The following is a 55,835-nucleotide window of genomic DNA, read 5'->3' as shown; positions in this document are numbered from 1 at the left end:
GGGATGTGGTTTTCAGCCGATGCCAGCGCCGCCCTGGCGCCAACGGCAATGGGCAGGATCGCCTGGCTTGTCTGGCGGGCGGCGGCCAGGGCGGAGGTGATATCCTTCCGTTGGTCGCCGACATACCATATGACATCGGAAGATCTTAAGGGGCGGCCAATCGTATCGAGGGCTCGCAGGATTGGCTCGGCAGACGGTTTTCCCTGCCTCACATCCTCCCGGAAGACACAGGTCGCAAAGTATTTTCGCAGATCGAACGCATCCAGGACATCCTGCCCATAGCCCTTGCCCAGTCCATTGCTGACCATGCCCATGGGGATATCATTGGCCCGAAGCAGGTCCAGCACGGAGCGCATGGTGGCACAGGGCTGAAGCATCTGGACCACCGACTTGCGGCGAAGCCGGTGCATGGTCCGGTGGACGACAAGCGACGAGGTCTTCGGTCGCGCCACCAGATGGGATCGCCGGAGCAGCCGAAAACGTGCCGCCAGACGCCCACTGCCATGCGAAACATCATCCAGGAATTCCAGCATCTGGAGGACGCGCGGATTGATATGGTGGACCAGGGTTCCGTCCAGATCGAACAGAACAATGGTTGGTCGCGCCGGATTCTGCCCCAGAATCTGCCCTCCAAGCAATTTCGCCATGAAACGTCGGCCAATTTCTCGCCACTGGCAACCAAAAATTCGGTGAGCGGAATCCGGCGCTACCGGAACAGCATGACCGGTATCTTGACCGAGCGGATCATCTCGCTGGTCGTGCTGCCGATGATCAGGTTGCGCACCCTTGAATGGCCATAGGCGCCCATGACCAGCAGATCGATATGATCGGCTTCGGCGTGGCGGGCAATGACCTCATCGGGCTCACCCTCCTCAAGATGGGTCTGGATTTCGAGCGACGCATTGGCCAGCAGGTTTGCCGCTGCCTCCAGCTTGCCGCGAGCCTCGGGTGTCTCCCGGCCGACCATGACCAGATCTCCAGCCAGCCCCGCAAAGAGCTTGCCGGTGGCAATGTGGGACACCGCCTTCATCACGCTGGCTCCGCCATCGAAGGCCACCATGAACCGTTTGACCGGCTTGAACGCCCGCGATGCCACCATGACCGGCTTCTTGCTGACCCGGACAACCCGCTCGAGATTCGAGCCCAGATGCAGCTTGGCAAAATCGGCAGCCTCGCCACGCTTGCCCACCACGACGAGGTCTGCATCCCCCTCCAGTTCCTGGACGGCTTCGACAATATCGCCATTGCGCAGCTTGCCGCTCGCCTTGATGCCTGCATCCGAAAGGCGCTTGACGCCCCCGTCAACGATCAATCGGCCCCGTTGCTGCGCCAGCTTTGCCCGTTGAATGTCGTGTTCGGCCAGGTCGGCAAGCAGCGTCTGCTGCGCACCCATCTCAAGGCTCCCGCTCCAGTCCGCCGGTGCGCTCCCCACATTCCGCCGGCCAATGACGTGGACGACGTCCACCTGAGCATCGATGGCTTTTGCCACCCAGGCGGCGTGATCGAGCACGCTTTCCGAATAGATCGAGCCATCGACCAATGCGATGATCCTGGACATAGCCATTCCTCCCTAGTGACCCATCAGGCGTTCGAGCGCCCCTGGTTTGTCGTGAATGGCCAGCTTGTCGACGATTGTCTCGCTGGCTTCGTTCATACCGATCAGCTTGACCTCGGCACCTTCGCGGCGGAACTTGAGGATAACCATATCCAGGGCGCTCACACTGGAAATATCCCAGATATGCGCATTGGACACGTCGATGCTCACAACTTCCAGCGCTTCCTTGAAGTCGAAGGCATTGCTGAAATCCTCCGATGAGGCGAAGAAAATCTGCCCCTCAACCGTGTAGGTGCGCTGCCGTCCATCCTCCGACAGGGCCGAGGTGACGCGGAAAATCTGGGAAATCTTCCAGGCGAAGAAGATGCCCGACAGCAAAACGCCGATCAGCACGCCAATGGCCAGGTTATGCGTATAGACCACCGTCACGACGGTCGCGACCATGACAATGGAGGAACTGCGCGGATGGGTGACCAGGTTCTTGAGCGAGACCCAGGAAAACGTGCCGATCGACACCATGATCATGATGGCCACCAGGGCCGGCATCGGAATGGCGCTGACCAGATCACCCAGCACCAGGATCAGGAACAGCAGCAGCGACCCGGCAACGAACGTGGATAGCCGGCCGCGTCCGCCCGATTTCACATTGATGATCGACTGCCCGATCATGGCGCAACCCGCCATGCCGCCGATGAAACCGGTCGCGGTATTGGCGATGCCCTGGCCGATACATTCCTGGTTCTTGTCGCTCTTGGTGTCGGTCAGCTCGTCCACAATCGTTGCCGTCATCAGCGATTCCAGCAGGCCGACGACGGCCACCGCCACCGAATAGGGCAGGATGATCATCAGCGTTTCCAGGGTCAGCGGAATCTGGGGAATGAGGAACACGGGCAGTGTCGAGGGCAGTTCCCCCATATCGCCAACCGTGCGCACGTCCAGGCCCAACCCGATCGAGAGCGCCGTCAGCACGACGATGCAGACCAGCGGCGAGGGGATGACTTTGGTAATGCGGGGGAAAAGGTAGATAATCGCCAGCCCGCCTGCGACCATGACATAGGTCAGCCACGTCACGTTGGTCAGCTCGGGCAATTGTGCCATGAAGATAAGAATGGCCAGCGCGTTGACGAAGCCGGTCAGCACCGACTTCGATACAAAGCGCATGACATAGCCGAGTTTGAGAAAGCCCGCGCCGATCTGCAGCAGCCCCGCCAGCACGGTGGCCGCCAGCAGGTATTGCAATCCGTGGTCGCGAACCAATGTCACCATCAGCACGGCCGTTGCCGCCGTCGCTGCCGAAATCATGCCCGGACGGCCACCGACAAAGGCGATCAGCACGGCAATCGAGAATGAAGCATAAAGCCCGATCTTGGGATCGACACCGGCAATGATGGAGAAGGCGATGGCCTCGGGGATCAGGGCCAGGGCCACGACCAGGCCGGCAAGAATGTCGGCGCGGACATTGCCGAACCATTCGGATCGCATTCGGGACAGGTATTCAGGCATCGGTTGCGCTTTCGGGACTTTCAGGATTTGGGACTGCGACCGGCCATTGCGAAATTGTCGCCAGATCGGGCGGCAAGTGGCCAGATGAATGTGTTGGACATTCGAGGACAGTAGGAGTTTGTGCCAAGAAGGCTCTAAACTGACAGTGTCTGGTTTGCCGAGGGATAGGCGCCCGGAGAAGCCACCCGCGCCAGCGGGTCCGTTCGAATGAGGACATTACTGCCTTACTGTTTCGGACCGTGCAAGGGTGGAACGGCATATGCGCCGCCGAAAGTCCGCCAAGGGCGGGGGACGGTTCGGAATTTCCCAATTGCTTTGGGCCAGGACAGACCCGGCTCGACGGTCGCCGCGGGGCGGCCGGAGCGGTTGAGGATTGATTGCGCCGCGCCCGGCCCTGGGCCGGACACGGCAGGTTTGCGTCACCAGCAGCGCTTAGTGCGCGATCATCTCATCGACGATCTCGCCGGCGCCCAGGGACGATGGATAATAGGTCGGCCAGTGGGTGACCTCCTCGAGCAGGGCCGCCCGGTCATCGCCCCAATAGAGGTGGTAGTGCCCCGCATCCTGGGGTGCGATGGCGTGATCGCTGAATTGGATGAATTGCGGCGCAGCGTCCTCGCCCGCGCTCTTCTTGAAGATGAAGCGGACGCCGCGATTGCCCTTGGCATAGGTCAGCACTTCGTAGCCGTCGCTGGCATACCGGGCTGCCAGCGGCTTGCCGTCCTCGTAGAAGGTGACGGTATCGCCTTCGATGGTGATGCGCTCGACATTGGTCCTGTAGCCGATCTCATAATAGGCGCGGTATTCCTCGGCAGTCTGCTCGCCGCTTTCCGCCTTGTGCTCCATGACCGGATCAAGCGTGCCGTCCTGGAGATAGGGGTAAACCGACTGCCAGTCGCCTTCCCAATCCGACAGCGCGCGCGCCGCGATCTGGGCGTCCTCGAAATAGCCCTTATAGATCTGGCTGTCGTGGTCGTGACCATGATCGTGAGCTTCATCGCCATGCTCATGACCTTCATGCGCGGTGCCGGTGCCCCCGACTGCCACGATATTGAAGGGCGTGCCCTCGACGGCGATTTCACCATCCTTCTTAAAGCTCGCGGCATCGACCAGCAGCAGCTTGCCGGCAAGGGGATCGGTGACCACGATATGATCACCGGCAACGGCCACACGCGGACGCGGATCGCTCCAGTGGCCGTCCATGGAATAGGGGTCCGTCAGCGCCAGCGACTTGCTCACTTCCCCCGCGATAACGTCGAGCTGGTGGAGCTGGCCGTCCTCGGTAAAGATGTAGGCGAAACGCGCACGGATGGGATCGACGGCAAAGGTGACGCGACGGGTCGGCAGTTCGACCAGGCGGAAGGCCTCCTCTTCGCTCGGATCGATCAGCACCACGGCGCTAGGGCCATAATTGCCCAGGAAGTATTGCAGGCCGCGACCGCCGGTCAGCGTCGTGCTCTTGCCCTCGGGCAAGGCGGGTGAATAGGCAATGTGCTCGATGCTCGGAGCGCCGCCCGGGCCGGGAGTAACCACCAGCAGGCCGGTGGCACAGGCGAAAGCGAGCTGGTTGCCCGAGGTGGCTTCGCCATGCAGGTCCGGACATTCGGCGAGGTCACCGACACTATTGCCGTCACGATCGAATGTCTTGATGCCGATCGGCAGATTGGACGGGTCCTGCGGGTGTGGCTCGGATACGAGGTCGAAATTGCCGTAGGGGACCACCACGCCGTGATGCGGGGCGCCCGAATTGACCTCGCGGAAGCTGGCGTGGCCTTCGAGAGCCTCATGCTCCTCGAACACGCGAGCAAGGCCCTCCTTGTCGAAGAACGCCGCCCAATGGCCATCGTGCCCGACGAAGTGGACGGGGTAGTCGCCCGCGATCTCGGCACCGGCCAGCGCTGCGTCTTCGATATCGATGTCCGCGTGATCGCCATGATCCTGGAAGGCAATGCCGGTCCTGATTGTGGTGACCACATCGGCGTCACCCTGAACGGCATAAACCGCTTCGCCGCTATCGCTGCGATAGAGCGAAGCCGGGCCCTTGATGTCGAACCTGGCCAGCGTATCGCCATCGACGGCGTCGATGACATGAACGACGGGCTTGGCGTGATCCGATACGAACAGGCGCCACGCAGTCACGTCTTCAGCCATTGCGGTGCTGCCGAGGCCCACCAGCAGGGCAAGCGCAGAAATACCCGAACTCAGTCTTCTCATTGGTTTCTCCTTGGTTTTGATGAAGGGGCGGATCGCTCCGCACCTGTTCACCCGGCGGCGATGGCCGCGGTGATGGTGCTGGCATTTGTCCGGATCAGATCGATGCAGGCCGGCGCGGGACCGCCGGGTCCCGGGAGGGCGGCCGCGGCCGAAGCCTCCGGCTCCCTCGAAACACCCTGCGGCGACACTTGGCGCGTCAGCTCGTCTGTGACGGGTAATGCAGCGACGGCTGCCAGCTTTTCCTGGGCAAGGCTGGCCGCGGTGGCACACAATGATATAACAGAACAATCGATAGGACGGAGCGTCAGGTCGAAGAATGTCAGACAGGGACCGGCCATGCAAAAACCCTTGAAGCAAATGCTCGAGTGTCAAATCATGTGACGTTATTACATTACAAAATTCTCTCCGCAAGACTGTTTCGGGATGCATGTCGGCGCCCAAATTCCGCTCAGCGCCTATACGATGCTTGAACGGCTTCAGAGCCCGGGCCGACGGGGATGCGCTCACTTTCCTGCAAGCAGTTGGGCGCGCTCAGCGCGGCCCGATGCACACCCCTTGACTTGCCGCGCCCATGATGGCTTGTTGGCGCCGTTGAAGGTTCCTTCGCGGCCTGCCGGCCAACGGGGATTAAAAGGGAACACGGTGCGACGTACCCATCAGGGCGCAAAACCGTGGCTGCCCCCGCAACTGTAAGCGGTGAGTTCTGCTGGAAATTGCCACTGATCCTTGTCGGATCGGGAAGGCCCAGACAGCGCATAGACCCGTGAGCCAGGAGACCTGCCATCGACATGTCTTCAACCCGGCCGGGGTGTGCCGCGGAGAACGATGATGGCGCATGACGATTCTATTGCCGGTCTATGCCTGATGGGTTCGCCTGGTTTGCCCCCGTATCTTGCGGAGGTTTCCAGTGGGACAGCCAGGCTCATGCGGCAGCGATAATCGCCGCACACAAATCCACCAGCCCTCTTCGCATTGCCACCCAGCAAGAATGCCATATTGCGAAGCTGTTGTACGTAATGTAATAACATCACGCTTGTCCCGATCTCCCCGGCTTGCGCCTCATCATCTGCGGAGCCTGGCATGATTGCGATGCAACATTGGGTGGGCTCGCGGCCCGCCAGCCTTTCCCTCGATCAGTTGCGCTGGGGACCAAGTCCGCAGCACGCCATCATCGAGGGACTGCAGTTTGCCGTGCAACCGGGCGAGATGCTCGCCGTGGTTGGCCCGAACGGCGCCGGAAAATCGAGCCTGCTGCGCTGTCTCTATCGTTACCACCGGCCGACCGCCGGACGGGTATTGCTTGATGGCCAAGACCTCTGGACGCTCAAGCCTCGCGCGGTGGCGCGCCGCATATCCACGGTATTGCAAGAGCCAGTGACGGATTTCGGCCTGACGGTCGCTGAAATCGTGGCGCTCGGCTTGACGCCGCACCTTGGAGGCCTTGCCGTGCCGCATGAAGAGCCGGTTCTGGCGGCGCTTGGCTTGCTCAATCTCACCGCGCTTGCACCCCGAAATTTCTCCAGTCTTTCAGGGGGCGAAAAGCAGCGTGTGCTGATCGCCCGCGCCCTGGTGCAAAAACCCGACCTGCTTATCCTGGATGAACCGACCAACCACCTTGATATTCGCCACCAGCTTGAAGTGCTGGCGCTTCTGGCAGAACTGCCCACGACCGTGGTGGTGTCGCTGCATGATCTGGCCCTGGCATCGGCCCATGCCGACCAGGTTCTGGTGCTGGAAAACGGGCGGCAGGTCGATATCGGCCGCCCGCTCGACGTGCTGACCCCGGCAGCGGTCCGACAGACCTTTTCCGTCGCCACCACCATCGACACCCACCCGGCAACGGGACGTCCCCGCTTCTCATTTCACCTGCCGCTCTAAGTTTAGGAGTTTCAAACATGCGTCCCGCCCTCGCTCTGTTCGCCACCGGCGTGCTTGCTGTCATAACGACTGCCGCCAATGCCTATCCCGTGACTGTCAAAAGCTGCAATCGCGAGGTGACCTTCGAGGCTGCGCCCGCGCGAGCCGTCTCCAATGACGTCAACCTCACCGAGATGATGCTGGCCCTGGGCCTTTCCGGCCACATGGCCGGCTATACCGGCGTTTCCGAGTGGAAGACGCTGGACGAGACCCTGCGCGCCAATGTTGCGCAATTGCCCGAACTCTCGCCCGATTACCCGACCAAGGAAGTGCTGCTCGGCGCCGATGCCGACTTCTACTTTGCCGGCTGGAACTACGGCATGAAGGTGGGCGGCGAGGTCACCCCCGAAACCCTGGGCGCTTTCGACATCGCGGTTTACGAGCTCACCGAGAGCTGCATCCACATCATGGACAGGCCCAAATCCTCGATGGACGACATGTATGCCGACCTGCTCAACCTGGGCACCATCTTCGGCGTCGAGGACAAGGCCAAGGCGCTGGTCGCCGGCTACAAACAGGAATTGGCCGATTTCAGCGCGACGCTGCCGGCCAGCGAAACCCCGCCCAAGGTATTCGTCTATGACTCGGGCGAGGACAAGCCGTTCACCGCCGGCCGCTACGCCATACCCACCGCGCTGATCGAGGCGGCCGGTGGCACCAACATCATGGATGACGTGGCCTCGAGCTGGGTCGAGATCGGCTGGGAGCCGGTGATCGAGCGCAATCCGGACGTGGTGGTCATCGTCAATTATGGCGATATCACCGCCGAACAGAAGATCGCCTTCATGAAGGACAATGCCGCCTTCAAGGATATGCCGGCTGTGCTGAACGACCGCTTCGTCGTGCTCGAATATGTCGAGGCGACGCCGGGTCCGCGCAATATCGCCGCCATCAAGCGGCTCGCCGCTGCCTTCCATCCTCAATGAGTTATCGGCCGCTCGGTCCGTCCGGCCCACATCCACCATGAACCACAAACACCTCGTCGCCGGTCCACGGCATGCCATTATGCATAACTTGCCGCTGCTCACGGCCGGCCTCGTCGCCCTGCTGTTCATCGTGATGATGGCCGGCGTCAGCGTCGGCGCCATCGCCATTCCCCTCGACATCGTCTGGAGCGTCGTGGTCAATCATCTTGCCCCGGGCGGCATCGATGTCACCTGGTCGCCCGGCCGCGACAACATCGTTTGGGAAGTTCGCCTGCCGCGCGTCATTCTGGGCGCGATCATCGGCGCCAGTCTCGCCCTGGTCGGCGCCGCCTTGCAATCGGTGACCCGCAACCAGCTCGCCGACCCGCACCTGCTCGGCATCTCCTCCGGAGCGGCGCTCGGCGCCATCGTCGTGCTGCTGCATACCGGCATGTTTCTTGGCCTCGTCACCGTGCCGATCTTTGCCTTTGGCGGCGCGCTGGTAACCACCGCGGTCGTCGTCGGCGTGGCTAACCTGTCCAACGCCACCAATGCCAGCCGGCTCGTGCTGACCGGCGTGGCCGTGTCCTTCGTCGTCACCTCGCTCGGCAGCCTGGGCATTTTCCTCGGTGACCCGCGCGCTGCCCATACCGTCATATTCTGGATGCTGGGCGGGCTTGGCCTCGCCCAATGGGCGCAGCTTCCCTATCCCCTGCTGGCCCTGGCTGCATGCGGCGCCTACCTCATGGCCAATGCCCGCAACCTCAACGCCATGACGCTGGGCGATGAATCGGCGACCACTCTGGGCATTCCGGCAGCCCGCTTTCGCATGGCCGTCTTTATCGCCTGCGCAATGCTGACCGGGGCCGCCGTTGCCTTTTCCGGCATCGTGTCCTTTGTCGGGCTGATGACCCCCCACCTGGTGCGCATGGTGGTCGGTGGCGATTACCGCCGTGTGCTGCCGCTATCGGCACTGGTCGGCGCCATCTTCCTGGTGCTTGCCGACATTGCCGCGCGCATCATCATCCCGCCCCAGGACATTCCCCTTGGCGTCATAACCGGCCTTGCCGGCGGCGTCTTCTTCATCCTCCTGATGCGGCGGAACGCCCGGCTGGCTTCCTGACCGCGCTGGCCATTATCGCAGGCCTCGGCGCGGTCGTGATCATCGCTCTGTTCTACACAGCTCGATCGATGTATGGCGCTTGGGCGAGCCCTCTGGCCGGTCGAGGCCGTTGGGACCGGGCCCGGGCACCACCGGCGCGGCGCCCTCGGGCGGGAACCAGAGCTTGACGTGGTGGTCATAGGCAACGGATGGAAAGTCGGTGAAGCTGGGGTCGGTGAAGGTGATGCGCGCCATCCGCGGGGTGATGCGCTCGTTGCGAACAACCTCGGCGACGGGACGATCCATGGAAAACTCCTATTCGTAATAGAGGCCGATGCGGCGGCCATCGATGGTCTCGACGCGCACCGGTGTCTGGTAGAGCGCGGTCAGCACGTCGCTGGTGATGATCCGGTCAGGCGGCCCTTCATGGGCGACCCTGCCATCAGCCATGCAGACGATGTGGTCGGAATAGACCGAGGCGAAATTGATGTCGTGCAGCACGACGACAATGGTCTTGCCCAGCTCCCGCGCTGCCCGGCGGAGCTGCTGCATCATGCTCACGGCATGCTTGAGATCGAGGTTGTTGAGCGGCTCGTCGAGCAGCACATAGTCGGTATCCTGGCAGAGCACCATGGCGACGAAAGCCCGCTGGCGCTGGCCGCCGGACAGCTCGTCAAGAAACCGCTCGCTGAGCTCGGCCAGGTTGAGATAGCCGATGGCCGCGTCGATATGGGTCTTGTCCCCGGTCGTCAGCCGGCCCTTGCTGTAGGGATACCGGCCGAAGCTGACCAGATCGCGCACCGTGAGGCGCGCGGTCATGTGGTTGTCCTGGCGCAGGATGGAGAGGCGACGGGCCAGCACGTCGCTGGGGGTCGTGGTGACGTCGAGGCCGTCGACCGTCACGGTGCCCCTGTCCAGGCTCATGAGCCGGCTGACCATCGAGAGGAAGGTCGACTTGCCGGCGCCGTTGGGGCCGATGATCGAGGTGATGCCGCCCTTGGGCAGGGTCACCGTAACGCCATCGACCACGCAGGTGGCGCCATAGCTCTTGGTCACACCATCAGCGACGATCATCGCGCGGCCCTCCGCAATATGAGAGTGATGAAGACGATGCCGCCCAGGAACTCGATGATGATCGAGAGGGCCGTATCGAAGGCGAAGAGGCGCTCGAGGATGGTCTGCCCACCGACGAGGCAGGTTATGGCGAGGAGCGCCGCGGCGGGCAGGACGTAGCGATGCCGGCTGGTGCCGACCAGCGAATGGGCGAGGGTGGCGACGAGCAGGCCGAAGAAGGTGATGGGACCGACCAGCGCGGTCGACACCGCGACCAGCACCGAGACCAGCATCAGGATGGTGACGACAGTGCGCCGGTAGTCGATGCCCAGGTTGATGGCATGGGCGCGCCCCAGTCCCAGCACGTCGAGGGTGTGGGCGAGCCGGAGCATGATCAGGCTGGCCAGCACCACGATGACGGTGGCGACGACGAGCAGGCTGGTATCGACGGTGGCGAAGCTGGCGAAGAACGAATCCTGCAGCACCTGGAAGGCATTGGGATCGAGCATGCGCTGCATGAACTGGCTGAGGCTGCGGAACAGGATGCCGAAGACGATGCCGACCAGCACGAGCAGGGTCAGGCTGCGCTCCTCGCCGACGAACAGCCAGCGGAACAGCAGTCCGGAAAACACCACCATCACCACCACCTCGATGCCGAACTGCACTTGCGGATCGATGCCGGTCAGGGCGCCCGCGCCCAGGAAGAACACGGTTGCGGTGGTCAGCAGGATATAGAGCGCGTCAAAGCCCATGATCGACGGCGTCAGGATGCGATTGTTGGTGACGGTCTGGAACAGCACGGTCGATATCGCCACCGAATAGGCGACGAGGCAGAGCGCCAGCAGCTTGCGGCCGCGAAACGGGATGATGAAGCTCCAGCTGCCCCTGGCGCCCAGCGTCATGAAGCAGGCGATCGAAATCAGGGCCAGCGCGGCAAGAACCAGCAGCACCAGCGCCGGGCGCGACAGTCCGGCGATCCGGCGCAGGCCGGGGGCCGGTACGAGGGCGACGGAAGGCTCACGCATGGCGGCGCGTCCGCAGCAGCAGGTAGAGGAAGATGGCGCTGCCGACCACGCCGACCACCACGCTGATCGGAATCTCGTAGGGGAAGCGCACGATGCGGCCGACAATATCGCAGGCCAGCACGAAGCCGGCCCCGGTAACCGTCACCCAGGGCACGGTGCGCCGCATATTGTCACCGACCAACAGGCTGACGAGATTGGGCACGATCAGGCCGAGGAACGGGATAGACCCTGCCGTCACCAGCACAACGGCACTGACCAGCGATACGATTACCAGCCCGAGCACCATGACACGCTGGTAGTTGAGACCGAGATTGGTGGTGAAATCGCGCCCCATGCCGGCGACGGTGAAGCGGTCCGCGGCGATATAGGCGAGCACCGCGCAGCCGAGCCCGATCCACAGCAGCTCGTAGCGTCCACGCAGGATGCCGGAGAAGTCGCCCATGGTCCAGGCCAGCAGCGAGGGCAGCAGTTCGAAGCGATAGGCGATGAAGCTGGTAACGGCACCGATAATGCCGCCGAGCATGATGCCGACAAGCGGCACCAGCATCACGTCACGCAACGGCACGGCCCGCAGGATGCGCAGGAACAGCGCCGTCCCCGCAAGCGCGAAGGCGGCGGCGATGAGCATCTTGCCCATCAGCGGCCAGCCCGGGAAAAACAGGGTCGCGGCGAGGAAGCCAAGGCTGGCCGACTCGGTCGTTCCCGCCGTCGAGGGCTCGACGAAACGGTTGCGCACGATCATCTGCATCACCAGCCCCGCGACGGCCATGGAACTGCCCGAGAGAATGATCGCCAGGGTGCGCGGCACCCGGCTGATCAGCAGCACCTGCATCGGCCGATCTTCCGCACTGGTCGACAGCAAGGCGGCAAGCGAAACGTCGCTTACGCCGATGAACAGGCTCGCGAGCGCCAGGACAAGCGTGACCAGGATGGCAAGGATGAGCAGGCGCAAAGGCAGACCTTCCGGACATCACCCCCGGCCGTATGGCGGGGGTGATGGTTTCAAACGATCAGCCGTTGAGGCCGGTCAGCACCTGGTCGAGCAGCAGCATTACCCCCGTATAGCCATGCATGGTGATGTAGGCCGCCTGCGGGTCGAGGTAGACGATGTGGCCGCCCTCTGCCGCCTTGGTCTGGTTGACCAGTTCGTTGTCGAGCAGGGCTGCCGCGGCGCCGGCCGATTCACCGGTGCCCGCATCGCGGTCCACCACGAAGAGCCAGTCGGGGTTGGTCTCGAGAATGAACTCGAACGACACGCCGTCACCGCCATGGTCGCCGTCTTCCACATCGGCCATGGCCGATGGAATGCCCAGCTGATTGTGGATCCAGGCGACGCGGCTATCCGGACCGTAGACGCCGACATTGCCGGCATTGGTCACGAGGACCAGCGCATTTCCCTTGCCTTCGGCGGCGGCCCTGACCTCGCTCACCTTGGCGTCGAGCGCAGTATTGAGCTCGCTGGCCTTGGCCTGCAGGCCGAAGATCTCACCCAGCCTGGTGAGGTTATTCTTGATGCCGCCGATAATGTCGGAATTGTCGGCAAGCGACATGTCGATGGTCGGCAGGATGTCCTTGGCCGTCGTGTAGGCCTCGGCGGAACGGGCGCCGACGAAATAGACCTGGGCCTCCGAAGCAGCGATGCCCTCGAAGTCGGGTTCGAACAGCGAACCGATCTGCAGCGCATCGGCAGGCAATGCGCTGGCGAGATAGCTCGGCACGTTGGAGGACGGAACACCGGCCACCGTCACGCCGAGCGCCTGGAGGTTGTCGAAGGTCGCCCAATCCTGGACCAGAACCTTACCCGGCACGCCCGGCAGGGTGGTTTGGCCCTGGGCATGCGTGACCACGATTTCCTGCGCCATTGCGGTGGGCACGACGAGGGCGACAGCCGCAATGGTAGCAAACAAAACTGATTTCATGAGCCGTTCTCCTATGAATAGGAAGGCTTTAGCTAATCTGAGAATCAAGATCAACTTTTGTTGCGACATTTATGCGCTCGTCGATCCTCCCGTCGAATGCGAGATGCAATCTAGCAGGCTGCCGAGCCATGGCCGCACTCATCGGTCATTCGTGGATGCAGGTATCTCGAGCCGCCCGTTGTTTCTGGAAGACGGCGATGATGACATTCGCCGTGACGGACCCTGGCTGGTCACGCTGAATAACCGCAAAACACGCGAACATATCGAGGAGATGGTGCTTCAAAAGCCCTGCACCGTGTTCTTGTCATGTCCTGAAGGCGAGCAGGCACTCTGGGGGCACCTGAAATCGCCGCCCAGGATCGTTGTGCTTGTTGCCGCAGCGGGCGGTGTACTGATCGGCATCATCTTGTCCCGTCGCAGGCGACGCACATACCGATATACGCCCCTTCGCGTACGCCGGTGATCCAGTCGGGGTCGCCCTCGATAACGAGCGTGGACCAATCCGGCTCAAGATATTCGGCAAACGCGGGCGGCATCAGTACGGCCAGGGCGGCAAAAGCCGAAGAAAGACAGGCTATTCTCATCGTCAGTATTCCGACATTCTAGGCGGACGCGGTAACTATGGGATGACGCCCTCGGGGCTCAACCGGCTATTCCGCTCTCCACGCATCTGGCGCAATCCATGGCGCGTCGACGGTTGGCGTTTGGGGGCGGGGAAGATTGGTCAAGACGGCAACGGGAAGGGCCTTGCCCGCTGGCGTTTCCGGGTCCACATCGCGGCTAACGATGAGGTGCCTATCCTCCATCTGCGCCGTGCGACGACCGAGAATGGCGACAGCGAATAGATAGCCGTCGCGCGTGTAGCCGGCGGCAGAGAACGACCAACCCTCGTGCCGAAAGCGATCATCTCGTGTCCAGCCGCTCTCTTGCACGTTTTCATCAAGCAATTCGATTAACGTGGGGGGACCGCCAACGACCTGACGGATCTCGCGCGCATTCAGCGGCCTATCCGGCCGCCACAGATAACCGTTTCCCAGACATCGGCTTAGCTGGCGTCGGCCAGGGCGCTGTAGGGCGCCGTCATATCGAGGAACACGAGGCTTTGGACCGGCGGAACCTCGGTCGCATAATTGCCGACGCCGATGCTGTCAGGCAACACCATAGGGTCTGGTGTGGACGTACGCAGCAAAGGTTGCCACAGATTGGGCATTGTAGCGATAGTGGCGATACCGGCGCCCACGATCAGGCCAATCACAAGACCCATCCAGACCCCTGATGTTCTCGGGCGCGGCCGGGTGGTTGCCTCGTCCTGCATGCCGCTACCGCAGCCCCTCGGGCGTCATGTTCAGCGCCGCGAGGTTCAGCCCGAACTGGCTCATGACCGTTTCGCCCACCGCCTCCTGGACGCGGCGCATCTGTTCGGGATCGTTCTGCGCCGACAGAACGAATTGCGAGATCATGGCGGACTGCACGATCATCGCCTCCGCGAGTTGCTGCTTATCGGCATCACTTGCCTGACGGAATGCCGGCGTGGCGCCTATGGCGGCGGCGAGTTGATCCCGCACACTATGCATTGCTGATTTGTCGGGATCAGCAATGCTGCCATGGATCGCCAGCCAGGCGGTTGAGAGATAGAGGCTAATTGCATCAGCCACATTTGACGCGCTCATACCGTAGGGCTGCAGATAGCCCTCCGCGGCATTGATCACGTCGTTGGTGGCGAGCAATTGCTGCAACGCGTTACCAGCCTCGGCGTCGCGGGCGCGGGTCTGCGCGATGAAATCGGCAAGGTTCCGGGTGCGCAATTCCTCCGACGGCGCGAACGTCAGCAGCGTTTTAGGGATTGAGGCCCCGGATGCCGCTGGCCTCGCTCCCTCCGATCTGGTGACGTGGTCCAGCGCCAAAGTATTGGTGAGGGCGCCCATGTCGAATGCGCCATACTGCGCCTGAACCGGGGCGGCCATCAAAACGATGGCCAGTGCAATCCACCAGATTCGTTCTCTTTGCAAGTACCGTCCCCGCCAATCCCAGGCGCCGCCCGTTGAAATACTGGATTTGCGCGACAAGTCGGTGACGATCGGATTTCAATCAATCAGCCGGAAGGTGATCGCCACGCGGACCACACTTGGCTTGTGGTCCATGACGGGAGTCGCTTGCAAACAAGCCAGGCCAGTCGATTGCTGAACGCGGGACGCCCGCAAGCTGTTGATTGCCATTGAGAAGTGATGGAGTGGATGCCCCCTCCCGACGGCATCGCGATGTGCCAAAATTTCTCATAGAACAGAGGATTGGTGAACGTCCGGTCGCCATTGTCGGCGGTCCACGTCAAGCCTTGGGTGATCGTCAAAGCAGCGGCCTATTTTGCCGGGCGTATCCGGAGCGCCAGGTGGGGTCTCCCCGGCAACCGAACCCCGAAAGCGGCATCGGGCTTGCCGCCTCTTACAATGCCGCCATGGCGAGTTGGATGAGGAACAAGGGGCGGGATTCGTTCGGCTGGAGTGATCGTCATTTCCCAAATGTCGATCAAATCGACCTCATAGTCTCCTTCCTCAGCCGGCAAGCCCGTGGTCCACTGGGCTGGCTGATGCTCACCGAAATAGATGTACCGCACGGCCTCATCTTCGGCCGCCGACATTCGGCTCCAGGGCCAGGAATTTGTGCCGCCTAATGGCGTCAAGCCCAAGGTGACATCTTCTTCCAGCAGCTTCCTGAGGAACGCAATGCGCTGCCATGCCTCTCCATGGAGCTTGCCGCCTTTCGCCCACCAGATGATATCTTCCGGATGCTCGAAGGTTTCCCCATGGCCGGCATAACCTCCGCGCAGCAGGGTGATCCAGAAGCGGTGCACCAGTTCCTGCGCAGAAATATTACCCCATGCGGGGAAGATATTGCCTTCGTATTCCGGCTCGTCGTTGATCAGTGGCTTGCCGTAGCCGTCACGCCAGTCGGGTGTCTTCTTGACGTCCCAGTTCTGGATGCAGACATGGGTCACCCACGGCTTGGTATGGTCGTAATTCATCCGAACGTCGCCGTTGTGGATGGACTTCAGGTGCCCATAAGGGTCGTTTTCTTCAAGGATGTGGAAGTAGCGATCCCATTGCTCCATCGGCTTAACGTCGAGCAGGAAATCGTATTCGTTGGCGAGCGACCACCACACATTCCGATAGGCGGCAAGCCGCGCAGCAAGGTAGGCAACGTAGCGATTGTCCTGCTCGGCAGACATCTCGCAATAGCCCCAGCGGTCGTAGGGGTGGAAGATGATAATGTCGGCCTCGATGCTGAGGTCGCGCAGCTTGCCAACCTGCGTTTCGAACTGGCGGAACGCCATTGGGTTCGGCTTGTCGAAATCGCGCTGGCCGTTGGCCCCGATTTCGAACACGTCGTAAAGCGGTTCGTTTGTGTTGAAAGGATAGTCCTTTGGGAACACGCCCATGCGAATCTTGTTGAAACCGGCCGTGCTCAAGGTCTCCAGCGTTTCGGCCTGCAGGCCGAGCGGCTGGTGGGTCCAGGCATAGCAAGTGGTGCCAAAGGGCAGGTAAGGCGTTCCATCGGCATAAGCGAAGTGAAACTGGTTAGCCACTTTGACCGGACCATGGGCGCCCGGCGCAGCTTCGCCCGCGGTGAAGCTGCCGGTCTTGCCACTAAGAGCGGACACCGAAGACGCCGTTTCGTAAGTCCATTCGCCCAGGCTGTCCGGCATGAAGCGGACAATGTAGACCCCTTCCCCATCATAAAAGCCGGGGACCATGATTTCTCGGTCGCCCTGTGCAAAGCGCGCCGACAGGCTGACTTCGAGATAGGGATTGCCATCGGCGGGGCCATCGAGCCGCAGCTCAAAGATATCCCATTGTGCAATGTCGCTCATTGGGTCTGTTCCTTTAAGCGATTGAGACGTTCAAGGCGCATCGCCTGGTAGGGCTTGGCCTTGAAGTGGAGTACGTCACCGCGCTGAACGCTGGGGGAAACCTCGGTTTCAGTCATTTCCCAGGTGTCGATCAGGGTGGCGCGGTACTGTTCATCGGGCGGCACGGCAATGGCGAATTCGCCCGGCTGGTTTTCGCCGAAATAGCTCAGGTAATAGCGGTGCGGCTGGCCGGCGGTGGGGAAATGGGTGCCCACCCGGACCCAGTCTTCCTCGCCGGGATGGGGGTTGATCAATTCGCGCAGATTGGCGTGGTCGAGGCCCCCCGCCATCATGATCTTGTAGGCGCCGGTTGTCGGGGTCGGATCGAGGCCTTCGTCCGGTGCCGCCTCGAGGATGCGCTTTAAAAAGGCGATGCGCTCGACGCTTTCACCGACCAGCTTGCCGCCCTTGGCCCACCACAGGTTTTCGGCATCGTTGTAGAAGGTTTCTCCATGGGTGACGGAGCCCCCAGCGACGGTGCCGTCCCAGAAGCGGTGCACCAGTTCACGCCCGGAAATGTTGCCCCAGGCTTCGGCAATGTCGCCCTCATAGCAGCATTCATCGTCCGATACCGGCTTGCCGAACTGTTTGCGCCAGAGCGCGATCCGGTCGGTATAGGGGCGCTGGATGCTGACATGGGTGATGCGCTCATCACCATAATCATAGGGAGCAAAGCCGTTGTGGATCGAGAGCAGATGCCCAAATGGGTCTGCCTCGGCCACGACGCCGATCATGCGATCCCAATCGGCCAGTGTCTTGCTGAACATGAAATCGTACTCGTTGGCCATCGACCACCAGATGTTAGGGAAGGCGGCGAGGCGCGCGACGACATAGCGGAGATAGCGGTCGTCCTGCTCCGCGCTCATATGGGCAAAGCCCCAGCGGTCATACGGATGGAGCAGGATCAGGTCCGCTTCGATGCCCAATGCCTGCAAATCGGCGATGCGCTTTTCAAGGTGGCGAAAATAGTCCGGCTCGAAGCGATCGCAGTCGAACGCCCAGCCTTCGCCCTTGAAACCGCCCTTCCACTCGCTGCTGCCTTGCTTGAGCAAGGCAAAAGGATAGCGCGGCGGCTCGTTCTGGTTGTAGCGATAGTGTTTGGGGAAGACGCACATGCGCATCTTGGTGAAGGGCGCACCGGCAAGAGTTGCCAGCGTTTCCTCTTCCATTGCGTCGCCCTGAAGGTTCCAGACATAGGCGGTGGTGCCGATATTGATGTAGCGGGAGCCATCAGCGTAACGGAACTGTTCGCCAAAGGCCCTGACCGGACCATGGTCGCCCGGCTTGGCCGGTCCGACATCGACCTGCCCCGCGACGCCATCAAGAGCCTCGACAGTGCTGGTTGTCCGATAGGACCAGGTGCCCTCCGACTGGGGCATGAAGCGGATGCGATAGACCCCGTCGCCGTCATAGAACCCGGGCACGTCGAGCGTCACGTCGCCTTGCGTGAAGGTGGCGCCAAGCTGGACATCGAGAAAGGGATTGCCGCCTGCCGGGCCATCGAGGGCAATCTCGAACAGGCCCCACAGCGTGGCGGAGGAGGCAGCATCGCTCATGGGATGTTTCCTTTTTTGGACAGGAGGGGACGCTTAGCCGGCGCGGACGAGGCGCGGCCGCCAGCGCGACTTGGTGGTGGGAATGGAATCGAGCAGGAGCTGGGTATAGGCGTGCCTGGGATCGTTCATAACCTCGCGCGCCGGGCCGAATTCGACCACCTGCCCCTTGTTCATCACCGCAATGAAGTCGGAGATGTAATAGGCCGTCGCCAGATCGTGGGTGATGTAGAGAAAGCTGCGACCCGCATCGTCGCGCAGCCGCTTGAACAGGTTGATGATGATCATGCGGCGCGAGGCATCGATCATGCTAACCGGTTCGTCGGCAACGATGAGCTTCGGCTGCGGTATCAGCGCTCGCGCTACCGAAATGCGCTGCAACTCGCCGCCCGAAAACTGCCCGGTATATTTGCCGCGGATCTCGTCGTAGCTCAAACCAACGCTGTTGAGAGCCTCTGCGACGGCTGCTTCTGCGGCGCTGTCGTTCATGCCCGCAACACGCCGGGCGGTTTCGTGCAGATAGGCATCGACCGGGCGATAGCGGCTGAAAGCCTCGAAGGGGTTTTGGAATATGGGTTGCACCAGACCCAGAAAGGCGCGCTTTGAGGGCGTCGCGCCTTTACCGGCGACCACCTCATCGTAAACGATGGCTCGACCCGAAGTCGGTGTTTCAAGCCGCAGCAGGGTCTTGGCGAGGGTCGTCTTGCCGCTGCCGCTTTCGCCGACCACGGCGATGACCACCGGCTTGTCGCTTTCAACGGTGATGTTGACGTCGTCGAGCGCCGTGACGTACTGGGCTCTCACGATCCCGCCACGGCGATAGACCTTGTTGAGGCCCTCGGTCTTGAGAATGAGGGTCATGCGAGCACTCCCGCGTTGGCAGCGGCGCGCGCCACGAAATGGTTGGGCTTGACCTCGAACAGGCCTGGCTCGACGCGGAAGGCGCGGTCGCCGCCGGCCCCGGCAGCGCTGGCAATGACGCCGCGCATGCTGTCGTCACCGATGGTGGGAAGGCTGTCGATCAGCATCTTGGTATAAGCATGCTGGGGGTCGGCGAAGACGCTTTCGGTATCGCCATATTCGACGACCCGCCCGGCATACATGATCAGCATCTTATGGGTGACCTGATAGTGCACGCCCATGTCGTGGGAGACCACAAGTATGGTGTTGTTCATTTCCTCCTGCAGCTCCATGAGCAACATCAGGATTTCCTTTTGCACCACGACGTCGAGCGCGGTGGTCGGTTCGTCGGCGATGATCAGGCCAGGCTGGAAGAACGTGGCGAGCCCGATCATCACGCGCTGGCGCATGCCGCCGGACAGCTGATGGGGATAGGATTCCATCACTCCGGGGGGGAGGCCCAGCTTGCCAAGATAGGTCCGCGCCTTCTCGAGCACACGCCTTTTGTTGCTGCCGGTGCCCGGAAAGTCAGTGAACTGCTTGCCGATGCGGATTACCGGGTTAAGCGAGTTCATGGAACTCTGCGGCACATAGGAAATGGTCTTGAACCATTCCTGGCGGATGGTCTCGGTGGTGACCGGGCGGCCATCGGCGGCGCTCAAGTCGTAGTCGATCGAGCCGCGGGAAATATACATTGGGTGCTGGATGTCACCGTAAATGGCCTTCATCAACGTCGACTTGCCGGACCCGGATTCGCCGGCAATGCCAACGATGCAGCCATCCGGAATGGTCAGCGTGACGCCGTCCACCGCGTCGATAGTGCGGCCGCCGATACGATAGCTGATCTTGAGGTCATTGAGGCGGATCATGAAACACCCCGCTTGCTGGCGAAGGCCTGGTTGAAGCCAGTCGAGGTCAGAAACAGGCCAAGGAAAAGAGTGACAGTGGCAATGATGGGGGCGACGAGCCACACATACTGGCCTGTGAAAAGCGCGTTGTAGTTCAGCGCCCAGAAAATGATGGAGCCCAGCGTCGGCACCTCAACCTTGGAGAGGCCGATCACAGCAAGGGTGGCTTCGGTGTTGATGGCGAACAGCACGACATTGATGAAGCCGACGACCATATAGGCGGACACATAGGGAAAGATTTCCCGGGCAATGATCTGCATGGTGTTGGCGCCGGAAAAGCGGGCCATGTTGATGAATTCGCGTTCCCGCAGCGACAGGGCCATGGAGCGCACGGTGCGCGCATCCCAGGCCCAGCCGAAGATGATGATGATGATGCCGACGGTGAAAAACGACGTGTTGCCGCGGATCAAGGCGCCAAGAATGATGAGAATAGGCAAAAGGGGAATGGTGATGAACGTGTCCACGATCAGCATCACGAACCGCTCGAAGCGGCCACCGATATAGCCGGCGCTCAGGCCCACGATCGTGGCGACCAGCGTGACACCGCAGGCCACCAGCACGCCAAGCGCGAGTGAATTGCGGATCGCGAAGACCAGAAACCAGAAAATGTCCTGGCCCAGCGAATTGGTGCCCAGCCAGTGCGCGGCAGAGGGCGGCATGTTGCGCATGAAGCTGGACTGTATCGAGGGGTCCACGGTGGCAAAAAAAGGCAGGATGAGGCTGCCCAGCCCCATGATCAGCAGGATCGCAAGGCCGATAGCGAGGCGCACATTGAGCAGCCAGGCGAGACTGCCCTTGCGCCTCTTGCTTAAGGGCGCGGCCGGCACAGCCATGACAATAGGGTCGATGTCCTTGCTCATGGTCATTTGTGTCGAATCCGCGGGTCAAGAAGAGGGTATATGAGGTCGATGACAAGGCCGGCAGTCGCGACCGCGATGATCGAGAGAGTGATCGCGCCATAAAGTACGTTGTAGTCGCCGCCGGTCGCCGCAGTTCGCATGATCAAGCCGATGCCGGGATAGGAAAAGATCATCTCTGTCAAAAGCGCGCCGTTGAACACCATGCCCAGCGACAAGGCGAGCGCCGTTACCTGTGGCAAGAGCGCATTGCGGAACACATAGCGCATCATCCGTGTCCAGTTCGAAGCGCCTTTAAGGCGTGCGTAGGTGACGTAGGGCTCTTCGGTGGTCGCCACCGCCAGCGCCTTCATTGAGAGAATGTTCCAGCCAAAGCCGGCCAGCACCAGGGTGATGCCGGGCAGAAGCGAATTGTAAAAGATCATGCCCAGCTTTTCGGGCGTCATCTGCCCCACCGGAAAGGTGGGCGAGAGCGGAAACACCGGGAAGATGTAAGCCAGAAGTAGGAGCAGCGTGATCGCCAGGATGTAGTAGGGAATGGGATAGAGAAGAATGCCCAGGAATTCGAGGATCGAGGCCGCGCGCTTCTTGTGAAAGTAGCCCGCCACAAGGCCCACCATGTTGCCCAAGACCCAAGCAATGAACGTTGCGGTCAGCAGCAGCCCCAACGTCCATGGCAGTGCGTTCAAGATCATCGCCGAGACCGGCTGAGGATAGTAGGTGAACGATGGGCCAAAATCGAAGTCGACCACGACACGCTTCAGATACGACACATACTGGGTGAAGACGTTGCCGTTGAGGCCGTAGAGCTGTTCGAGGTTGGTCCGCATTTCGGCGATCGCCTCGGAAGTCAGGGTGCCATTGGCGCGGCTCTGCAGCTGACCGATATAGCCGTCGACCGGATTGATCGGCATCAGCCTTGGCAGCATGAAAGTGATCGTCAGGCCGATAAAGAGCACGGCCAGGTAAAGGCCGATGCGCTTGGCGACGTAGCGCAGCACACCCATCTCAGGTTCCTTTTGGCAGAAGAGGATGGCAGGGCAGCGGGAGGATTACCGCCCTGCCAGAACCAGTCAGATTATTGCTGGCCGGTTGGTTCGATGGAAACCACAGTCTTCTTGAAAGAGCTCCACCAGGTGTATGGAGCTGCGTAGAAGTTGTCCTGCTTGGGATAGTTGGTCCAGTAGGTGCTGTTGGTCGGAATCGTCGTCGGAATGTTCATCAGATTTATGATCTGCATGTCCTGAGCGATTTCCATCGCGATCTTCTGGCCGTTCTCGACGAACTTCGGATCGTCGAGCGGCAGGCGGGAGCCTTCGTCCACCAGCGCAAGCACTTCCGGATCGGTTATGCGGGCATAGTTGCCACTCAACGGATCATTGGAGTCAGCGGGCTTGATGTTGCTCTCGCGGAACTGGTTCCAATTGCCCAGCCAATTCGAGTTGTAGACGCAGGTGTTGGACCAGTTGATCTGCAATTCGTTCCGAGCATTGGTGTTCTGCACCGTGGTGTATTCACCGTTGTCCACCTGACGGGCGTTGACGTTAAACCCGGCCTGGCGCCAGCTGTCGGCGATGGAAAAGCCGAGACGCTGCAAAACCTTGTTCCAGTCACCTGGGATCACGAACTCAATGACCCACGGCGAGCCATCAGGCATCGCATAAAAGCCGTCAGCGCCCTTTTCGATACCAACAGAGGCGAGCAACTTTTCCGCCTCCGCTGGATCATGCTTCCACCAGCCGGCGCCAAAGCCCTCCTGGATGGCTTCTCCGGTTGGCAGCAGCGCAGGATCGATACCCTGGGTCTTGAGCGACTCGACCAGCGTGTTGCTGAACTCAGCGTCGAAAGGTTTATAACCGTCGCCGATGGTCAGGTCCTTAAGGGCCTGCAGATTGGCTTCATAGAAGATCGAGTTGGTGATCGGTGTGTCCGGAAGCGGCAGCGCTGCCGCCTTGAACTGCCCGCTCATCGCCGAAATACCAACCTGCGAGAGGTTGAGAGACAAAGCCAGAGCCCAGCGCACTTCCTCCATATCGTACGGAGCACGCTGCTGGTTGATATAGACGCCATAAGAGCAGGCATCGTTCATGTCGTGGTAAGGAAAGGTCGCCGAGAACGTTTCGATCGCGGGATTGCGAGCTTTTGCAGCGTCGATGCTGTCAGGGCTCATGAAGCTGTCGATATCATACTGGTTCTGGACGAAGGCGAGCGCGCGTGTCTCTTCGGTGCCGAAATCCTTGTAGAGGATGTATTTGGGCTTGGGCGTGCCCAGGTTGCCCCAGCTGCTCTTTTCCCAGTCTTCGCGCAATTCCCACAGCTGCCAGAAGCCGTTAGGATCGAATTCTTTGACCTTGTATGGCCCCAAGGTCACCGGCGGCGCATTCTGGAAGCTGACCACCTCGTCGCCAAGGGGTTCGAAGATGTGTTTGGGAACCCAGTTGAAGGGCGTACCCCAAGTATAGACACCCAAGCGCGTCGTTAAATCGAAGGATGGATTGACCGTCTCAACTTCGAAGGTGAGATCATCGATCTTTTTGTAGCTCTTGAGATAGACGGTGACACTGGCAACGTTCGTCAACTGTTCGCGGTATTTGAACGCCGTATCGAGCGAATAGATGATGTCATCCGTGGTGAAGGGCTGCCCGTCACTCCAGGTAATGCCGGGGCGGATCTTGATCCGGAATTGGGTATTCTCTTCATTCAGAACTTCAGGAAAGCCGTCAGCCATTTCAGGGTAGGATTCACCTGTGGCCGTATCCATCTCCCAAAGATAACCCCACCCAAGTTCGCGGAAGCCGCGCCAAATGGCGTAGGAGTTCAGTGGATTCTGCGCAGTCGGATTGGCCGAACGACCATCGAACGTCTGCACAATCAGCGTCTCGCTGCGCGGGGTGCCAACATCGCTCATGGCTCCCTGCGCGAACGCCGTGGTGGTCATTAGGCTTCCCAGAAGCAGGGTTGCCACAAAAGATCGGCCAAGCCGCGCCATAGTTTCCTCCTTTACTGGCCGCCGCTTTGCAGCGCACCAACGATCCCTGGGTCAAAGAGTTGGCTGACAAAATTTCATTCTCGCGTACCTGCAAGCAGGCAGGTCGAGCGAAATTCTACTCCGCATCCTCCCACGCGCTCCCTTCGCGGTCACAGGCACCGATGATTGTTTTCGATTACTTGCGACTAGTAAGGAGTATGATCGAGGTTCGGCGTTGTCAATGGTGATCCGTAACATACGCGAATAATCGAAAGCCTGTCACGCCACGATCACTTCGACACCCCGCCGCTCCAGTTCTGCACGGTCAGTGTCTGCGATACCCTCATCAGTGATGAGGGTATGAATCATCTCGACGCCGCCCAAAGCCGAGAATGACACCCGACCAATTTTGCTGGAGTCCGCCAGCAGATACACGTGGGAGGCAGCCTTCACCATTGCTCGCTTCACATAGATGTCGCCGATGGCGGGATAGGTGAGGCCGACATCGAAGGAGACGCCCGCCGTGGCAAGGAAAAGCTTCTGCGCGTAAATGCCAACAAAGAACTCGACCGACTTCTCACCACTCAAAGACAGCGTCGGAGCCTTGAACTGCCCAGCAGGCATATGCACCGTGTTGGTTGGGATGGCGCCCAGTATCAGTGCAATGTTAAGAGCATTAGTAATGATGTTAAGGTCTTGCCGCGGCTTTATATTTTCTGCAAATTGCGTGGTGGTGGTGCCGGAGTCGATGATCAGAGTATCGCCATTCGCGACTAGGGCTGCAGCAGCAATTCCAATCGCACGTTTCTTGTCCATGTTTTGCCCGTGCTGCAGCGACATGGACTGGACTTGTTGAGGAATGGACCTGAGATAAGCGCCCCCATGCTCCCGCGTGATATACCCTTCGCCGTCAAGGCGCTCTAGATCCTGGCGGATTGTCGCCTCTGAAACGGCAAAAGCCGAAGAAAGATCGCGAACGCGTGCGCTCCCCTCTTCCTGCAGCCATTCAAGAATGCGCATGCGCCGGGGCTCAGCCAGCAATTGTGGCTGGCCTGCGCTATACCCACTTTCGGCCGGCCGCCGTCCAACTCTTTGCTTTTTCACATTTAGTCCCCTTGGATTTCGCTCGCAGTTTAGCGCACGAAAGCGGCCTGCCGCGGCCATCAGAGCTTTATCCACGGCTATGATTCGTATCATAGCTAGAAAAACGAAAGCCCAAAACGCAATATTCGCGAATTTTCATGATTGCACGAAATTGATCGGCGGGGTAGCTATCAGTAAACGCGAATGGAGCGAGTTGGCACCTGACCGGCAGGCCTCAAGAGAGGCGGGTCTTCGTTGCCTCTATAGCCCAGAATAATGCCAACCCGGAGGACACTTTGTCAGCACCTGCAGTTCCGCACAAAGCCGACCCGGTCAGCGACATCGCCGCGCAGGCTTTGTGGATACGCCGCCGCAGCTTTCAGATGGTCTATGAGGCCCAGCAAGGCCACCCCGGCGGCGACTTCAGCGCCACCGACGTTCTCGCAACGCTCTATTTCGGCGTCATGCGCTTTGATCCGAAGAACCCGACCGATCCGACACGCGACCGTTTCGTCATGAGCAAGGGCCACTGCACCGGCGCTTTCTACTCGGTCCTTGCCCGCGCCGGCTATTTTTCGGAAGCCGACCTGTCGACCTATATGAAGCCGCTCTCCAAGCTCAACGGCCATCCTAATCGCAACTATCTGCCCGGCGTTGAAACGAATACGGGACCACTCGGTCATGGGTTGCCCGTCGCCACTGGCATTGCTATCGCCGGCCAGATGGACGGTGCCGATTTCCGGACCTTCGTGCTCACGGGTGACGGAGAGCTGCAGGAAGGTAGCAACTGGGAATCGGCGCTGACTGCCGCACATCGCAAGCTTGAAAACTTGACGCTTATAGTTGATCGCAACCGCCTGCAGCAGGGAGCAAGGACGGAAGAAACCGCCTCTCTCGATCCCTTGGACGATAAGTGGCGCGCCTTTGGTTGGCATGTAGAAGTGATCGATGGGCATGATCATGCGCAACTGCTCGAGGTCCTTTCTGCTTCACCGAAGGGTCGAGGCAAGCCGCTTTGCGTGATCGCCAATACGTTCAAGGGCAAGGGCATCAGCTTCATGCACGACAATGTCGCCTGGCATCATGGCGTGCCCACCAAAGAACAATACGAACAAGCCATGCGAGAACTCGTCTGATGAGCGCTGCTGCCCCCTCTAGAGCCGGCCTGTTCGATTGCCGCGACAGCTTTGCCGCCACCATCGAGGCTCTCGCCGAAGCCGATTCCCGCATCGTCACGGTCGTCAGCGATAGCGTCGGCTCGTCCAAGCTTGGCGGCTTCAAGAAGAAATTCCCGGAGCGCATGGTCAATGTCGGCATCGCCGAGCAGACCCTCGTCGCCGTCGGCGCCGGCCTCGCCAATGGCGGCAAGGTGCCCTTCGTCTCGGCTGCCTCGTGCTTCATCACTGGCCGCGCGCTCGAGCAGGTGAAGGCCGACATCGCTTATTCCAACGTCAACGTGAAACTGATCGGCCAGTCCTCAGGCGTCGCCTATGGCGAACTCGGGCCGACCCATCACTCTATCGAAGACCTGGCCTGGCTCCGTCTCTTCAACAATCTCAAGCTGATCGTCCCAGCCGATCCCTGGCAGACCGCCGAAGCCATCAAGGCCGCCGCCGCCTATGATGGGCCGGTCTTTGTCCGCGTCAGCCGCATGGTCGTCCCAGCCCTCGACCGTCCAGAAGGTGCGACCTTCGAAATCGGCAAGGCCGAAACTCTCCTCGAAGGCAGTGACGCGACCATCATCGCCAACGGCACCATGGTTCACCGCGCTGTGGCCGCGGCAAAAACCCTTGCCGCCGAAGGCATCTCCGTCCGCGTCGTCAACATGGCAACCGTCAATCCGCTCGACGAAGCCGTCATCGCTGCTGCCACCGAGACCGGCGCCATTGTCACCGTGGAAGAGCACTCCGTCCGCGGCGGACTGGGCGGCGCCGTTGCCGAAGTCGTCATTTCGACCAGTCCAGTCCCGATGCGCATCCTCGGCTTCCCCGGCTTCGTGCCGACCGGCTCGGCCGATTGGCTCTTCGACAATTTTGGCCTCAACGAAACCGGCATCGCCGACGCCGTGCGCCAGACCATCGCGCGCAAAAAATGACCAGCGAGCTGATCCTCGCCATCGACCAGGGCACCACCAACACCAAAGCGCTGTTGGTGGATGCCTCCGGCCGCGTCCTGCATCAGGCCTCGGTGCCCAACATCGTCACCTATCCTCAACCCGGTTGGGCCGAGCAATCGGCCACCGCGCTGGTCGAAGGCGTAAATCAGGTGGTCGCTGAAGTCGTCGCCAAGGCTGGCGACGCCAAGATTGCAGGCATCGGTATCTCCAACCAGCGCGAGTCCATCCTCGTCTGGGATGCTGCGACCGGTGAACCCACCGGCCCTGTCATCATCTGGCAGTGCCGCCGCTCCGCTCCCAAATGCGACGCCCTCCGCGCCGCCGGCCATGGCGAGACCATCGAGGCCAAGACCGGCCTCGCGCTCGATCCACTCTTCCCCGCCGCCAAGATCTCCTGGCTCCTCAACAACACGCCCGGCGCCCGCGCGCGTGCTGAGGCCGGCGAACTCCGCGTCGGCACAGTCGACTCCTGGCTCCTCTGGAATCTCACCCGGGGCGCGACACACGCCACCGATCATTCCAACGCCTCCCGCACCCAGCTCTTCAATACCGAGACGCTGACCTGGGACGCCGACCTCTGCGCCCTGTTCGGCGTGCCACAAAACATGCTGGCCGAGGTCAAATCCTCCGACACAAGGTTCGGCGTCACCGCTGAAGGCGCCACCGCCCTCCCCGCCGGCACGCCGATCCTTGCGATGATCGGGGACTCTCACGCCGCCCTCTTCGGCCACGGCGTCCGCACCCCCGGCACCATCAAAGCCACCTACGGCACCGGCACCTCGCTGATGGCCCTGACGCGCAACCGCGTCCGCTCTACCCATGGCATTTCCAGCACCATCGCCTGGAGCCAAGGCGGAAAGACCCAGCACGCCCTCGAGGGCAATATCTCCGTCTCCGGTCAGACCGCTGCCTTCGTCGCCGAACTCCTGGGCCTCGCCGACGCCTCCGCCCTCTCCGCCCTCGCCGAAACCGTCCCCGACAGCAACGGCGTCGCCTTCGTTCCCGCCCTCGTCGGCCTCGGCGCCCCCTATTGGCGCGCCGACGCGCGCGGCACCATCACCGGCCTCTCCCTCGGCACCAAGCCGGCCCACCTCGCCCGCGCCGCCCTCGAAGCGATCGCCTTCCAGGTCGCCGACGTCTATTCCGCCATGGAAGCCGACATGGGCTCTCCCCTCGGCGAACTCCGTGCAGATGGCGGCGCCTCGCGCAATCCCGTCGTCATGCAGTTCCAGTCCGACATTTTGGGCCGCCCCGTCGCTGCGGCCGCTGCGCCCGAAGTCAGCGCCCTCGGCGCCGCCGCCCTCGCCTTCTCGTCCCTCGGCATTGCCATGCCGGGCGTCTCGGCCGCCGGCCACTTCGAGCCGCAGATGGACGAGCAAATCGCCAAGAAACACCGCCAGCGCTGGCAGTCCGCCGTGACCCAGACGCTGGCTACACAAAACCAACAAAATTCCGGAGGAACCCCATGACCACCCCACGTTTCGGAGCCGGCATCTGGCACTTTGCGACCTATCTCGACCGCTACGCCACCGACGGCTACGGCCAGCCGCGCAACATCATCGAAGCCATCGATATCGCCGGCCAGGTGAAAGAACTTTCCGTCGTCGATCTCAACTGGCCCTATTTCGGCGGCAAATTCTCCGACGCTGAAATCAAAACCGCGCTCAACCGAAACAATCTCTCCGTCATCGGCATCACCCCCGAAATCTACACCCGCGACTTCGTCAAGGGCGCCTTCACCAATCCCGACGCCGGCGTCCGTCGCCGCGCCCACGAACTGATCACCGACGCCTGCAATGTCGTCCGCTTCCACAAGGCGGACTACGTAAAGCTCTGGCCCGGTCAGGACGGTTGGGACTACCCCTTCCAGGTCGATTACGGCACCCAGTGGCAGCGCTCGCTTGATGGGGTCGGCCAGCTTGCCTCCGAAAACCCCGACCTCAAATTCGTTATCGAATATAAACCGCGCGAACCCCGCGTCCGCATGAGTTTCGGGTCAGTCGCCCGCACCATTCTCGGCATCGAAAAGATTGGCCTGCCGAACGTTGGCATCCTGCTCGATTTCGGCCATGCCATCATGGGCGGCGAATCCGCTGCTGACAGCGCGCAGCTCGCCATCGACCACGGCCGCCTCTTCGGCATGGACGTCAATGATAACTATCGTTCGTGGGACGACGACCTCGTCGCCGGCAGCCTCCATCCGCTCGAACTGTTCGAATTCTTCTACGTCCTCAAGAAGAACAACTGGAACGGCGTCTGGCAGCTCGACCAGTTCCCTTTCCGCGAAGATTCTGTCGCCACGGCTACCCACGCCATCGACTTCCTGAAAGCCGCGGCCAAGGGCCTCGATCGCCTGGACATCGACGCTCTCCAAGAAGCACAGAACCGCCACGACGCCATCAGCGCCATGAAAATCGCGCAAAAAGCGCTGTTCAGCGCCTTGGGGGAAGCGGAATGACCAATCTCCCCCGCGAAAAGCGCGCCCGCCTGATCCTGAACACCGACGCCAAGAACGAGGCGGACGATCAGTTCACAATTGTCCACGCGCTCCTGACGCCGACCTTCGATTTCCACGGCATCATCGCCGCCCATTTCGGCGCGCACCGTTCCAGGACCTCGATGCTCGACAGCCGCGGTGAGATCGATCATCTCCTCAAGCTGATGGACCTCGAGGGCCGCATCCCTGTCGCAAATGGCGCAGCCACGGCTTTGCCAGACGAGAACACCGCCGTGCCCTCGCCCGGCGCGCAGATGATCATCGACGAAGCCATGAAGGACGATGATCGTCCGCTTTACGTGGGCTTCCTCGGCCCCCTGACGGACATGGCTTCGGCCATTCTGATGGAGCCGCGCCTCAATGAGCGCAACGTTGTCTGCGTCTGGATCGGTGGCGGCGTCTGGCCCTCGGGCGGACGCGAGTTCAACCTGATGAACGACATCGCCGCGGCCAATGTGGTGATGCGCTCGAAGGTGCAGGTCTGGCAGATCCCGTCCACCGTCTATCGTATGATGTCGGTGAGCTATGCCGAGCTGCAGGAACGCTGTGAAGACAAGGGCGCCATCGGCAAATACCTCGTCGACCAGCTCATCGAGTGGAACCTCCGCGTCCATCAGGGCCCTATCGAGCACCGCTCGCTCGGCGACACCCCTGCCCTCTCGGTGATCCTCAACCCGATGGGCGGAACCTACGACTGGCGCCCCGCCCCCGAGTTCTCACCGCAGATGCACTACATCCACAACGGCCAACACCGTCCGATCAAGGTCTACGACACCATCGACGTGCGCTACATTTTGGAAGACTTCTATGCCAAGCTCGCGCGCTTTCATCGCGGCGTTCAAGGGCTCGCCAACTTCGGGTAAATCAATGACGAAACGACGGGCGAGATGAGCGTGATCGTGGCGCCCGTGGCAGACGGCAGGGATACTGCGACCCTATTCACCAAGGGGCCCAACGAAGGTCTGCAGCTTTCGCTGACCGGGTCGAAAGGCTGCGGGATGGCTTTGTCCATCTTCGCTACGGCACAAGCAAAGGCGAACCTTTCTGGTCCTCTTTCGGCGATGAGGAACCTGGCGCCTGTTGTGGCAGCTTTCGGTACAATCTGACCGCATGCTCAATGGCAGAAATGGGGTCGAAAGCTGCCACCGAACGATGTTTGCGGTCACCGTTGGTGGTGTCGAGAGGGATGCCGGCGCGCGTGCCGGTCGGTACGAGACAATTTCTGTACAACCATTCTGTACAACTCTGGCATCGGCAAAGGTCGGGGAAAACGGCGTACGCAACGATTCGGCGATGTCAGAAGTAAGTGGCGGAGAGAGAGGGATTCGAACCCCCGATGGAGTTGCCCCCATGCCGCATTTCGAGTGCGGTGCATTCAACCACTCTGCCATCTCTCCGCGAGATCGTCAGCGGCCCCAAAGGGCGCCCGGTCGACACGGGCGGGCTTATGGCATAGCAAAGCTGCGCCCGCAACAGTCTTGTCGCGGTTGTGCATGAGGTTGGCTTTGCCCGCTATGGTCTTGTTTGCCTATGGAACCCTGCAGGATGCCGATGTGCTGGCGTCCGTGCTGGGGCGTCCGGTGGATATCGCAATGTTGCAATCGGCCAGCGCGCCGGATTTCAAGGCCGTCGCCTATCCCGGCCGGGTCTATCCGGCCCTGGTCCCCTGCCCTGGCGCAGCAGCTCCCGGCCTGTTGATCGGCGGCCTTGATCGCCTCGACCTGGCCGTGCTCGACGCCTTCGAGGGTGACGAATACCGGCGCGGGAGCATCCCGGTTCTGCTGGATGAGCAAATCATCCATGCCCAGGCCTATCTCCCCGCGATTTCCATCGAGCCCAGCGCGCCTGCCTGGTCGCTGCGACACTGGCTGGCCAACCACAAGCCGCAGGTGATTGCCGCAGAGGCCGGCACGGCACGCAGCTTGCGCGAACGTCTCACCTCCGCGCAGCCCTAGCTCACAATTGTGTGGCTGGCGAACCTGATGCCCAGGCCTTAAATTGCCTCCAAAGCAAACAGCGGGATGGAGTTCGAGATGAAGCGTCGTGATCTGGTTGCCGGCATGGCCATATTGCCGCTCGTGCCCTGGGGAGTGCATACGGTTTTTGCGCAAGACAATGGAGCAGGCATGAACGGGGACATTATCCAGACCAGCGCGGGTGATCTCGTCATTCACCCGGTGGATCACGCCAGTCTGGTCCTCGTCTTTGGCGACCAGGCCATCTATGTCGATCCCGTCGGCGGCGCTGTCCGCTATGACGGCCTGCCCGCCCCCACCGCCATCTTGATCACCCACGGCCATGGCGATCATTTCGACGTGCCCACGCTCGAGGCCATCGCCAAGGACGCCCCGCTGCTGACCAATCAGGATGTCTTCGACAAGCTGCCCGCGGCGCTCAAAGCCAATGCCTCCGCCATCGCCAATGGGGCGGAAACCACGTTTGCCGGCCTGCCCCTCAAGGCCATCCCCGCCCATAATATCACGGCGGACCGCATGAACTATCACCCCGTCGGCGTCGGCAATGGCTATCTGCTGACCTTCGGCGACAAAATCGTCTACGTCGCCGGCGACACTGAGCCGACCCCCGAAATGCTGGCCCTGACCGGCATTGCCGTGGCATTCCTGCCCATGAACCTGCCCTATACGATGACGGTGGAGCAGGCCGCCGAGGCGGTAAACGCCTTCAAGCCGGCCATCGTCTATCCCTATCATTATGGCGATAGCGATCTGGACGCCTTCGAGGCCGGCGTCACCGCCGAGGGCGTGGAGGTGCGCCGGCGCGACTGGTACGCCAAAAGCGCCTGACAAGCCTTGACTCTTGGGGCTTTTGCCCTGATAAGCGCCCCCGGAATGCGTGCTGGCTCGTCTGGCGCGCCTCTCTTTATTGAAAAACGCTGCTTGAGGCTGCCTGCCGGTTTTTCTGCCGGCCCAGTTTGAAGTCCGCAGGACAAGGCTTTCCCTGCGGCGCCACAAAGCGCGACAGAAAGGGACCAGGCGTTTGACGCTCCTGGTTGAATAATGACTTTTGCCGTGATCAAAACCGGTGGCAAGCAGTACAAGGTTGCCGCCAACGACGTTCTCAAGATTGAAAAGCTCGACGCCGAAGCCGGCACCATCGTGACCTTCGACCAGGTCCTGATGATCGATGGCCAGGTTGGCGCTCCCCTGATCGAAGGCGCGCTCGTCGCTGCCGAACTGCTTGAAACCAAGAAGCAGAAAACGGTCATCATCTTCAAGAAGAACCGTCGCCACAATTACCGCCGCCGCAATGGCCACCGCCAGTTGCTCTCGACCGTGCGCATCACCGAAATCCTGACCGGCGGCGCCAAGCCGACGATTCTGGCTGCCGGTGTCGCTGCCAAGACCGATAGCGTCGCTGCCGAAAAGCAGGCCAAGGCCGCCGCCAAGACTGCTGCGCCCAAGACTGCAGCTCCCAAGACTGCAGCTCCCAAGACTGCAGCTCCCAAGGCTGAAGCCGCCACCGAGGCCAAGGCGCCGGCCGCCAAGAAGGCTGCCAAGCCAGCTGCCGATTTCACCGACGACATCAAGCTGATTGGTGGCGTGGGCCCCGCGCTGGAAAAGAAACTGATTGCCGCTGGCATCACCAGCCTCACCCAGATCGCTGCCTGGAAGAAGGCGGACGTTGCCAAGTTCGACGCAGAGCTGGATTTCCACGGCCGCATCGAGCGCGACGAATGGGTTGCCCAGGCCAAGGATCTGGTTGCCGGCAAGCCGCCGCGCGCCAAGGTCGACCAGGAAGCCGTGGCCGACAAGGCCGAAGACAAGACGAAGTAAGGATACCCCACCATGGCACACAAAAAAGCAGGCGGTTCATCCCGCAACGGTCGTGATACCGCTGGCCGTCGTCTTGGCGTCAAGAAGTTTGGCGGCGAAGACGTGATCGCTGGCAACATCCTGATCCGTCAGCGCGGCACCAAGTGGCATCCCGGCACCGGCGTTGGCCTGGGCAAGGACCACACCATCTATGCACTGATCGACGGCAAGGTTGCGTTCCGCACCCGTGCGAAATCGCAAGTTTTCGTCTCCGTCGAGCCGGCAGAGGCCGCCGAATAATCCGGCAGGTCTTGTGAACCCAGCCGGTGACCAGTTCCCCGGCTCGTGTTCCTGACGAGCGAAGTTTCAAGGGGAACCGGTGCGCCGGTTCCCTTTTTCGTTTCCATCAGAGAGCACCAAAATGCACGCCACCCGCACCCAAGCCGTTCCCGTCACCGTACGAGCCCGTAAAGCCGCCCGTGGTATTGGCCTCTTGTGTCGGGACGGTGCGAGATGACACCCATTGCAACCGAGCGGCTGATCCTGCGCGAGCCCAATCTTGCCGATGCGCCCTGCTATGCCCTGGGCGTTGGCGAATATGATGTGGCCCGCTTCCTGACCCCCGTGCCCTATCCCTATACTTTGGGCATGGCGATCGATTGGCTGCGCCGGACCGAACCGGCCACACCCGAGCGCTCCACCTTGATCATCGAATTGCCCGGCAAGGGCCTGATCGGCTGCGTCTCGCTGATATCGGAACTTGGCTTCTGGATTGCCCGTCCGCACTGGAACCGCGGCTATGGCACCGAAGCCGCGAGAGCCCTGCTCGATTGGCACTTTGCCGGCACAAAGGCGCAGACCGTCACCTCCAGCGCCCATCATAACAATGCTGCCTCACTCAGCGTGCAGAAAAAGCTGGGCTTTGTGCCCACTGGCACCGAAACACGATTTTCCCAGACCCTGCAGCGCGATGTGGATCACGTGGTCACTCAGCTGACACGGCAGGCCTGGACCGGGGGGAGACAGAAATGGTGCTGAAATATGACTTGCCCGACATCATCCGCACCGAGCGGCTGACCCTGCGCGCGCCGGCCATCACCGATCTCGATGATCTGGTGGCACTGGCCAATAATTGGCAGGTGGTCGAGCCGACCGCTGTCATGCCCTTTCCCTATTCCCAGGATGACGGCCGCGCCTTTTTGGCGACGATTGGCGATGCCGGCACGCCCCGCGCCTATGCCATTGCCAATGGCGATGACCGCTTGATGGGCGTTGTCAGCCTCAAATTCGCCGAGGGCAAATCGCCCGAGCTGGGCTATTGGCTGGGCCAGCCCCATTGGGGCAAGGGCTATGCCCCCGAGGCGGCCATGGGTCTTGTGCAGGCCGCAGCCGCTGCCGGCATTGCCGAGATCAATGCACGGGTGCTGCAGAGCAATGCCGCCTCGATCCGCGTGCTGGAAAAAGCCGGCTTCAAAACCATCGAGCACACGCACAGCGTCGTCGAGCGCCATCGGGGCAAACCGCTGCTGATCATGGCCTGGAGCGCGTCATGATCCCGCGTCTTTATTCATCGCGCTTCGTGCTGCGCCAACCCGAAATGGGCGACGCCGAGGATATTGCGCGCTATCTCAACGATTTCGACGTCGCGGGGAATTTGGCGCGCGTACCCTTTCCCTATCGCCTGTCCGATGCCAGGGCCTGGCTGCGCACCCGCACGCCCAATCTGCCGGTCGGGGAAACCAATTTCACCATTGAATTGCCCGGCGAAGGCTTTGCCGGCCATGTCGGGTTTCATCGCGGCCCCAAGGGACCTATATTTGGCTATTGGCTCGGCCGCCCCTTCTGGAACCGCGGCATCATGACCGAAGCGGCAAGTGCCAGTCTCGACTGGTTTTTCGCCACCACCAACGCACCCGTGGTCTATTCGGGCGTTTTCTATTTCAATGCGGCCTCTTTGGCAGTCCAGAACAAACTTGGATTTACCGAAACCGGCCGCTCAAGCCTGCTCTGCCTTGCGCGCGGCGCCGAGGTAGAGCATATCGACACAGAATTGACGCAGAGCGTCTGGAAGGCCCGTACACCATGAAATTCCTTGATCAGGCCAAGATCTTTGTGCGCTCCGGCGATGGCGGGGCCGGCTCCGTGTCGTTCCTGCGCGAAAAGTTTGTCGAATTCGGCGGCCCCAATGGCGGCAATGGCGGGCGCGGCGGCGACGTCGTGGTCGAATGCGTCGACGGGCTCAATACCCTGATCGACTATCGCTATCAGCAGCATTTCAAGGCCAGCACCGGCACCCATGGCATGGGCAAGAACCGCACCGGCGCCGATGGCGCCCATACCATTTTGCGTGTGCCCGTGGGCACCCAGGTGTTTGAAGACGACAATGAAACCCTGATCGCCGATCTGACCGAGGTGGGCCAGCGCATCGTGCTGCTCTCGGGCGGCAATGGCGGCTTCGGCAATGCCCATTTCAAGACCAGCTCCAATCAGGCGCCCCGCCATGCCAATCCGGGCCAGGTGGGCGTCGAAAAATGGATCTGGTTGCGGCTCAAGCTGATTGCCGATGCGGGTCTGGTCGGTCTGCCCAATGCGGGCAAATCGACATTCCTGGCTGCCGTTTCGGCCGCCAAGCCCAAGATTGCCGGTTATCCCTTCACCACGCTCCATCCCAATCTGGGCGTGGTCTCGATCGGCGAGCGCGATTTCGTGCTGGCCGACCTGCCCGGCCTGATCGAGGGCGCCAGTGAGGGCGCCGGCATTGGCGACCGGTTCCTGGGCCATGTCGAGCGCTGCGGCGTTCTGGTCCATCTCATCGATGGCACCCAGGACGATATCAAGGGCGCCTACAAGACCATTCGCGGCGAGCTGACCGCCTATGACGAGCGCCTGGGCGACAAGCCCGAGCTGGTCGTGCTCAACAAGATCGACGCCATCGATCCCGACGAGCTCAAGGAAAAGGTCAAAGTGCTGAAAAAGGCCAGCAAAGCCGATGTGCTGCTGGTCTCGGGCGTCACCGGCCAGGGTGTCGATCAGGTGCTCTACGATATTGTCGGGGTCCTCGACGCCGAGAAAGCCGCCAAGGTCGAAGCCGCCCGCCGCAAGATCGAACCCAATTGGGTTCCGTGATGATCCCTGGGCAGGCCCTTCTCACCTCCCCCTTTGGGGGAGAGGTCGGCGCGCAGCGCCGGGTGAGGGGGCCTTTCCTCCGCATCGCATCTAGAAGAGGCCCCCTCACCCGACCCAAAAGGGTCTCCCCCAAAGGGCGAGGTAAGCAGATCGAGTCCGCGACGAAATGAACGCCCTAGCGCCCTATAAGCGCCTGACCATCAAGATCGGCTCGGCCCTGCTTGTCGACAAGCAGGGCAGGCTGCGTGCCGGCTGGCTGGCCGATCTGGCCGCCGATATTGCCGCCCTCAAGGCCGAGGGAAGCGAAGTGGTCATCGTCTCCTCCGGCGCCATTGCGCTGGGCCGGGGCCGCTTGGGCCTCGACGCGCTGACCCTGACGCTCGAACAGAGCCAGGCCGCTGCCAGCGCCGGCCAGATTGCCCTGAGCCAAGCCTGGGCCGAGGCGCTGGGCCGCCACGCAATCGTCACCGGGCAGATCCTGATCACCCCCAATATCACCGAAGAGCGGCGCTATTACCTCAACGCCCGCACCACGATTGCCACCCTTTTGGGCTTGGGCGCCGTACCGATCATCAACGAGAATGACAGCGTCGCCACCGCCGAAATCCGCTATGGCGACAATGATCGTCTGTCGGCCCGCGTTGCCACCATGATCGAGGCCGATTGCCTCATCCTGCTCTCCGATATCGATGGGCTCTATACCGCCCCGCCCGCCAGGGATTCTTCGGCCATTCACCTCTCCGAAGTCTCCGCCATCACCCCCTCTATCGAAGCCATGGCCGGGGGCGCCGCAAGCCATCTGTCGCGCGGCGGCATGACCACCAAGGTCGAAGCCGGCAAGATCGCCACCCATGCCGGCACGGCCATGATTATCGCCAAGGGCACCGAAGCCCATCCGCTCAAGGCCCTGACGACAGGCGCCCGCCACACCCTGTTCCATCCCGCCCGCAGCCGGGCGCAGGCGCGCAAGCGCTGGATCATGGGCACGCTGGCCGTCGCGGGAAGTCTCCAGGTCGATGCCGGCGCGGCGAAAGCCCTGCTGACCGGCAAATCCCTGCTGCCCATCGGCGTCACCAAGGTTTCCGGCGACTTCGAACGCGGCGACACCATTGCGGTGACCAATCCCGAGGGCGTGGAAATCGCCCGGGGCTTGGCCGGCCTCGATAGTGACGAATCCCGCCTTGTCATGGGCAAACGCAGCGATGCGGTGATCGAAATTCTGGGCGCCGGCAATCGCGCCGCCCTTGTGCATCGCGACAATCTCGTGCTGGTAGGCAGCCAAGAGGAGAGCAGCAGTGAGCGCGCTTGAAGCCGGCAAATCGCTGAACGAGATCATGGCCGAGCTGGGCCGCAATGCCCGCATGGCCGCGCGCCGGCTCGCCCTCGCCACGCCCGAGCAGAAACGCACGGCGCTTTTGACCGCGGCTGGCGCCATCAATGCCCATCGCAAGGCAATCCTCCTCGCCAATGCCAAGGACATGGACGCCGCCCGCACCAAGGGCATTTCCACCGCCTTTCTCGACCGGCTCGAACTCAATGATGCCCGCATTGACGGCATTATCGCCGCGGTCAAAACCATTGCCGAACTGCCCGACCCCGTCGGCGCCAAAATTGCCGAATGGGACCGGCCCAATGGCCTGCATATCGAGCGCGTCCGCACCCCGCTCGGCGTTATCGGCGTGATCTTTGAATCACGTCCCAATGTCACGGCCGACGCCGGCGCGCTCTGCATCAAATCGGGCAATGCCGTCATCCTGCGTGGCGGCAGCGACAGTTTCCATTCCAGCCGCGCCATTGTCGATTGCATGCTCGATGGCCTGCACCTGGCGGGCCTGCCCGTCGAATGCATCCAGCTCGTTCCCACCACCGACCGCGCCGCCGTGGGAGAAATGCTCAAGGGGCTGGACGGCAATATCGACGTCATCGTGCCCCGTGGTGGCAAGACCCTGGTTGCCCGCGTCCAGGATGAAGCCCGCGTGCCGGTCTTCGCCCATCTCGAAGGCATCGTGCATGTCTATATCGACAAGTCGGCCGACCTCGAAAAAGCGGTGAGCGTGACCCTCAATGCCAAGATGCGCCGCACTGGCGTTTGCGGTGCCGCCGAGACCCTGCTCGTGCATCGCGACGTGGTCGGCACCCATCTCAATCCCATCCTTGACGCCTTGATGGCAAAAGGGTGCGAAATACGCGGCGATGCTATCGTCAACGCTAACAGTCCGTTAACCAAAACGGCCACTGAAGCGGATTGGCGCACCGAATATGAGGACGCGATTATCTCGGTAAAGGTGGTCGACAGCATCGAGGACGCCATCGCCCATATCGAAACCTATTCGAGCCACCACACCGAAGCGATCATCGCCGAAGACCTTGAAGCCGTTGAGAAATTTTTCAACGAAATCGACAGCGCCATTCTTCTGCACAACGCCTCCACCCAATTCGCCGATGGCGGCGAATTCGGTTTCGGTGGCGAAATCGGCATCGCCACCGGCAAAATGCACGCCCGCGGCCCAGTCGGCGTCGAACAACTGACCAGCTTCAAATATCGCGTCCGCGGCAACGGTCAGACGAGGCCTTAGCTCCATTTGACCCTCCGCGCTCCGCTCCGTATTTCCGGCATTACCGAACTGCCTCCCTCCGCGGCGGGCATGCGCATCGGCCTGTTCGGTGGCAGCTTCAACCCCATCCACGAGGGCCATCGACTGGTCATCGAGGAGACAATGCGCCGCCTGCAGCTCGAAGCTGTCTGGGTCATGGTGACGCCGGGTAACCCGCTGAAAAACCACAACGAACTCGCGCCCTTGGCCGACCGCGTCACCGCTGCGCGCACTCTCCTCACCGATCCGCGCGTCCGCGTCACCGGCTTTGAGGCTGCCTATGGCTTCACCTATTCCTGGCAGACCATCCGCTTCCTCACCACGGCCATGCCCGACCGGCGCTTCGTCTGGATCATGGGCGCCGACAATCTCGTCGACTTCCACCGCTGGGAACGCTGGCGCGATATCGCCGCCATGGTACCCATGGCCGTCTATGTCCGCCCCGGCTCCTCCCGCCTCGCCCCGGCCTCCCGGGCCGGTATTGCGCTAAGCCGCTACCGGATCGATGAAGAGGATGCCAGCCGCCTCGCCAGTCTGCCGCCCCCGGCCTGGATCTACCTGCATGGCCGCCAGTCGCCCCTGTCTTCTTCGGCAATAAGAGCACGGCGCCGTCGTGAAACTGCAAAGTGAGCGGCCTACCTTGCGAAAACCGCCTCAAAAGCGCATATTGCTGTCGTGTGATTAAACTCACCAATCAAGGAACTGACTGCTTGCCGTTTGCAAAGACGCCTGCACATTCCGATCAACAACCAAGGATGCTGACCCCACGCATGACCCATGCACGAGCATGGGCGGAAGGCCATTGCTGATGGCCGCGCTGCCCGAGAACACCTCTCCCCACGCCGAGGCCCCCATTTCCGCCCCGGAACGCCCGATGATCGATGTCATCCTTGAATGCCTTGACGATGCCAAGGCCGAGGAAATCGTTGCCGTCGACATTACCGGCAAATCCTCGCTGGCCGACCACATGGTGGTTGCTTCCGGCCGTTCGCAGCGCCATGTCGGCGCCGTGGCCGACCAGTTGGTCAACGCCCTGCGCGATGCTGGCCACGGCAAGCCGCGTATTGAGGGTCTGCCCCATTGCGATTGGGTCCTGGTCGATGCCGGCGATGTCATTGTCCACATCTTCCGCCCCGAAGTGCGCGAGTTCTACAACATCGAAAAGATGTGGCAGGCGGACTTCGCTGCCGACGCCCACTAAGCGTCCGGCATGCGGGTAGCAATCGCGGCTGTCGGCCGGATGAAGGCCGGGCCCGAACGGGAAATGGTGGCGCGCTATCTTGATCGCGCCATCGGCGGCGGCAAGCCGCTGGCCTTGACCGGTTTCGATGTCATCGAACTCACCGAATCCCGCTCCGGCTCCTCGGCCAGCCGCAAGGCCGACGAGGCCAAAGCCCTGCGCGCCGCCTTGCCCGACGGCATCATCGTGGCGCTCGACGAGCGCGGCAAAGCCATCGGCTCGGAAGCCTTCGCCAACCAGATCGGCCGCTGGCGCGACGATGGCCGTCCCGCGGCCAGCTTCATCATCGGCGGCGCCGATGGGCTCGATCCCGCCTTCGTCTCTGCCGCCGATCTCGTCCTGAGCTTTTCCCCCCTCACCTGGCCGCACCAACTGGTCCGCATCATGCTGGCCGAACAGCTCTACCGCGCCACCACTATCCTCTCCGGCCACCCCTACCACCGCGGCGATTGAAATGGACCATTGGATGGTCTATTTTATGGATGGAGGTATGACATGGAAATTTCTGTTACCGATGCCAAGAGCCAATTGACCGACCTCGTCCGGCAGGCGGAAGCCGGCAGCGAGGTCGTGCTCACGCGGCACGGCCATCCCGTAGCGCGCCTCGTACCCATTGCGCCGGCAAGGCTGACCCCGGAACAGCGCCGCGCTGTGCTGCAATCCTATGTCGGCATTGGAAAGACCAGCGACGGCGACGGCACCGATGCCGCCCATAGCCAGGACTTCCTCTATGACGAGCATGGCCTGCCCCAGTGATCGTCGTCGATACCTCAGCCTTGATGGCGATCATCAACAACGAGCCAACGGCTCCTGCCTGCATGGCCGCGCTCGAAAATGCGACCATCCTGGCCATCTCCGCCGCCACAATGTCGGAAGCTCTGATCGTCGCCACCGGTCGCGGCATCCTGCCAAAAATGGAAGCCCTTTTCGACCAGATGGATTTCGATATCGTCCCAGTCGATGCTGCAACGGCCCGGCAGATGGGCAGAATCTACGCGATCTGGGGCAAGGGCATCCATCCTGCCGGGCTCAATTTCGGCGATTGCTTTGCCTATGCCCTGGCCAAGGAGCGCAATTGCTCGCTCCTGTTCGTCGGCAATGATTTCAGCCAGACCGATATTGCCAGCGCGATCTGAGTCGCCGCGTAAAATCACGACATGGTTAAGCAGAGTTAACCTCTGGTTTTCCGGGGCTTTGCTATGGTGCCCCGATTGATTCGGGCGCCTGGCGCCGCTGCTGGAGATGTCATGGCAAAAGTGCCGGGCAAGAGGATGGGCAACAAACCGGGATGGGCGCTGGCAGCACTGGTGCTGGCGGTTATGCCCTCGCTGCCTCTGCTCGCCCAGACCCAGACGCCACCGCTCGCCCCGGCCGAAGCTCCGGCGGCGACGCCTGAAGCCGCAAATCCCCCGGCCTCCGAGCCCGATCCCGCCGCCGTTCAAACCGATCTGGAAGCCGTCGAAGCCTCGATCGCGCTCAGCCAGGAGCGGGTCGATGCGCTCAAGGCCGAAATTGCCGAGATGGAAGGTGACCGCACCAAGCAGAACGCCGCCCTCATCGCCGCCGCCCAGCGCGTCAAAATGGCCGAGATCGAAGTCGCAGACATCGAGGAACGGCTCTCGACGCTCATCGTCTCCGAACTCGAGGTGCGCGGCCGGCTCGACGGCTCCAATGCCGAGATCGCCAATGTGCTGGCCGCCCTTGAGCGCATCTCGCTCAATCCGCCGCCCGCGCTGATCGTCGACCCGGACGATGCTCTGGGTTCAGCCCGCAGCGCTATCCTGATCTCTGCCATCGTGCCGCAATTGCGCGCCAAGGCCGATGCCGTCACGGCCGATCTCAAACAGCTCAACGATATCAAGGCATCCGCCCTCGCCGAGGAAGCCACCCTCAAAGCCAATTTCTCAGTACTTGAGGAAGAACAGCTCCGCATCGCCACGCTCATCGCGGCCCGCAAACAGGGCATCGATGTCCGCTCGAGCGAATTGGCGGCCCAGGAAGCCGAAGCCGTGGCGCTCGCCGCCCGCGCCACCACGCTCAAGGACCTGATCGATAGTCTGTCGGCCCGGGCCAATGCGGTGCAGACGCCGTCAGCGCCCGCCGATCCCAACGCCGTCACCATGACGCCCGAACAGATCCGGGTGGCCCTGGCCAATAGCGCCCGCACCGAGCCTGCCATGCCCTTCGCCAATGCCAAGGGCTATCTCACCATGCCCGCCAATGGCGTCAATGTGGTCGATTATGGAGCCGGCGATGGCTTTGGCGGCATTTCGCACGGCATCTCGGTGGTCACCCGCGCCGAGGCGCAGGTAGTGGCCCCGGCCGATGGCTGGGTGCTTTATAAAGGCCCCTACCTCAATTACGGCCAAATCATCATTCTCAATACCGGCCAGAACTATACGACGCTCCTGGCGGGGCTCGATGCGGTCAGCGTCGATATCGGCCAGTTCGTGCTGATGGGCGAACCCCTTGGCACAATGGGATCACGCACAATTGGGCGTACCGTAACCACCAATGCTGGCAACTCCCAGCCGACCCTTTATATTGAACTGCGACAAAACAACGAGCCCCTCGATCCGACCGGATGGTGGGCGACCCCGACACAGAGTGGATAGAACCCTCATGCGCTTTCCGACCATCCGCGCCACTGCCTTGACTTTGGCGCTGCTGCTGCCCGCATCGACCCTGTTCGCGCAGGAAACCGCCCCGGCACCCGCCGAGGAAGCTCCGGTTCCCGCCGAGCAGGCTCCCGACCAGGCACCGGCCGAACCGGCTCCGGGTGGCGAACAGCCCGAACCCACGCCCGAGGAAAAGGCCGAAAAGCCGCGCGATCCGCTTGAAGTCTATGCCGATCTCAATCTGTTCGGGGAAATCTTCGACCGTATCCGTGCCGAATATGTCGATGCCCCCGACGAGCAGGAGCTGATCCGCGCCGCCATCCAGGGCATGCTGACTTCGCTCGATCCCCATTCGGGCTATCTGCCGCCCGCCGATTACGACGAAATGCGCGAGGACACCTCGGGCGAATTCGGGGGCCTGGGCATCGAAGTCACCATGGAAGAGGGCATCGTCAAGGTGGTCTCCCCCATTGACGATACCCCCGCTGCCAGGGCCGGCATCCTGGCCAATGACCTGATCGTCGCCATTGACGGCGTCTCGGTTCAGGGCATGGTACTCGATGACGCCGTTGCCAAGATGCGCGGCCCACTGGGCACCTCGGTGAAAATCACCGTCGCCCGCGAAGGCGTGCCCGATCCGCTCGAGTTCGAATTGACCCGTGCCACCATTGCCATGCGGGCCGTGCGCTGGTCCATGGAAGGCGGAGAAGCCGAAGGCGAGGGCGACGTTGCCGTGCTGCGGCTGTCGCGCTTCTCCGAACAGGCGTTCGTCGGCATCCAGCAGGCCATCAAGGACATCTATGCCGAGCGCAAGGATGTGCCGCCCAAGGGCATCATCCTTGATCTGCGCAACAATCCGGGTGGCCTGGTCGATCAGTCGGTCTATGTCGCCGACGCCTTCCTCAAGCAGGGCGCGGTCGTGCTGACCCGTGGCCGTGTTCCCGAGGAAAGTGCCCGCTATGACGCCCAGCCCGATGCGCTCGATGCGCAGCTGGCCGATGTGCCGCTGGTCGTGCTGATCAATGGCGGCTCCGCTTCGGCCTCCGAAATCGTCGCCGGTGCCTTGCAGGATCACAAGCGCGCAACCGTCGTGGGCACGCGCTCCTTCGGCAAGGGTTCGGTGCAGTCGATCATCTCGCTTGGGCCCGATGGCGCCATGCGCCTGACAACGGCGCGCTATTACACGCCGAACAACCGCTCCATCCAGGCGCTGGGCATCACCCCCGATATCGAGATCAAGCAGACCGTCCCGGCCGAATTGCAGGGCCGTGACGAGATCATCGGTGAAGCCGGGCTGGCCGGGCACATCACGGTCGAGGGCCAGGAAGAAACCACCGTCGGCTCCTCAGTCTATGTGCCGGCCGACAAGGCCGAAGACGCCCAACTGCAATATGCCATCCGCCTGATCGATGGCGGGGAGACCAACGCGGCCTATCCGCCCAAGGCGGAATGAGCTTGGCTTCCATGCTATGACATTGTGGGGCGGGACGGCTGATTCGCCGTCCCGCCTCATGGCTTTTCATGCGGGACTTTTTCGATGGCCAATGATCTCAGCACGCCGCTGACCGGCCGCAAGCGTCCGCCCGGGGAAACCGGCCGCGGTTTTCCTTTGGCGCGGGTGCTGTTCGCCATCATCGCGCTGATCGGCATCGGCTTCGTGCTGCGCCTGATCCTCGCCAATGATCCAAATGGGGGCCGCCCGAGCCAGGACGTCGCCATCACCTCGACCCGCAATTCCAATCAAGTGGCCAATGCGGTGGCCACCGGCCCCGCCACCATCACCGCCGATCCCCAGCAATATCCCGCCGGCAGCACTATCGCCACGACCGGTGCCGATGTGCCCGCTGCCGCCGGCCAGCCCGACGCCTTCGGCGCCCTGCCCGACCTCAGCGAAGAGACCGCCAACGGCCCCATTCCCCGCATTGCCAGCGACGGCCGCACCCCCTTTGCCGCCTATTCGCGGCCCAGCACGGCGCCGGCTGGCCTGCCCAAAGTTGCTATCATCGTCAGCGGGCTGGGCATTAACGAGCAAGGCTCGCTCGACGCCATCGAACGCCTGCCGCCCGATATCACCCTGGCCTTCGCGCCCTATGGCAAGACGCTGAACAATAGCGTGGCAGCCGCCCGCAGCAGCGGGCACGAAATCCTGCTCGAAATTCCGCTCGAGCCCTTCGACTATCCGCAGAACGATCCCGGCCCGCAGACCCTGCTGACCGGGGAGACCCCGCGCGCCAATCTGGACAAACTGTTCTGGCTGCTGGCCCGCTTTGGCGGCTATGCCGGGGTGATCAACAATATGGGCGCCCGCTTCACCGCCTCGGCCGCCGATTTCTCGCCCATCATGGAAGAGTTTGGCGCCCGCGGGTTGGGCTATATCGATGATGGCTCATCCAACCGTTCGGTCGCCCCGCAATTGGCCGCGGGCAATAACGTGCCGTTTTCACGTGTCGATGCGATGATCGACGCCAATCCCTCCCAGCAATCCATTCTCGCAGCGCTTACCAGCCTTGAGGCCAAGGCGGTGGAGAACGGCCACGCAATCGGTATTGTCAGCGCCCTACCCATATCGGTAGCGGCGGTCGCCGAATGGTCGGCCGCTCTGGAAAGCAAAGGGCTCGTGCTGGTGCCCGCCAGCGCCCTGATGAAACAAGCAGAGTAATATGATGGCCAAGGCCCTTGATCGACAATCCATGCCCTATCGCGACTGTGTGGGCATTGCCGTCTTCAATCATGAGGGCAATGTGTTCATCGGCCGCCGCAGGCCCGAGGAAGACCCCGAGGATACCTCCGAGCAGAACGCCCCCTGGCAGATGCCCCAGGGGGGCATCGACAAGGGGGAGGACCCGCTGCGCGCCGCCCTGCGCGAGTTGCACGAGGAAACCAATATCACCGCGGTGAGCCTTCTCGCCGAGGCGCCCGAATGGATCTATTACGACCTGCCCGATGATGCACTGGGCATCGCGCTCAAGGGCAAATATCGCGGCCAGCGCCAACGCTGGTTCGCCTTCGCCTTTACCGGCCAGGATAGCGAAATCGACGTCGAAACCCCCGGCGGCGGCAAATACCCGGCCGAGTTCGACGCCTGGCGCTGGGAAAAGCTCACCCGCACGCCAAGCCTGATCGTTCCCTTCAAGAAGGACGCCTATGACAAGGTCGTCGAAGCCTTTGCCGATATTCCCCAGCGCTTCACCCACGCATAGACTGGCGCCATGAAAACCATCGGCCTGATCGGTGGCATGAGTTGGGAATCCACCGCCCACTATTATCGTGTGCTCAACCAGGAGACCGCCACTCGTCTCGGTGGTCTCCACTCCGCGCCGCTGATCGTGCATTCGGTGGATTTCGCCCCCATTGCCGAGATGCAATCGACGGGTGACTGGGACGGCGCGGGCCGCCAATTGGCCGAGATCGCCAAGGGTCTGGAACGCGCCGGCGCCGAAATCATCGGGCTGGCGACCAACACCATGCATGTGGTGGCCGATGCCATCACGGCTGATCTTGCCGTGCCCTTCATCCACATCGCCGACCCCACCAGCGACGCCCTCTTGGCCGATGGCTTTTCCACGGTGGGCCTGCTGGGCACGCGCTTCACCATGGAAATGGGCTTCTACCGCGATCGCCTGACCGAACGCGGCATCACTTCGCTGATACCCGAAGTAGATCGCACCAATCTCAACGGCATTATCTACGAAGAACTGTGCCGGGGCATCGTGCGCGAGGAATCCCGCCGCATCTATATCACCGCCATCGAACGCCTCGCCGCCCGTGGGGCCGAAGCCGTCATTCTGGGCTGCACCGAAATCGGCATGCTGATCGATGATTCCATCAGCCCGCTGCCGACATTCGACACCACGGATTTACACGCCAAAGCGCTCGTCAGCGCGGCTCTGGCCTAGGCGGCGCGCCGGCTGCCCTGTTCAGCCGCCGGCTTGTTCAGCACGAACACGTCCACCAGGCCATCGAGACTCTGCGCCTGCGCCTCGGTCTGCTCGATCGCCGCATTGATTTCCTCGACCAGCGCCGCATTATGCTGTGTCATCTCATCCAGCATGCGCACCGCAGTCGATACTTCATCGATGGACGATGCCTGCTCGCCACTGGCCTGCGCGATGGCCTCGACCAATTCGCTATTGGCCCGGACGGCTTCCAGCATCATCTGCAAGCGTCCGGCCGCATCCGAGACCAGCCCCGAGCCACCCCGCACCTCATTGGCCGATTGCTCGACCAGCGCCTTGACGTCGGCCGAAGCGCTAGCTGCCGACTGCGCCAGCCGCCGCACTTCCACTGCCACTACGGCAAAGCCACGCCCGGCTTCACCAGCCCGTGCAGCTTCCACCGAAGCGTTGAGCGCCAGAAGATTGGTTTGGAAGGCAATATCGTCGATCATGCCGATAATATTGGAAATCTTGGCCGAGGATTGGGTGATCCGCTCCATCGCCGCATTGGCATCGCTCATCACGACGCCGCTTTCAGCCGCCGTCAGCGCCACGGCGCGGGCCTTGCCGGCCGCGTCGCGCGCCATGCCGGCATTGTCAGCCACGGTACCGGCCAAGGCCTCCATGGCCGCCGCTGTCTGTTCAATCGTTGCCGCCTGCCGCGTGGTGCGTTCGGACAGGTCATTGGCGCCCGACAGGATTTCTCCCGTCGCCAGCCGTAGCGCGCGCGAAGTCTGCTGCAGCTGCCCGACCACCTCGGCAAAGCGCGACACCGTGCCGTTGAGCGCATGACGCAGGTCTTCAAATTGCGGCGCGAACGGCACATCGATGCTGGCCGTGAGATCCCCCTCGGCCAATTGGGCCAGCCCCGCCCCTACGGCCGCGACTGCCTGCTTGCGCGCGGTAACGTCGGTGGCAAATTGCACAATCTTGTACGGCATCCCATCGACGCCCACGATGGGGCTGAACGTGCTCTGGATCCACACTTCATGACCATCACGCGTACGGCGGCGATATTCGCCTGCCTTGAACTGCCCCGCCGCCAGATCGAACCAGAATTGCTTATAGGCCACCCCGCTCGGATCAGCGCCGAACAGGAAAAGCGCATTGGGCTGCCCCAGCACCTCGTCGGGCTGATAGCCCACCAGATCGAGAAAATTCTGATTGGCCGCCAGAACCTGACCCTCGAGCGAAAATTCCACCACCATTTGCGACATGGAAATGGCATTGAGCTGGCCGGTATGATCAGCCGCTTCCGCCAGATGGCGGCCCGTCTCGGCGCCCAGTTCGGCGACGCGCTGCCCATTGCGGCGGAACACTTCCACCGCCTTGGCCATGGCGCCGATTTCGTTGCGCCGCTCAATATAGGGCACTTCGGCATCAAGCTCGCCAGAAGCAATGGCATTCATCACGGCCGAGAGCCGCGGAATGGGCCGGGTCAATAGCCGCGACAGCAGCAGCGCCAGCGCTCCGATCACCAGCAACACGCCCCCACCCACAGCGAGCAGCATGGTCAGCGAACGGCCCACCACCGCCTCGATCGGCGCGCGATCGACCGCCACCATCAATGCGCCAATTATCGTGCCATCTGCCATGGCAATCGGCTGATGCAGCAGGAAATAGCCAATGCCCTCAATGACCGCTTCGCTGTGTACGGTCTGATTGGCCATCATCGACGCAAACAGCGGCGTTCCGGCAGCGATCGGAATAGCAAGCCGCTCGCCATTGGGCTGCACCAGGCTGGTCGTGCCAGCCACGAAATCGGGGCTGACCTCACTATTGTAGACATAAACCGTCACATCCTGCCCGGTGACGCGGGCAATGGTGTCGATGACATCATTGGTGCGGAACCGCGGCATGGAGCGCATCACCAGGCCAGCCACATTGCCCGCCTCGTCCGCCACGACCTCCAGGCTCGGCAGATTGACCTGCAGGATTTCTGCGCTGATCCGGGTGGCGCTGGCCACTTCCTTGGCGGCATCCTCGCTGGCCGAATTGGAGAGACTGATGAACAGCCCGACCAGAACCGCCAGCACGGCAATGGCAATCGAGCCGATCGCCATGGCGGCAATGGCAAATGTCAGTCGCAGATGACCCAGAGCAGCGCCCATGAAATACCCCCAAATGCCCGCGTTCCGGCCCGGCCGGAGTGATGGTTCGGAAGGCAGAGTGACGGCAGTTTATTAATCGTGCGTTTAAGTATGCATAATTCTCAACGCCATCAAATACTTGCCTATATTTTGAGCAAGAACGCCTAAACTTGACGGACATAACAAAACAGCCGCCTCCACAGGAGGCGGCTGCCGAGATCAGCGAAGCAGACCGCCGGAGGTCCGGCAGAAGCAGCTTAATGAATATGGGTGCCGTTGATCTGGCCGGCTTCGATGGCCAGGTTCAGCAAGCCGCTGACCAGCACCTGCGCATAGGACTTGTCGTCCGGCGTCTGGGCGCGGGCCAGCTCTTCCTCGGCCGCCTTGATTTCAGCCTGCAGATCGCCGGTGTCGAACTCATGGAACGGGGAGGCTTCTTCGGCCAGGATGGTCAGCCCTTCGGTGGACACATCGGCAAAACCGCCGCGCACGAAATACACATGCGCCTTGCCATCCAGGCCGGTGACCGTGATGAAACCCAGCCGCAACGTGGTCATGAACGGAGCGTGGTCCGCCATGACAGTAAAATAGCCTTCGCTGCCCGGAACGGTGACCGAGGTCACGACTTCCGACAGCACCAGCCGCTCGGGCGACACGATCTCGATCTTGAGGCCTTCAGCCATTTTTTTGGTCCCTTAACGGAGCGCCCGAAGCATCGAGCCTATGCAATGGGTCCGCCGCAAACGGCGAACCCAAGTGGCAAAATCAAGCAGCCTGAGCGGCCAGCTTCTGCGCCTTCTTGACGGCATCTTCGATGGTGCCGACCATGTAGAAGGCAGCTTCCGGCAGGTGATCATATTCACCATCGACCAGGCCCTTGAAGCCCTTGATGGTGTCTTCGAGCTGCACGAACACGCCCGGCGAACCGGTAAAGGCTTCGGCCACGTCGAAGGGCTGGCTCATGAAGCGCTCGATCTTGCGGGCGCGGGCCACGGTGAGCTTATCTTCTTCGCTGAGCTCGTCCATGCCCAGGATCGCGATGATGTCCTGCAGCGCCTTGTACTTCTGCAGCACTTCCTGCACCCGGCGGGCGACGAAGTAATGCTCTTCGCCGACCACGTTGGGATCGAGGATGCGCGAGTTCGAAGCCAGCGGATCCACGGCCGGATAGATCCCCTTTTCCGAGATGGCGCGGTTGAGAACGGTGGTCGCGTCAAAGTGGGCGAACGAGGTCGCCGGCGCCGGATCGGTCAGATCGTCGGCGGGCACGTACACGGCCTGCACCGAAGTGATCGAGCCCTTGTTCGTGGTGGTGATGCGTTCCTGCATCTGGCCCATATCGGTGGCCAGCGTCGGCTGATAACCCACGGCCGAAGGAATACGGCCCAGCAGAGCCGACATTGCAGCACCAGCCTGGGTAAAGCGGAAAATGTTGTCCACAAAGAACAGCACGTCCTGGCCCTGGTCGCGGAACTGCTCGGCAATGGTGAGGCCCGTCAGCGCCACGCGGGCACGCGCCCCGGGGGGCTCGTTCATCTGACCGAACACCAGCGCGCATTTGGAACCGGCGGCCGAGCCGTTATTTTCGTGCGGGTCCTTGTTCACGCCCGATTCGATCATTTCGTAGTAAAGGTCATTGCCTTCACGGGTGCGCTCGCCAACACCGGCAAACACCGAATACCCACCATGGGCCTTGGCGACGTTGTTGATCAGTTCCTGGATCAGCACGGTCTTGCCCACGCCGGCGCCGCCCATCAGGCCGATCTTGCCGCCGCGTGCATAGGGAGCGATCAGGTCCACGACCTTGATGCCGGTGACCAGAACCTGGCTTTCAGGGTTCTGCTCGGCAAAGGCAGGCGCTTCCTGGTGGATTTCGCGCTTGGCGTCGCCCGAGATCGGGCCGGCTTCGTCGATCGGCTCGCCGATGACGTTCATGATGCGGCCCAGGGTAGCTTCGCCAACCGGAACCGAGATGGCGGTGCCGGTGTCGACAACTTCTGCGCCGCGCACCAGACCTTCGGTCGTGTCCATGGCAATGGTGCGCACGGCGTTTTCGCCCAGATGCTGTGCCACTTCCAGAACCAGACGCTGGCCATTATTGGTGGTTTCGAGTGCGTTCAGAATCGCGGGCAAATGACCGTCGAACGTGACGTCCACGACGGCGCCGATGATCTGCGATACGCGGCCGGCCTTTTTCTCTGCCATTTGCTTCGTCCTTCGCTAGGGTGCTTAGAGCGCTTCCGCGCCCGAAATGATTTCGATGAGTTCTTTGGTGATCTGGGCCTGGCGCTGGCGGTTATAGCTCAGCTGCAGCTTGCCGATCATTTCGCCGGCATTCCTTGTCGCATTGTCCATGGCGGACATCTGCGCGCCGTAGAACGAGGCGCCGTTTTCAAGCAAGGCGCGGAAGATCTGCACGCTGATATTGCGTGGCAGCAGGTCTTCGACAATGGCTTCTTCGCTCGGCTCGTATTCATAGGGTACGGTAGAAGTCGCGGCGGCGCCTTCGCCTTCGATCTTTTCGATCCTTGCCGGAATGATCTGCAGCGCCGTCGGCACCTGGCTGACCACCGAGTTGAACTTGGCAAAGAACAGCGTCGCCACGTCGAACTCGCCAGCCGCAAACAGGGCTTGCACTTTTTCCGAGATCAGCGCCGCCTGGGCGAAGCCGATCGTCTTGATCTCGCGGAAGCTGATCGTATCGATGATCAGGTTGGGATATTGCCGCTTGAGAATATCGTTGCCCTTGCGGCCAACGGTCAGGATCTTGACCGTCTTGCCTTGGCTGAGCAGCTTGGCGGCGTGGTCGCGCGCCAGACGGGCGATGGACGAATTGAAGCCACCCGCCAGCCCGCGCTCGCCGGTCGCCACGATCAGCAGATGCACCTGATCCTTGCCCGTGCCCGCCAGCAGCACCGGAGCGCCAGACTGACCTTCATAGACCGATGCCAGGCTCGCCAGCACCTTGCCCATGCGCTCGGCATAGGGGCGCGCGGCCACAGCGGCATCCTGGGCACGGCGCAGCTTGGCCGCCGCGACCATCTGCATGGCCTTGGTGATCTTTTGCGTCGATTTGACCGAATCGATCCGGTTCTTGAGGTCCTTTAGCGACGGCATCTGCCTATCGTCTCCTTGGGCCTTGAAGCGCGACCGGCGAACCGGTCACGCGCCAGACAACGTTATTAAGCCGCGTAGGTCTTCTTGATCTCGTCGAGAGCCGACTTGAGCTTGGCACGGGTGTCGTCGCTCAGCGCCTTCTCGGTCGCGATCGTGGTGAGAATGGCGGCATGCTTGCCACGCAGGGCGCTCAGCACGGTCTTCTCGAAATCGGCAACCTTGTTGACCGGAATGCTGTCCAGATACCCATTGGCACCGGCAAAGATCACCGCAACCTGTTCTTCCGTCTTGAGCGGGGAGAACTGGGGTTGCTTCAGCAACTCGGTCAGGCGCGCACCGCGGTTCAGCAGGCGCTGGGTCGAGGCGTCGAGGTCGCTCCCGAACTGGGCAAAGGCGGCCATTTCGCGATACTGCGACAGCTCACCCTTGAGCGAGCCTGCAACCTGCTTCATCGCCTTGACCTGAGCGGACGAGCCCACGCGGCTCACCGACAGACCCACATTCACGGCCGGGCGGATACCCTGGAAGAACAGGTTCGTCTCAAGGAAAATCTGGCCATCGGTGATCGAGATCACATTGGTCGGGATATAGGCCGACACGTCATTGGCCTGGGTCTCGATCACGGGCAGCGCGGTCAACGAACCCGAGCCATGGGCTTCGTTCATCTTGGCGGCGCGTTCGAGCAGGCGCGAGTGCAGATAGAACACGTCGCCCGGGTAAGCCTCGCGGCCCGGCGGACGGCGCAGCAGCAGCGACATCTGGCGGTAGGCAACGGCCTGCTTGGTCAGATCGTCATAGGCGATCACGGCATGCATGCCATTGTCGCGGAAGAACTCGCCGATGGCGCAGCCGGTGAACGGCGCAATATATTGCAGCGGAGCCGGATCGGATGCCGTCGCGGCGATCACGATCGAATAGGGCAGCGCACCCGATTCCTCGAGCTGCTTGACGAACTGGGCGACGGTGGAACGCTTCTGCCCGACAGCGACATAGATGCAATAGAGCTTGTCGGTGTTCGAAGCATTGGCGTCATGGGCCGGCTTCTGGTTCAGGAACGTGTCCAGAATGATGGCCGACTTGCCGGTCTGGCGGTCGCCAATGATCAGCTCGCGCTGGCCACGGCCGATCGGGATCAGCGCATCGATGGCCTTGAGGCCGGTCGACATCGGCTCATGCACCGACTTGCGTGGCAGAATGCCGGGAGCCTTGACGTCAACGCGGCGGCGTTCGGTATATTCGATCGGGCCCTTGCCATCGATCGGATTGCCCAGGCCGTCGACGACGCGGCCGAGCAGGCCCATGCCGACGGGGGTATCAACGATCGAGCCGGTCCGCTTGACGACATCGCCTTCCTTGATGGCGCGGTCATTGCCGAAGATCACGACGCCGACATTGTCGGTTTCGAGATTGAGGGCCATGCCCTTGACGCCGCCCGGGAACTCGACGAGCTCACCGGCCTGCACATTGTCCAGACCATAAACGCGGGCAATACCGTCGCCGACGGAGAGCACTTGGCCGACTTCGGAAACCTGGGCTTCCTGGCCGAAATTCTTGATCTGGTCCTTGAGGATCGCAGAGATTTCCGCGGCTTTGATGTCCATTTATCCGACCTCTTTCATGGCGATCTTCATCGCGGTCAATTTCATCTTGAGGGAAGAGTCGATCATCTGCGATCCGACCTTCACCTGAAGGCCCCCGATCAGCGAGGTATCGACGAACTGGTTGAGCGTAACGGTCTTGCCGATCTTGGCCTTGAGCGTTGCGGCCAGCGACTTGACCTGCGCAGCGGTGAGCGGAGCGGCCGAGGTCACATCGGCCCCAACTTCGCCACGCGCCTCAGCCGCCAGCTCGCGGAAACCCGCGATAATGGCGTCGAGCGCGAACAGCCGGCCATTCTTGGCCACAAGGCGCAGGAAATTGGCGACCAGGTCATTGGTCTTGGCCTTGGCCAGCAGCGCGTCAAGCGCATGCGCCTTGGTATCGGCTGTTATCACCGGCGACCGCAGGAAGCGGGAAAAATCCTGGCTTTCCCCGATCAGGCGGGAAACGTCGGACAGCGATGTCTCAACGGATGCCAATTGGTTCTCGCTCTGGGCGAGATCGAACAGAGCCGACGCATATGGCCGCGCGATCTGGGTAAGCACTGAATTCTGCGCTGCCAATGCCGCATCACCCTCTTGGTTGCCTGCCTGACGATCGCCCCATTTCGTTTAGAGAAACCGGGCGGTCGTTGACGCTTGTTCTTATCTGGAAAAGGAGCCGTCCGGAGACCCCTTTAAGGTCGCGCTGGCTCTAGCACAAGGCCCAAGCGCCACGCAAGGCTTGGCGGCGCGATTCAAAGGCGGCGAAAATGTCGCAGGGCAGGCTTTGCCCAACTACCAATATTTGGTAATCTCGCCACAAGGAGTTTCTAATGGCCAAAAATACCTCCATTTCGCTCAGCGAGCATTTTGCCGGCTTCGTCGATGGTCAGGTCAAAACCGGGCGCTATGGCTCGGCCAGCGACGTCGTCCGCGCGGGACTAAGGCTGCTGGAGGAGCACGAGGCCAAGGTCAAGGCGTTGCAAGATGCACTGATCGAAGGCGAGAAGGGGCCGTTCACCCCGTTTGATCGCAAGGCAATGTTGGAGGAGCTTCATCTCGAACATGGCCGTCCTAAGACTTGATCTCTCCTCCGCTGCAAAATCGGACATCAGCAATATCTGGCGCCACACGGCGGAGAAATGGTCTGTCGAACAGGCTGATGCTTACTATGACGGCATTGCCAATGCGCTGGACGATATCGCCAAAGGCAACATTGTTGGCCTGCCGGTCGACGTGCGGCATGGCGTCCAGAAGCACCTGCTGATGTCGCACGCCATCTATTTCCGCACCTCCGCCAACGCCATTGAGGTTCTACGCGTGCTCCATCAAAGCATGGACGTCCGCCGCCACCTCTAACGCCTACATAAAGCTCATCGGATCGATATCCACCTGCACCCGCAGATTGCCCGTAACCTTCTCGGCCGAGCCGAGCCAGAAGCGGACATAGCCGGACAGATCGAAATCCTTGCCGGACTGGGCCAGCAGCCGCACGCGATGGCGGCCGCGGATAATGGCGACGGGAGCGTCGGCCGGGCCGAAGAGCTTTACCCCTTCGGCCATCGGCGCTGCGGACAAAAGCCGCTTGGCAAAACCCATCGCCGTATCATGCTCATTGGCCGAGACGATCAGCGCCGCCAGCCGTCCGAATGGGGGCAAACCACCCGCTTCGCGCGCCATCAGTTCGTGGGCGTAAAACGCCTCGCGATCACCCGTCACCATGGCGCGCATCACTGGATGGTCGGGGTGATAAGTCTGCAAAAACGCCTTGCCCGTCTTGGAG

57 protein-coding genes, 1 tRNA gene, 1 pseudogene, 1 riboswitch and 1 other annotated feature (1 of these 61 running past the window's edge) are annotated in these 55,835 nt (G+C 61.7%); of the genes and pseudogenes, 31 read left to right on the top strand and 28 right to left on the bottom strand.

Annotated features, from left to right (window positions below; all coding sequences use genetic code 11):
- From FF80_RS01915 to FF80_RS21785, 5 genes are all read right to left on the bottom strand, one after another.
- Positions 1–647, bottom strand: the 5' portion of a protein-coding gene (locus FF80_RS01915; protein WP_052153068.1) for an HAD hydrolase-like protein. Its footprint begins 112 nt before the window's first position; 647 of the gene's 759 nt are visible here — the first part of the coding sequence; its start codon is at positions 645–647; its stop codon lies off the left edge, out of view.
- 59 nt (positions 648–706) lie between these two features.
- Positions 707–1,558, bottom strand: a complete 852-nt coding sequence (locus FF80_RS01910) for a universal stress protein (protein ID WP_035097143.1) — start codon at positions 1,556–1,558, stop codon at positions 707–709.
- Positions 1,559–1,570: 12 nt separating this feature from the next.
- The gene (locus FF80_RS01905) at positions 1,571–3,058 is read right to left on the bottom strand and encodes a SulP family inorganic anion transporter (RefSeq protein WP_035097141.1); all 1,488 of its coding nucleotides are present in this window, start codon (positions 3,056–3,058) and stop codon (positions 1,571–1,573) included.
- Between the two features lie 151 nt (positions 3,059–3,209).
- Positions 3,210–3,262, bottom strand: a sequence feature (sul1 is cis-regulatory element that is thought to sense ions involved in sulfur or methionine metabolism; They are found in Alphaproteobacteria).
- Positions 3,263–3,490: 228 nt separating this feature from the next.
- Entirely contained in the window at positions 3,491–5,209 is a 1,719-nt protein-coding gene (gene aztD / locus FF80_RS01900) for a zinc metallochaperone AztD (RefSeq protein WP_280113886.1), read from the bottom strand.
- Between the two features lie 110 nt (positions 5,210–5,319).
- Positions 5,320–5,610 (bottom strand): hypothetical protein, encoded by a 291-nt coding sequence (locus FF80_RS21785; protein WP_160172776.1) that lies wholly within the window; start codon positions 5,608–5,610, stop codon positions 5,320–5,322.
- 240 nt (positions 5,611–5,850) lie between these two features.
- Positions 5,851–6,072, top strand: a riboswitch (cobalamin riboswitch).
- A gap of 280 nt (positions 6,073–6,352) precedes the next feature.
- On the opposite strand from FF80_RS21785, the gene FF80_RS01890 reads away from it, so the two are divergent.
- From FF80_RS01890 to FF80_RS01880, 3 genes are all read left to right on the top strand, one after another.
- Positions 6,353–7,150, top strand: a complete 798-nt coding sequence (locus FF80_RS01890) for an ABC transporter ATP-binding protein (RefSeq protein ID WP_052153067.1) — start codon at positions 6,353–6,355, stop codon at positions 7,148–7,150.
- 17 nt (positions 7,151–7,167) lie between these two features.
- The gene (locus tag FF80_RS01885) at positions 7,168–8,115 is read left to right on the top strand and encodes an ABC transporter substrate-binding protein (protein WP_035097137.1); all 948 of its coding nucleotides are present in this window, start codon (positions 7,168–7,170) and stop codon (positions 8,113–8,115) included.
- 79 nt (positions 8,116–8,194) lie between these two features.
- Positions 8,195–9,217, top strand: coding sequence for an iron ABC transporter permease (locus FF80_RS01880; RefSeq protein ID WP_152558228.1), 1,023 nt, complete (start codon positions 8,195–8,197; stop codon positions 9,215–9,217).
- A gap of 39 nt (positions 9,218–9,256) precedes the next feature.
- Here the strand turns inward: FF80_RS01880 and FF80_RS01875 are convergent, their stop codons facing one another.
- The 5 genes from FF80_RS01875 to FF80_RS01855 form a co-directional block, all read right to left on the bottom strand.
- Positions 9,257–9,502: a siderophore-interacting protein gene (locus FF80_RS01875; RefSeq protein ID WP_035097135.1), complete on the bottom strand. Its 246-nt coding sequence runs from the start codon at positions 9,500–9,502 to the stop codon at positions 9,257–9,259.
- Positions 9,503–9,511: 9 nt separating this feature from the next.
- Positions 9,512–10,270 (bottom strand): ABC transporter ATP-binding protein, encoded by a 759-nt coding sequence (locus FF80_RS01870; RefSeq protein WP_035097134.1) that lies wholly within the window; start codon positions 10,268–10,270, stop codon positions 9,512–9,514.
- Positions 10,267–11,151, bottom strand: coding sequence for an iron chelate uptake ABC transporter family permease subunit (locus FF80_RS01865; RefSeq protein WP_244445685.1), 885 nt, complete (start codon positions 11,149–11,151; stop codon positions 10,267–10,269). The genes FF80_RS01870 and FF80_RS01865 overlap by 4 nt, the downstream gene beginning before the upstream one ends.
- 115 nt (positions 11,152–11,266) lie before the next feature.
- Positions 11,267–12,226, bottom strand: coding sequence for an iron chelate uptake ABC transporter family permease subunit (locus tag FF80_RS01860; RefSeq protein WP_035097132.1), 960 nt, complete (start codon positions 12,224–12,226; stop codon positions 11,267–11,269).
- 58 nt (positions 12,227–12,284) lie between these two features.
- Complete coding sequence (locus FF80_RS01855) at positions 12,285–13,193, bottom strand: ABC transporter substrate-binding protein (RefSeq protein ID WP_035097131.1); 909 nt, start codon at positions 13,191–13,193, stop codon at positions 12,285–12,287.
- Between FF80_RS01855 and FF80_RS21545 the strand changes: the two genes are divergently transcribed.
- Positions 13,168–13,656 (top strand): DUF4123 domain-containing protein, encoded by a 489-nt coding sequence (locus tag FF80_RS21545; RefSeq protein ID WP_152558227.1) that lies wholly within the window; start codon positions 13,168–13,170, stop codon positions 13,654–13,656. The two genes, FF80_RS01855 and FF80_RS21545, sit on opposite strands and share 26 nt — an antisense overlap.
- 582 nt (positions 13,657–14,238) lie before the next feature.
- On the opposite strand, the gene FF80_RS21540 is transcribed toward FF80_RS21545, so the two are convergent.
- From FF80_RS21540 to FF80_RS01800, 10 genes are all read right to left on the bottom strand, one after another.
- Positions 14,239–14,457, bottom strand: a complete 219-nt coding sequence (locus FF80_RS21540; RefSeq protein ID WP_152558226.1) for a hypothetical protein — start codon at positions 14,455–14,457, stop codon at positions 14,239–14,241.
- A gap of 55 nt (positions 14,458–14,512) precedes the next feature.
- A complete protein-coding gene (locus tag FF80_RS01840) occupies positions 14,513–15,259 on the bottom strand; it encodes a DUF6683 family protein (protein ID WP_152558225.1) in 747 nt (248 codons plus the stop codon).
- Positions 15,260–15,549: 290 nt separating this feature from the next.
- Positions 15,550–17,058, bottom strand: coding sequence for a DUF5060 domain-containing protein (locus FF80_RS01835; RefSeq protein WP_035097126.1), 1,509 nt, complete (start codon positions 17,056–17,058; stop codon positions 15,550–15,552).
- Positions 17,055–18,653, bottom strand: coding sequence for a DUF5060 domain-containing protein (locus FF80_RS01830; protein ID WP_035097125.1), 1,599 nt, complete (start codon positions 18,651–18,653; stop codon positions 17,055–17,057). Before FF80_RS01830 ends, FF80_RS01835 begins: the two co-directional genes overlap by 4 nt.
- Positions 18,654–18,686: 33 nt before the next feature.
- Positions 18,687–19,511: an ABC transporter ATP-binding protein gene (locus FF80_RS01825; protein ID WP_035097124.1), complete on the bottom strand. Its 825-nt coding sequence runs from the start codon at positions 19,509–19,511 to the stop codon at positions 18,687–18,689.
- Positions 19,508–20,419, bottom strand: coding sequence for an ABC transporter ATP-binding protein (locus FF80_RS01820; protein ID WP_052153066.1), 912 nt, complete (start codon positions 20,417–20,419; stop codon positions 19,508–19,510). The genes FF80_RS01825 and FF80_RS01820 overlap by 4 nt, the downstream gene beginning before the upstream one ends.
- Positions 20,416–21,324, bottom strand: a complete 909-nt coding sequence (locus FF80_RS01815) for an ABC transporter permease (RefSeq protein WP_200877147.1) — start codon at positions 21,322–21,324, stop codon at positions 20,416–20,418. Before FF80_RS01815 ends, FF80_RS01820 begins: the two co-directional genes overlap by 4 nt.
- Entirely contained in the window at positions 21,321–22,322 is a 1,002-nt protein-coding gene (locus tag FF80_RS01810) for an ABC transporter permease (RefSeq protein ID WP_035097123.1), read from the bottom strand. The genes FF80_RS01815 and FF80_RS01810 overlap by 4 nt, the downstream gene beginning before the upstream one ends.
- Positions 22,323–22,393: 71 nt before the next feature.
- Positions 22,394–24,253 (bottom strand): ABC transporter substrate-binding protein, encoded by a 1,860-nt coding sequence (locus FF80_RS01805; protein ID WP_035097122.1) that lies wholly within the window; start codon positions 24,251–24,253, stop codon positions 22,394–22,396.
- Between the two features lie 309 nt (positions 24,254–24,562).
- Entirely contained in the window at positions 24,563–25,303 is a 741-nt protein-coding gene (locus FF80_RS01800; protein WP_244445679.1) for a DeoR/GlpR family DNA-binding transcription regulator, read from the bottom strand.
- A 446-nt stretch (positions 25,304–25,749) separates the two neighbouring features.
- Here FF80_RS01800 and FF80_RS01795 point away from each other — a divergent pair, with 446 nt between their 5' ends.
- Genes FF80_RS01795 through FF80_RS01775 form a run of 5 tightly spaced genes read left to right on the top strand, consistent with a single transcriptional unit; the run spans position 25,750 to position 30,842 of the window.
- Entirely contained in the window at positions 25,750–26,502 is a 753-nt protein-coding gene (locus FF80_RS01795; RefSeq protein ID WP_081917165.1) for a transketolase, read from the top strand.
- Complete coding sequence (locus FF80_RS01790) at positions 26,502–27,461, top strand: transketolase C-terminal domain-containing protein (RefSeq protein ID WP_035097119.1); 960 nt, start codon at positions 26,502–26,504, stop codon at positions 27,459–27,461. Before FF80_RS01795 ends, FF80_RS01790 begins: the two co-directional genes overlap by 1 nt.
- Positions 27,458–28,951, top strand: a complete 1,494-nt coding sequence (locus tag FF80_RS01785) for an FGGY-family carbohydrate kinase (protein ID WP_052153065.1) — start codon at positions 27,458–27,460, stop codon at positions 28,949–28,951. The genes FF80_RS01790 and FF80_RS01785 overlap by 4 nt, the downstream gene beginning before the upstream one ends.
- Entirely contained in the window at positions 28,948–29,940 is a 993-nt protein-coding gene (locus FF80_RS01780; RefSeq protein ID WP_035097117.1) for a TIM barrel protein, read from the top strand. The genes FF80_RS01785 and FF80_RS01780 overlap by 4 nt, the downstream gene beginning before the upstream one ends.
- Positions 29,937–30,842: a nucleoside hydrolase gene (locus tag FF80_RS01775; protein ID WP_035097115.1), complete on the top strand. Its 906-nt coding sequence runs from the start codon at positions 29,937–29,939 to the stop codon at positions 30,840–30,842. The genes FF80_RS01780 and FF80_RS01775 overlap by 4 nt, the downstream gene beginning before the upstream one ends.
- A 444-nt stretch (positions 30,843–31,286) precedes the next feature.
- Here FF80_RS01775 and FF80_RS01765 read toward each other — a convergent pair.
- A tRNA-Ser gene (locus FF80_RS01765) sits at positions 31,287–31,376 on the bottom strand.
- 117 nt (positions 31,377–31,493) lie between these two features.
- On the opposite strand from FF80_RS01765, the gene FF80_RS20785 reads away from it, so the two are divergent.
- The 20 genes from FF80_RS20785 to FF80_RS01665 all read left to right on the top strand — a co-directional run bounded on the left by FF80_RS20785 (position 31,494) and on the right by FF80_RS01665 (position 47,226).
- On the top strand, positions 31,494–31,934 hold the full coding sequence (locus FF80_RS20785) for a gamma-glutamylcyclotransferase family protein (protein ID WP_052153064.1): 441 nt from the start codon (positions 31,494–31,496) through the stop codon (positions 31,932–31,934).
- A 78-nt stretch (positions 31,935–32,012) separates the two neighbouring features.
- Entirely contained in the window at positions 32,013–32,783 is a 771-nt protein-coding gene (locus tag FF80_RS01755; RefSeq protein WP_052153063.1) for an MBL fold metallo-hydrolase, read from the top strand.
- Between the two features lie 213 nt (positions 32,784–32,996).
- On the top strand, positions 32,997–33,773 hold the full coding sequence (locus tag FF80_RS01750; protein WP_035097111.1) for a 50S ribosomal protein L21: 777 nt from the start codon (positions 32,997–32,999) through the stop codon (positions 33,771–33,773).
- A 12-nt stretch (positions 33,774–33,785) separates the two neighbouring features.
- A complete protein-coding gene (gene rpmA, locus FF80_RS01745; RefSeq protein WP_035097109.1) occupies positions 33,786–34,052 on the top strand; it encodes a 50S ribosomal protein L27 in 267 nt (88 codons plus the stop codon).
- A gap of 213 nt (positions 34,053–34,265) precedes the next feature.
- On the top strand, positions 34,266–34,790 hold the full coding sequence (locus tag FF80_RS01740; RefSeq protein WP_052153062.1) for a GNAT family N-acetyltransferase: 525 nt from the start codon (positions 34,266–34,268) through the stop codon (positions 34,788–34,790).
- Complete coding sequence (locus tag FF80_RS01735) at positions 34,781–35,305, top strand: GNAT family N-acetyltransferase (RefSeq protein ID WP_052153061.1); 525 nt, start codon at positions 34,781–34,783, stop codon at positions 35,303–35,305. The genes FF80_RS01740 and FF80_RS01735 overlap by 10 nt, the downstream gene beginning before the upstream one ends.
- Positions 35,302–35,838 (top strand): GNAT family N-acetyltransferase, encoded by a 537-nt coding sequence (locus tag FF80_RS01730; RefSeq protein ID WP_052153060.1) that lies wholly within the window; start codon positions 35,302–35,304, stop codon positions 35,836–35,838. The genes FF80_RS01735 and FF80_RS01730 overlap by 4 nt, the downstream gene beginning before the upstream one ends.
- Positions 35,835–36,878, top strand: coding sequence for a GTPase ObgE (obgE, locus tag FF80_RS01725; RefSeq protein WP_035097108.1), 1,044 nt, complete (start codon positions 35,835–35,837; stop codon positions 36,876–36,878). Before FF80_RS01730 ends, obgE begins: the two co-directional genes overlap by 4 nt.
- 166 nt (positions 36,879–37,044) lie before the next feature.
- On the top strand, positions 37,045–38,187 hold the full coding sequence (gene proB / locus FF80_RS01720; RefSeq protein WP_035097107.1) for a glutamate 5-kinase: 1,143 nt from the start codon (positions 37,045–37,047) through the stop codon (positions 38,185–38,187).
- A 25-nt stretch (positions 38,188–38,212) separates the two neighbouring features.
- Entirely contained in the window at positions 38,213–39,454 is a 1,242-nt protein-coding gene (locus FF80_RS01715; protein ID WP_052153088.1) for a glutamate-5-semialdehyde dehydrogenase, read from the top strand.
- 6 nt (positions 39,455–39,460) lie between these two features.
- The gene (locus FF80_RS01710; RefSeq protein WP_244445678.1) at positions 39,461–40,102 is read left to right on the top strand and encodes a nicotinate-nucleotide adenylyltransferase; all 642 of its coding nucleotides are present in this window, start codon (positions 39,461–39,463) and stop codon (positions 40,100–40,102) included.
- A 244-nt stretch (positions 40,103–40,346) separates the two neighbouring features.
- The gene (gene rsfS / locus FF80_RS01705) at positions 40,347–40,673 is read left to right on the top strand and encodes a ribosome silencing factor (RefSeq protein WP_035097226.1); all 327 of its coding nucleotides are present in this window, start codon (positions 40,347–40,349) and stop codon (positions 40,671–40,673) included.
- Positions 40,674–40,682: 9 nt separating this feature from the next.
- Complete coding sequence (gene rlmH, locus FF80_RS01700) at positions 40,683–41,165, top strand: 23S rRNA (pseudouridine(1915)-N(3))-methyltransferase RlmH (RefSeq protein ID WP_035097105.1); 483 nt, start codon at positions 40,683–40,685, stop codon at positions 41,163–41,165.
- Between the two features lie 42 nt (positions 41,166–41,207).
- On the top strand, positions 41,208–41,468 hold the full coding sequence (locus FF80_RS01695; protein WP_035097104.1) for a type II toxin-antitoxin system prevent-host-death family antitoxin: 261 nt from the start codon (positions 41,208–41,210) through the stop codon (positions 41,466–41,468).
- On the top strand, positions 41,465–41,848 hold the full coding sequence (locus FF80_RS01690) for a type II toxin-antitoxin system VapC family toxin (protein WP_035097103.1): 384 nt from the start codon (positions 41,465–41,467) through the stop codon (positions 41,846–41,848). Before FF80_RS01695 ends, FF80_RS01690 begins: the two co-directional genes overlap by 4 nt.
- Positions 41,849–41,959: 111 nt before the next feature.
- Positions 41,960–43,327 (top strand): peptidoglycan DD-metalloendopeptidase family protein, encoded by a 1,368-nt coding sequence (locus FF80_RS01685; protein ID WP_052153059.1) that lies wholly within the window; start codon positions 41,960–41,962, stop codon positions 43,325–43,327.
- Positions 43,328–43,334: 7 nt separating this feature from the next.
- On the top strand, positions 43,335–44,783 hold the full coding sequence (locus FF80_RS01680; RefSeq protein WP_052153058.1) for a S41 family peptidase: 1,449 nt from the start codon (positions 43,335–43,337) through the stop codon (positions 44,781–44,783).
- 84 nt (positions 44,784–44,867) lie between these two features.
- On the top strand, positions 44,868–45,989 hold the full coding sequence (locus FF80_RS01675; RefSeq protein WP_035097102.1) for a divergent polysaccharide deacetylase family protein: 1,122 nt from the start codon (positions 44,868–44,870) through the stop codon (positions 45,987–45,989).
- Position 45,990: 1 nt separating this feature from the next.
- On the top strand, positions 45,991–46,530 hold the full coding sequence (locus tag FF80_RS01670) for an RNA pyrophosphohydrolase (RefSeq protein WP_244445677.1): 540 nt from the start codon (positions 45,991–45,993) through the stop codon (positions 46,528–46,530).
- Between the two features lie 9 nt (positions 46,531–46,539).
- On the top strand, positions 46,540–47,226 hold the full coding sequence (locus tag FF80_RS01665; protein WP_035097101.1) for an aspartate/glutamate racemase family protein: 687 nt from the start codon (positions 46,540–46,542) through the stop codon (positions 47,224–47,226).
- On the opposite strand, the gene FF80_RS20780 is transcribed toward FF80_RS01665, so the two are convergent.
- The 6 genes from FF80_RS20780 to FF80_RS01635 form a co-directional block, all read right to left on the bottom strand.
- Complete coding sequence (locus tag FF80_RS20780; protein WP_052153057.1) at positions 47,223–49,376, bottom strand: methyl-accepting chemotaxis protein; 2,154 nt, start codon at positions 49,374–49,376, stop codon at positions 47,223–47,225. The genes FF80_RS01665 and FF80_RS20780 overlap by 4 nt on opposite strands.
- 236 nt (positions 49,377–49,612) lie before the next feature.
- A complete protein-coding gene (locus tag FF80_RS01655) occupies positions 49,613–50,038 on the bottom strand; it encodes a F0F1 ATP synthase subunit epsilon (RefSeq protein ID WP_035097099.1) in 426 nt (141 codons plus the stop codon).
- 82 nt (positions 50,039–50,120) lie between these two features.
- Complete coding sequence (atpD, locus tag FF80_RS01650) at positions 50,121–51,560, bottom strand: F0F1 ATP synthase subunit beta (RefSeq protein ID WP_035097097.1); 1,440 nt, start codon at positions 51,558–51,560, stop codon at positions 50,121–50,123.
- A 24-nt stretch (positions 51,561–51,584) separates the two neighbouring features.
- On the bottom strand, positions 51,585–52,472 hold the full coding sequence (locus tag FF80_RS01645) for a F0F1 ATP synthase subunit gamma (protein ID WP_035097096.1): 888 nt from the start codon (positions 52,470–52,472) through the stop codon (positions 51,585–51,587).
- A 65-nt stretch (positions 52,473–52,537) separates the two neighbouring features.
- Entirely contained in the window at positions 52,538–54,073 is a 1,536-nt protein-coding gene (atpA, locus tag FF80_RS01640; RefSeq protein WP_035097095.1) for a F0F1 ATP synthase subunit alpha, read from the bottom strand.
- Positions 54,074–54,634, bottom strand: coding sequence for a F0F1 ATP synthase subunit delta (locus FF80_RS01635; protein ID WP_035097094.1), 561 nt, complete (start codon positions 54,632–54,634; stop codon positions 54,074–54,076).
- A 251-nt stretch (positions 54,635–54,885) separates the two neighbouring features.
- Between FF80_RS01635 and FF80_RS01630 the strand changes: the two genes are divergently transcribed.
- Together FF80_RS01630 and FF80_RS01625 are read left to right on the top strand one after the other, a co-directional pair.
- A complete protein-coding gene (locus tag FF80_RS01630; RefSeq protein WP_035097093.1) occupies positions 54,886–55,137 on the top strand; it encodes a type II toxin-antitoxin system ParD family antitoxin in 252 nt (83 codons plus the stop codon).
- Positions 55,118–55,411 (top strand): type II toxin-antitoxin system RelE/ParE family toxin, encoded by a 294-nt coding sequence (locus FF80_RS01625; RefSeq protein ID WP_035097092.1) that lies wholly within the window; start codon positions 55,118–55,120, stop codon positions 55,409–55,411. Before FF80_RS01630 ends, FF80_RS01625 begins: the two co-directional genes overlap by 20 nt.
- Positions 55,412–55,414: 3 nt before the next feature.
- Here FF80_RS01625 and FF80_RS01620 read toward each other — a convergent pair.
- Positions 55,415–55,835: pseudogene (locus tag FF80_RS01620) on the bottom strand (primosomal protein N'); the annotation flags it as partial.

This window comes from Devosia sp. LC5 (assembly GCF_000735585.1).
In the GTDB taxonomy this organism is placed as follows: domain Bacteria; phylum Pseudomonadota; class Alphaproteobacteria; order Rhizobiales; family Devosiaceae; genus Devosia.
The sequence above is the reverse complement of the archived record's forward strand: the minus strand, read 5'-3'. Positions and strand labels throughout refer to the sequence as shown.

Coding starts and splice junctions, on each gene's coding strand:
- FF80_RS01910 (WP_035097143.1), bottom strand. CDS start 1,558: ATGTCCAGGATCATCGCATTGGTCGATGGCTCGATCTATTCGGAAAGC.
- FF80_RS01905 (WP_035097141.1), bottom strand. CDS start 3,058: ATGCCTGAATACCTGTCCCGAATGCGATCCGAATGGTTCGGCAATGTC.
- aztD (WP_280113886.1), bottom strand. CDS start 5,209: ATGGCTGAAGACGTGACTGCGTGGCGCCTGTTCGTATCGGATCACGCC.
- FF80_RS21785 (WP_160172776.1), bottom strand. CDS start 5,610: ATGGCCGGTCCCTGTCTGACATTCTTCGACCTGACGCTCCGTCCTATC.
- FF80_RS01890 (WP_052153067.1), top strand. CDS start 6,353: ATGATTGCGATGCAACATTGGGTGGGCTCGCGGCCCGCCAGCCTTTCC.
- FF80_RS01885 (WP_035097137.1), top strand. CDS start 7,168: ATGCGTCCCGCCCTCGCTCTGTTCGCCACCGGCGTGCTTGCTGTCATA.
- FF80_RS01880 (WP_152558228.1), top strand. CDS start 8,195: ATGCATAACTTGCCGCTGCTCACGGCCGGCCTCGTCGCCCTGCTGTTC.
- FF80_RS01875 (WP_035097135.1), bottom strand. CDS start 9,502: ATGGATCGTCCCGTCGCCGAGGTTGTTCGCAACGAGCGCATCACCCCG.
- FF80_RS01870 (WP_035097134.1), bottom strand. CDS start 10,270: ATGATCGTCGCTGATGGTGTGACCAAGAGCTATGGCGCCACCTGCGTG.
- FF80_RS01865 (WP_244445685.1), bottom strand. CDS start 11,151: ATGACGCTGGGCGCCAGGGGCAGCTGGAGCTTCATCATCCCGTTTCGC.
- FF80_RS21545 (WP_152558227.1), top strand. CDS start 13,168: ATGGTAGCAAACAAAACTGATTTCATGAGCCGTTCTCCTATGAATAGG.
- FF80_RS01855 (WP_035097131.1), bottom strand. CDS start 13,193: ATGAAATCAGTTTTGTTTGCTACCATTGCGGCTGTCGCCCTCGTCGTG.
- FF80_RS21540 (WP_152558226.1), bottom strand. CDS start 14,457: ATGGGTCTTGTGATTGGCCTGATCGTGGGCGCCGGTATCGCCACTATC.
- FF80_RS01835 (WP_035097126.1), bottom strand. CDS start 17,058: ATGAGCGACATTGCACAATGGGATATCTTTGAGCTGCGGCTCGATGGC.
- FF80_RS01830 (WP_035097125.1), bottom strand. CDS start 18,653: ATGAGCGATGCTGCCTCCTCCGCCACGCTGTGGGGCCTGTTCGAGATT.
- FF80_RS01825 (WP_035097124.1), bottom strand. CDS start 19,511: ATGACCCTCATTCTCAAGACCGAGGGCCTCAACAAGGTCTATCGCCGT.
- FF80_RS01820 (WP_052153066.1), bottom strand. CDS start 20,419: ATGATCCGCCTCAATGACCTCAAGATCAGCTATCGTATCGGCGGCCGC.
- FF80_RS01815 (WP_200877147.1), bottom strand. CDS start 21,324: ATGACCATGAGCAAGGACATCGACCCTATTGTCATGGCTGTGCCGGCC.
- FF80_RS01810 (WP_035097123.1), bottom strand. CDS start 22,322: ATGGGTGTGCTGCGCTACGTCGCCAAGCGCATCGGCCTTTACCTGGCC.
- FF80_RS01805 (WP_035097122.1), bottom strand. CDS start 24,253: ATGACCACCACGGCGTTCGCGCAGGGAGCCATGAGCGATGTTGGCACC.
- FF80_RS01800 (WP_244445679.1), bottom strand. CDS start 25,303: ATGCGCATTCTTGAATGGCTGCAGGAAGAGGGGAGCGCACGCGTTCGC.
- FF80_RS01795 (WP_081917165.1), top strand. CDS start 25,750: ATGGTCTATGAGGCCCAGCAAGGCCACCCCGGCGGCGACTTCAGCGCC.
- FF80_RS01790 (WP_035097119.1), top strand. CDS start 26,502: ATGAGCGCTGCTGCCCCCTCTAGAGCCGGCCTGTTCGATTGCCGCGAC.
- FF80_RS01785 (WP_052153065.1), top strand. CDS start 27,458: ATGACCAGCGAGCTGATCCTCGCCATCGACCAGGGCACCACCAACACC.
- FF80_RS01780 (WP_035097117.1), top strand. CDS start 28,948: ATGACCACCCCACGTTTCGGAGCCGGCATCTGGCACTTTGCGACCTAT.
- FF80_RS01775 (WP_035097115.1), top strand. CDS start 29,937: ATGACCAATCTCCCCCGCGAAAAGCGCGCCCGCCTGATCCTGAACACC.
- FF80_RS20785 (WP_052153064.1), top strand. CDS start 31,494: ATGGTCTTGTTTGCCTATGGAACCCTGCAGGATGCCGATGTGCTGGCG.
- FF80_RS01755 (WP_052153063.1), top strand. CDS start 32,013: ATGAAGCGTCGTGATCTGGTTGCCGGCATGGCCATATTGCCGCTCGTG.
- FF80_RS01750 (WP_035097111.1), top strand. CDS start 32,997: ATGACTTTTGCCGTGATCAAAACCGGTGGCAAGCAGTACAAGGTTGCC.
- rpmA (WP_035097109.1), top strand. CDS start 33,786: ATGGCACACAAAAAAGCAGGCGGTTCATCCCGCAACGGTCGTGATACC.
- FF80_RS01740 (WP_052153062.1), top strand. CDS start 34,266: ATGACACCCATTGCAACCGAGCGGCTGATCCTGCGCGAGCCCAATCTT.
- FF80_RS01735 (WP_052153061.1), top strand. CDS start 34,781: ATGGTGCTGAAATATGACTTGCCCGACATCATCCGCACCGAGCGGCTG.
- FF80_RS01730 (WP_052153060.1), top strand. CDS start 35,302: ATGATCCCGCGTCTTTATTCATCGCGCTTCGTGCTGCGCCAACCCGAA.
- obgE (WP_035097108.1), top strand. CDS start 35,835: ATGAAATTCCTTGATCAGGCCAAGATCTTTGTGCGCTCCGGCGATGGC.
- proB (WP_035097107.1), top strand. CDS start 37,045: ATGAACGCCCTAGCGCCCTATAAGCGCCTGACCATCAAGATCGGCTCG.
- FF80_RS01715 (WP_052153088.1), top strand. CDS start 38,213: ATGGCCGAGCTGGGCCGCAATGCCCGCATGGCCGCGCGCCGGCTCGCC.
- rsfS (WP_035097226.1), top strand. CDS start 40,347: ATGATCGATGTCATCCTTGAATGCCTTGACGATGCCAAGGCCGAGGAA.
- rlmH (WP_035097105.1), top strand. CDS start 40,683: ATGCGGGTAGCAATCGCGGCTGTCGGCCGGATGAAGGCCGGGCCCGAA.
- FF80_RS01695 (WP_035097104.1), top strand. CDS start 41,208: ATGGAAATTTCTGTTACCGATGCCAAGAGCCAATTGACCGACCTCGTC.
- FF80_RS01685 (WP_052153059.1), top strand. CDS start 41,960: ATGGCAAAAGTGCCGGGCAAGAGGATGGGCAACAAACCGGGATGGGCG.
- FF80_RS01680 (WP_052153058.1), top strand. CDS start 43,335: ATGCGCTTTCCGACCATCCGCGCCACTGCCTTGACTTTGGCGCTGCTG.
- FF80_RS01675 (WP_035097102.1), top strand. CDS start 44,868: ATGGCCAATGATCTCAGCACGCCGCTGACCGGCCGCAAGCGTCCGCCC.
- FF80_RS01670 (WP_244445677.1), top strand. CDS start 45,991: ATGATGGCCAAGGCCCTTGATCGACAATCCATGCCCTATCGCGACTGT.
- FF80_RS01665 (WP_035097101.1), top strand. CDS start 46,540: ATGAAAACCATCGGCCTGATCGGTGGCATGAGTTGGGAATCCACCGCC.
- FF80_RS20780 (WP_052153057.1), bottom strand. CDS start 49,376: ATGGGCGCTGCTCTGGGTCATCTGCGACTGACATTTGCCATTGCCGCC.
- FF80_RS01655 (WP_035097099.1), bottom strand. CDS start 50,038: ATGGCTGAAGGCCTCAAGATCGAGATCGTGTCGCCCGAGCGGCTGGTG.
- atpD (WP_035097097.1), bottom strand. CDS start 51,560: ATGGCAGAGAAAAAGGCCGGCCGCGTATCGCAGATCATCGGCGCCGTC.
- FF80_RS01645 (WP_035097096.1), bottom strand. CDS start 52,472: ATGCCGTCGCTAAAGGACCTCAAGAACCGGATCGATTCGGTCAAATCG.
- atpA (WP_035097095.1), bottom strand. CDS start 54,073: ATGGACATCAAAGCCGCGGAAATCTCTGCGATCCTCAAGGACCAGATC.
- FF80_RS01630 (WP_035097093.1), top strand. CDS start 54,886: ATGGCCAAAAATACCTCCATTTCGCTCAGCGAGCATTTTGCCGGCTTC.
- FF80_RS01625 (WP_035097092.1), top strand. CDS start 55,118: ATGGCCGTCCTAAGACTTGATCTCTCCTCCGCTGCAAAATCGGACATC.